Raw genomic sequence first — 46,789 nt, forward strand, 5'->3', positions numbered from 1 at the left:
CGCCAGGGCTGTTTGCAGAGATGTCTTGTCGGCGACGCTGCCGATGAGAGGACTCATCAGGCCACCGACGCTGACGGTCAGACCGAGTGTGATCCCGCTTGCGGTGCCGACGCGCGAGGGCAGGTAGTCCTGGCCGAGCGTGACCTGCAGCGAGAACGGGACGTACAGGCCGGCCGAGGTCAGCGCCACGAACAGGTACAGAGCCGGGCCCGGTACGAAAACCACGCCCGCGACTGAACCCGCCGTGAGCAGGTACGACCAGCGTGAAACGGTGACCCGGTCCCAGCGGTTGGCCAGCATGCCGCCCAGTACGGAACCCGCCGCGCCGCCGAGGTAGAGCACGAACAGCGCCGCGGTGCCCGCCGCCGTGCTGCCGTCCACGCGCTCCTTGGCGAACAGCGAGATGAAGGTGCTCAAGCCGATGAAGACGATCGACCGACAGACCACAGCCAGCGACAGTTTCACGAACGATGCCGTGTCGTCCGCGGCCGCGGCCGTCTCCGCCGTACCGGCCCCGGCGGACCGGCGCTTCTCCAGCGCACGTAGCGCGGGCAGGCACAGCACGGCACCGACGAGTGCCGGCAACACGAGCAGCGGCGTCAGGCGCAGACCCCCGGTGGCGACAACGGCAGCGACCATGAGCGGGGCCGCCGCGAAGCCGAGGTTGCCGCCCAGCGAGAACCAGCCCATCGCACTGTGGCTGCCCCGACTGGCGAGCCGGGCGACCCGCGCGGACTCAGGGTGATAGGCAGCCACGCCTACCCCGGACACCGCCACGAACACGAGGGTCAGTGCGTAGGAGCCGCTCACCCCGCTCAGCGCGATGCCCAGGCCGCCCAGCAGCGTGCTGACCGGGAGCAGCCAGGGCATCGCCCAGCGGTCGGTGAGCACACCGAACACCGGTTGCGCCACCGACGACAGCAGGGAGGCGGCGAGCACGATGCCCGAGACAGCGGCATAGCTGTAGGCGCGCTCGGCGACGAAGAACGGCACCAGCGATGCCACGGCGCCCTGGTAGATGTCGACGCAGGCGTGGCCTACCGACAACAGTGTGATCGATGCATTCTTTCGCACCCCGTCATCGTCCGCGCCGGGGGCCGTGTCGCACTTCCGATAATCTGCCAGATGATGACGCAGATCCGCCATGAGCCGGTCGCCCCGACCCGCACCCGGTCGCTGGCACCCGGGGCCGCGATCGATGCCCACCGCCACGACGACCACCAGATCGTCTACGCCGGCCGCGGAGTGCTGGCCGTCACCACTGACGCAGGCTCCTGGGTTGCCCCGGGCACCCGTGCCATCTGGGTACCCGCCGGCACCGTGCACGCCCACCAGGCCCACGGTGAGCTGGAACTGCACCTGGTGGGGCTGCCGGCGACCGAGAACCCGCTCGCCCTGGAGACACCGACCGTGCTCGCCGTAGGCCCGCTGCTGCGCGAATTGATCGTCGCCTACGCAGGCGCCCAGGACGACAACAGCCCCGAACGGGCCCGGCTACGCGCGGTGTTGCTCGACCAACTGCGAGCCTCGCCCCAGCAGCCACTGCACCTGCCCACGCCCACAACGCCCCTGCTACGGACGCTGTGCGACATCCTGCGCACCGATCCGGCCGACAGCCGCACCCTCGCCGAACTGGGCCATGAGATCGGGACGAGCGACCGCACTCTGTCCCGGCTGTTCCGCAGCGAACTCGGCATGACCTTCCCGCAGTGGCGTACCCAGTTGCGGCTCCACCACGCGCTGGTCCTGCTGGCCGACAACACACCAGTGACCGCGGTCGCGCACCTGTGTGGCTGGTCGTCCGCCAGCGCGTTCATCGACGTCTTCCGGCGCACCTTCGGCCACACTCCGGGCACCCACTCGCGGGCCTGACGGACTGCTCTCCAATTTCCTGCCCCCTCAGGGCGTCAGGAACTCAGCCAACCCCGACAGGAGCCGTTCGACGTCATCCATGTTGTTGTAGGGGGCGAGGCCGACGCGGAGGCCGCCGGTGTCGCCGAGGCCGAGTCGGCGGGAGGCCTCGACGGCGTAGAACGACCCCGACGGCGCGTGGACGCCGCGCTCCGCGAGGAAGCGGTATGCCTCCGTCGACGAGCGGTCCTCGAACGTGAGCAACACGGTAGGAGTGCGGTCGGCCGCCTTCGAGTGGACCTGGACTCCCGGCAGTGAGGACAGACCCTTGTCCATGTGGGTGCGCAGGACCTGCTCGTGTGCTTCGAGTGCCGTGAAGGCCGAGGCAAGGCGCTGTCGTCGTGTTCCTGTGGCATCCGTGTCGAGACCGGCGAGGAAATCGACCGCCGCTCCGGTGCCCGGGAGGAACTCGTAGGGCAGCGTGCCCAGTTCGAAACGTTCCGGGACCACGTCGGTGGAGGGCAGAAGCTTGTCCGGCTGCAGTGCGTCCAGCAATTCCGGCCGGGCGGCGAGGACTCCGTGGTGAGGGCCGAGGAACTTGTACGGGGAGCACACGAAGAAGTCCGCGTCGAGTTGCTCCACGTCGACCAGCGTGTGGGCGGTGTAGTGGACACCGTCGACGTAGACGAGCGCTCCGGCGTCGTGCGCCAGGCGGGATATCTCGGCGATCGGGGGACGCGTTCCGATCAGATTGGAGGCGGCGGTGACAGCGACCAGCCGGGTACGCGGGGACAGAACGGCGCGGATGTCGTCGGCGGTCAGTTCTCCGGTGGCGGGGTCGAAGTCTGCCCAGCGCACAGTGGCACCGGCCTGGGCGGCGGCTTGGATCCAGGGGCGGATGTTGGCGTCGTGGTCGAGGTGGGTGACGACCACCTCGTCCCCGGGTGACCAGGTCTTGGCGAGGGTGCGGGAGAAGTCGTAGGCGAGTTGGGTGGCGCTGCGGCCGAAGACGATCCCTGTCGGGTGCGCTCCCAGAAGGTCGGCCAGGGCCTGACGGGTCTTGGCGACGATGGTCTCGGCGTTGCGCTCCCCCGGTGTCCCTTGACCCCGGTTGGACAGGGGCTGTGCCAACGCGTCGGCGATGGCCCGGATGACGGGTTGCGGGGTCTGGGTACCGCCGGGGCCGTCGAAGTGGGCGGTTCCGGCGCCCAGCGCCGGGAACTGGGAGCGGAGGGCGGCGATCTCGTACGTCAAGAGAGCTCCTGTGGGTGCCGTGCCGGGGCAGTTGGCTGTGCTGTGGGCCCTGCTCGTCGAGCCGACCGCCCCTGCATCGTGATCGCTCGACCCGCCTGCCACAAGGTCCACGCACCCGTCCGCTTGGCTCTGGCTGCCGGCTACACACACCACCCTCAGCCGCCAGGAACGGGTTTCACGGTGGCCCCGGGGGCCGCTTCCTCGGCAGGACAACAGCGCCGGACGCCACGACCTTGAGAAGGCGGCGGAAGGTGGAGCATTCCATGTGGCTCGGCGCGGGGCAGGCAGCGGCGTGTCGCAAGGAGTCACGCAGGACGCCCAGTTCGCGGATCCTCCTGTCCAGTTCCTCCGCCTTGGCCACAAGCAGCTGCCGGTCGATGCGCGGCTGTCCGTCCGGCGCGAACATGCGCGCGATCTCATCGAGCGAGAACCCGGCCGTGCGCCCCACCGCGATCAGCGCCAGGCGCTCCAGTACCCCGGGATCGTACTGACGGCGCAGGCCTCGCCTGCCGATCGAGGCGATCAGCCCCTTTTCCTCGTAGAAGCGCAGCGTCGAGGCGGGAACCCCGGCGCGGCGCGCCACCTCGGCGATGTCCAGGTCTGTCATCCTCTTGACCTCAAGTCGACTTGAAGTAACACGCTTTCACCTAGGCTCGATGAAGGCAAGCATCAGGAGACGAACATGGACGTCACGCGCAGGACCGATGATGAACAGGCGGCACGTTGGAGCGGGACCGCCGGCCACGCCTGGGTCGAGGCGCAGGCGGTGTTGGACGATGTACTGAGGCCCTTTGAAGGTCTACTCGTCGAAGCGGTGTCCTCCGTGCACGGGGGCCAGGTGCTCGATGTCGGCTGCGGCACCGGTAGCACGACGCTGGCCGTCGCACGGCGGCTCGGTTCGGCGGGCCGCTGCGTCGGCATCGACATTTCCGAACCGATGATCACCGCCGCCCGGGCGCGCGCCGAGCGGGAGGGCACACCGGCGTCCTTCATCCACGCCGACGCACAGGAGCACGCGTTCGAACCCGCCACCTTCGACGCCGTCATCTCGCGCTTCGGAGTCATGTTCTTCAACGACTCCGTCCGAGCGTTCGCGAATCTGCGGAGTGCCGCGAGGGACGGGGCCGGGCTCCGGTTCATCACGTGGCGCGGCCCTGCGGAGAATCCGTTCATGACGACGGCCGAACGCGCCGCGGCACCGATCCTGCCGAACCTCCCTGCCCGCCGGCCGGACGAGCCGGGCCAGTTCGCCTTCGCGGACCCGGACAGGATCGAGCGCATCCTGACGGAGAGCGGGTGGGCCGGGATCGACGTCCAACCGATCGACGTGGCCTGCACCCTGCCCGAAAGGGAACTGGTCCCTTACTTCACCCGGCTCGGTCCAGTCGGCCTCGTCCTGCCCGAGGTGGACGAGCAGACCCGCGCACAGGTCGTCGAAACAGTCCGCGCCGCCTTCGACACCTTTGTGCAGGGCACGGAAGTCCGCTTCACCGCGGCCTGCTGGATGGTCGACGCCCGAGCATCGTCCACGTCGACCGCGCCGAAGGACACAGCCAACACGTGAGCGGCGGATTGTCGCTTGGGAAGATTCCTCGAGTTCGTCCGGCGGATCCTTCCGTGCCCGGCGCGCCTGGCACGGCTGAGCCGACCCACGGGAGCCGGCCGCCGACGAGGCCCGCCACCTCGTGCTGATCCGACGAAGGCGGCGGCCGTACCGTCGCAGTGCATGACCGATTCAGTCGACGGGGTGGCCGCCGGCCTTGGGTGGAGGGCCGTACTGGTTGGCGCCTGGGGCGCCGTCCACCGTCATGCCCACGAGGTAGACGATCGGGCCGACGACCGGGATCAGGGCGATGAGCATCGTCCGGCCGGACTTGCCGGTGTCGTGCAACCGGCGGACGGAGACGCTCAGCATGGGCACGAGGAGCGGCAGCAGGAGGACGCTCAGCAGCGGGACGTTGATCGCGAAGCTGATCCCGACGAGCACGACGGCGGCGCTCACGTAAGGCAGCGAGAACCACCAGTACTCCGCGCGCCGGGCGCGACCGGAGAACGTGGCGTACTTGGCGGTGAGGCACGTGCGTGCCGCGTCGGCGAACGACATGCGGGTCACGGCTTTCCTTTCGTAGAAACGTCATTGGGGACACGGCGGATCGGGCGACGGGGCGCGGCCGTGCCGACGGTGTCGGTGTCGGCGGCGGCGCCTCTGCGGCGTGGGCCGTACGGCCGGAACCCATTCGGATAGGCCTATCCAATTCGCGATCCAGATAGGCCCTTCCGATTCACCATGGCCACAGTACCGCTGAAAGTGGATAGGGCAATCCGATTGCTGGAGCGGCGGATGTGATCCCCGTACCTAGGACGACGACACCTCTCCCCCGCACCGGCCGTGACGTCGAAGGCAGGCAGGTCGCCTCAAGGGCGGCGTCTGCAGGGCCCAACCCCGGCGTCGAACCGGCGATCCTTCGTGCGGACAGTCGCTCCCGTACCGCCTCTTGTGTGAACACTCCGCAAGGCGTGCCGGTTTTGTGCATTTTGTCTGCTTAGCATGCAGGCTCCGCGCCCCGGGGAACGGTGTCGCCACACAACCGCCCAGGGGCGCGGACCGCGCCTGCCGTCCAGGGCTCGCTGTCGGCATGCGCGGGGGCGACTGCCCGAGGGCGACTCGCTCGTCGTGCGGCTCGCCCGTCGATCCGCCTACCCCGTACGAGAGGACACCAGATGGCGCTGACGTGCCGTCACAGACCGCCGTCCGAGCATGCCTTCTCCTCGCACGACGCCGTTCTGCGCACCGCCGCCCCGCACATCGCCCGCCGCCGCTTCCTGACCGTCACCGCGGCGGCGGCCGCCCTCGCCTTCGCCACGAACCTGCCGGCCCGGGGCGCGGTCGCCGCTCCGGTGCGCGGCGCGGCGCGGATCCCCACCGACCCGTTCACCCTCGGTGTCGCCTCCGGGGATCCGCTGCCGGACTCGGTGGTGCTGTGGACCCGGCTCGCGCCGGAGCCGTTCGAGGCGGACGGCGGCCTGGGCGAGCAGCGTGTCCTCGTCGAGTGGGAGGTGGCCATGGACGAGTGGTTCGTCCTCGTCGTGCAACGGGGCACCACCGTCGCCTATCCCGAGTACGGCCACAGCGTGCACGTCGACGTCAAAGGCCTCGACCCGGGCACCTCGTACTTCTACCGGTTCCGGACCGGTCCGTGGATCAGCCCCATGGGACGTACCCGCACCGCACCCGCCGAGGACACCGCCCCCACGAGCCTGAAGCTCGCCGCCGTCGCCTGCCAGGCCTACCAGGACGGCTACTACACCGTGCACCGGCACCTTGCGCAGGAGGACGTCGACGTGGTGTTCCACCTCGGCGACTACCTGTACGAGTACGCCGTGGACTCCGCGGGAGGAGCCCGCCAGTACGCCGCCGGCACCCTGCCCGACGTGTTCAACCGCGAGACGCTGACGCTGGCGGACTACCGGATGCGCTACGCGCTCTACAAGAGCGACCCGGATCTGCGTGCCGTCCATGCCGCCCACCCGTTCGTCGTCGCCTGGGACGACCACGAGACCGAGAACAACTACGCGGACGACCACAGCGAGAACGCCGAACCGCCCGAGCAGTTCCTGCTACGGCGCGCCGCCGCCTACCGCGCGTACTGGGAGAACCAGCCGCTGCGCACCGCGCAGCGGCCCCAGGGCCCCGACGCGCGGCTGTACCGCCGGTTCCACTGGGGCACGCTCGCCCAGTTCGACATCCTCGACACCCGCCAGTACCGCTCCGACCAGGCCTACGGCGACACACCGCACGTCCCCGGGCCCGAGTCCGACGATCCGGCGCGCACCATGACCGGCAACGCGCAGGAACGCTGGCTGATCGACGGATGGCGGGCCTCCACCGCGGTGTGGAACGTGACGCCGCAGCAGGTGTGCTTCTCGCAGCGTAAGTTCGACGTGAACGCGCAGGCGAAGGTCTCCATGGATGCCTGGGACGGCTACCGCGCCTCCCGCAACCGGATCGTCGCGGGAGCGAAGGCGGCCGGCGTCGACAACTGGATGATCCTCACCGGTGACGTCCACGTCGGGTACGCCTTCGACATCAAGGACGACTTCGACGACCCGCGGTCCAAGACCCTGGGCACGGAGTTCACCTGCACCTCCGTCGCCAGCGGCAGGGACGGCGTCGAGAAGCCCGCCAACTGGGACACCTACATGCGGGCCAACCCCCACCTGAAGTTCTACAACGGCAAGCGCGGCTACCTCCGGGTCGAACTCGGACGGCAGACGGCCCGCGCCGACTTCAGGACCGTCTCGGCCGTCACCAAGCCCGGTGCTCCCATCACCACCGCCGCCTCCTTCGTCTCCGAGGCGGGCGCCCCGGGCCTGAAACCGGCCTGAGTCGCCCAGGCACCTCCTCGGCGGCGGCGCCCGTCGCGTACTGCACATGACACGCCCGTCGTCCCCCAAAGCGCGGAATGTCTTCATATTTGACATCGCGTCGGGCTTTTCCGGCTAGGCCGCCTATGGCATCGCCACAGTCTCACCCGTACTCAGAAGGAGGTACACCGCATGGTCGGCAGACATGCCGCGGGCAGGCGCCGCGTCGCCCTGACCGCACTCGGCACCCTCGTCCTCACCGGGATTCCCACGGCCGCGGCGGCCGAGCCGCCACCCGCGCCAGGGCCCTCGCCCTCCGCCGCCCAGACACTCGGCGCCGACAAACCGTCGGCTCAGGTTCTGCGCGCGATGGCACGCGACCTGAAGCTGACGCAGAAGCAGGCGGTCACCCGGTTGGTCAACGAGGCCGAGGCGGGCACCCGTGCGGGCCGCCTCAAGAACACTCTGGGCGGGCACTTCGCCGGAGCCTGGGTGCGCGGGGCGACCTCCGCCGAGCTCACCGTCGCCACCACCCACGCGGCGGACGTGCCCGCCATCCGGGCCCAGGGCGCGAAGGCCACGGTCGTCAAGACGCCGTTGAGCACCCTCCAGGCCGTCAAGAAGAAGCTGGACGCGGCCGCCGGCCGCGTCAAAACCCGTAACACACCGGTCTGGTACGTCGACGTGCCGACGAACCGGGTCGTCGTCCAAGCGACGAAGCAGTCAGCCGCCACCGCCTTCATCAAGGCCGCAGGCGTCCAGGGCCGGGGCGTGGCTGTCCGGGTGTCGGCGAACCGGCCCCGGCTGCTGGACGACATCGTCGGCGGTGACGCCTACTACATCAACGGCACCGCTCGCTGCTCCGTCGGCTTCGCCGTCACCAAGGGCCAGCAGCAGGGCTTCGCCAGCGCGGGCCACTGCGGCAAGCCCGGTTCGAGCACCGCGGGCTTCAACATGGCCGACCAGGGCACGTTCCAGGCGTCCACGTTCCCCGGCAAGGACATGTCGTGGGTGGGCGTCAACAACGACTGGACCGCCACGTCCGACGTCAAGGGGGAGGGCGGCCAGCGGGCGCAGCTCGCCGGTTCGGCCGAGGCGCTCGTCGGGGCGTCGATCTGCCGCTCGGGCTCGACCACCGGATGGCACTGCGGCACCATCGAGCAGCACGACACGAGTGTCAGCTACTCCGAGGGCACCGTCGACGGCGTGACCCAGACAACGGTGTGCGCCGAACCGGGCGACTCCGGTGGCCCGTACGTCTCCGGCGCCCAGGCGCAGGGCGTCACCTCCGGCGGCTCGGGTGACTGCACGAACGGCGGGACCACCTACTACCAGCCGGTCAACCCGATTCTCAGCGACTTCGGTCTCGTCCTGAAGACCGCGTCCGGCGGGACCAACCCGCCCGCTTCGCAGGGCAACGTCGCGGCGGGCGCATGGGCCACCGGTCGCGTCTACGCGGTCGGGGCCACGGTGACCCACGCGGGTGTGCGCTATCGGTGCCTGCAGACCCACCAGGCGCAGGGCGCGTGGTTGCCGAACGGCACCCCGGCCCTGTGGCAGCGGGTGTAAGTCGTACGGCTCTTCCGGTGCGGGGGCGCCGCTCCCGCACCGGCCGCTCCCGTTCTTCCCTACTCCTCCGCGAGAAGCGCGTACGCGGTGGCGACGAACGGGTCATGGGCGCGGAAGCGACGGGTGCACAGCGCGGCCAGGGCCGTGCCGGTGTCGGGCCGGAAGCCCAGGAACGCCTGCTGACCGAGGGTGGCCCCGCCGTGGAAGTACATCGGCCCGGCGCCGGTGGGGTGCCGGAACCAGGCCACGGTGTGCACGTGCCGGTGCCCCAGACCACGTCGGAGCACCGGCGTACGGACCGACCGCAGCGCACCGGCCAAGGGTGAGCCGGACGGGTCGAGGTGGGCTTCGAGGAAGGTGAGCAGGTCGTGCGGGGTGGCCCGGACCGCACCCGCCGCCTGGAAGCCGCCGGCGTCGAAGGCGGGGACGGGCGTGCTGCCGTCCTTGCCGTGTCCCACGGCGTCGGTGTGCGGGCCCCGGGCCCGCAGGGCTATGTCGCTCAGGGCGAGCGGACGCAGGACGTGATCGGTGAGCAGGTCCTCCCACGCCGTGCCGGTCGCCGCCGCGACGGCGTGACCGAGCACGGAGACCCCGAAGTTGGAGTACCGCCACCGGGTGCCGGGCCGGTGCCTCGGGCGATGCCGCAGGAAAGCGTCGATGACGCGCGCGGCCGGGTAGCGGGCATAGGGGTTGGTGCGCCAGGCGGGCAGTCCCCGGACGAAGAAGCCGGTCGGCAGCGTGGGCAGTCCGGACGTGTGGGTGATGAGGTGGGCGAGCGTCACCGGAGCCGCGTCGGTTCGCCGGGCCGGGTCCAGGCAGGCGGTGGCCGGCTCGCCCCCGGACAGCAGGCCGCGCCGGATCAGCTGGGTCAGCAGCAGTCCGGTGAGCGTCTTCGAGGCCGACCCGAGTTCGTAGCGCAGGTCCTGACGGGGGGTCGGCGGGGGCGGGGCGGTGCCTCCGCAGTGGATCGTGCGGCGGCCGTGCCGGGAGACGGCGAAGACGACGTCGGGTGCGTCGGCGGCGTCCACGGCCGCCTGCAGCCGCTGATGCAGTTCCTCGCCGTCCGTGCCGGTGGCCGCCGAGGGGCCGCCGGGCACACGGGCGTCGTCGGTGCCCAGCCGGTCGCCCGCCCGGAAGTCCTCCGCATCGTGCGGGTCGCCCGGCCAGCGCGCGCTCCGGCCGGTCATGAGGGGGCGTGCGCGAGCTGGGTCAGCGCGCGGGAGGTGGCCAGTACGGAGGCGAAGGCGGCGACCAGCGTCGGGTGGTAGACGGTGTCGAACACCTCGTCGGGCTCGCCCTCGGGCATGGTCCGCACGGCGGGCATGGCGCCGTCGGGCTGCTGCGCGGCGGCGAAGCCTTCCCAGGCCCGCTCGTCGAGGGTGGGGCGGGGCAAGCAGGCGTCGACGACGAGGAGTTCGCCGAGCAGGTCCCAGCGCTTCAGGTCCAGCCAGTCGTCGATCCACACGGGCAGCCACATGGTGAGGTAGTCGGCGATGTCCGGTGGCAGGCCGTCGGGGCGCTCTCCCCAGTCGGTGAGGTGGAACACCGTGTGGGTGAGGTCGTAGGCGATGTGCCCGGAGACCGTCCAGGGCTCGGGCGTGCGGGCCAGCCAGGTCGCGCCGACGAGGTCCGCCTCGGGCGGACGGGGCGTGAGGCCGAAGCGGCGCTGGAACGCGGACATCCCGAGGCGTCGGGTCGGGTCGAGCTCGAGGGCCGCCCAGCTGTTCAGCCGGTGGTAGAGAACGGTGGCACGCTCGACATCGGGCTCGCTGTACCCCAGCTCCTTGTAGGGGAGGTACACCTCGAACGGGATGGGCGAGAGCGGCTCGACGCGCTGGCCGCGTACCAGCATGCGGCCGCCGTCCAGGGTGTGCCGCCAGGTGTGGTCCACCAGCCGACGCGCCAGGTCGGCCTGTCGGGATCCGGCCACTCCCTCGCGGAACAGGACCCGGCAAATCAGGGCCAGTTCGCCGACCGGTTTGAAGCGCTCCAGGAAGCCCACGTCCGGATCGACGTCGGGTTCCAGGCGGAATCCGTCGCGATGGGCCCACAGCCACTCCAGGGCACGGACACCGACGGTGTGTATCAGACGGGTATCGGTCATCCGGGAACTCCCTGTTCGCCGTACCGGCTCTGCATATCGGCCGCGTGCGGCCCACGGCTGTCGCGGCCGTCCTCGTCGGTGCCGCCGGTGAGGCGCTTGACGGTCAGTGCCGCCGCGAAGGCGGCCATCAGGGTGGAGTGATAGCAGTGGAGGAAGTCCCGCTCGGGGTCGGCTGCGGCGTCCTCCTCGATGGGAGGGTCCTCCACCGGGAGCGCGCCCGAGCCGTGCTGCGCCCGCGCGATCCGGGTCCAGGCGTCCTGCAGCGTCGCCGGATCAGGTGGACAGGGAAGGCTCGCGGCCACGACCAGCAGTTCGCAGCTGAGGTCCCACATCCCTGCGTCCAGGCAGGTGTCGAGCCACGGCGGCAGCCAGTCGGCCAGGTAGGCGGCCAGGTCCGCGGGGACGCCCTGGGCGGTGCGGCCCCAGTCGGTGAGGTGGAAGACGACGTGGGTGAGCGCGTACCCGGAGGAGCGCTCGAACGTCCATGGTTCCGGCAGTCCGCCCAGCCAGGTGCGGCGCAGTGCCTGCGCGGTCTGCTCCGGCCGGTGGATGCCGCTGCGACGCTCGGCGCTCAGAATGCCGAGCCGGCGGGTCGGTTCCTGCTCGGTGAGCCGCCAGCCGCGGGTGCGGGCCACCGTGGCGGCGGCGGCCTCGTACCCGGCATGCCGCAGCCCGGCGGCGGCGAAGACGGAGTACACCTCCAGCGGATACGTCGCGAAGGGCTCCAGCCGTTGGAGTCGCAGGAACAGCTCGCCCCGGCCCGTCTGCTGCCAGGCGAACCCCAACAGGTCGGACACGCACGCGTGCAGCGGGTCCGACGGCGCGGTGTGCCGACGCATGCTCGCGCATGTCTGGGCCAGTTCCCCGAGCGGTTTCCACGTGCGGTCGACCTGGCCGTCGGCGGTGAGCGCGTCGTCCGCCAGCGCGAAGTCGCCGCGACGCGCGGACACCCAGGCGAGCGCGGCGGCCTCCACCTCCCGGATCTTGCGGACGTCCACAGCGGTCATACGAACGCTCCGGTCCACCGCATCGCCCGTGCCGCCTCCACCTGCAGGGCAACACGCGGGTCGCTGCCGCCCATCAGCTCCACGAAGTCCAGCCCGGTCTCCAGTCCGAGGGTGTCCGGCACCCCGTCCAGCAGGGTCAGCCAGCGTCCGGCTCCGGCGGCCTGCTGCCAGTCCCTGCGGCGCACCGCCCGTACGAAGCCCCGGGCGAGATCGACCGGGCGGCTCCGGGCCACGCGGGCCACCGCGCAGTCCTCTCCGGGCACCGCGAGAGGCGCCAGGACGGCGAGTTGGTGGGTCAGGAACGGCCAAGTCGCCTCGTCGAGCCAGCCGGCCTCGGGTTCCGCACCTTCGTCACCTGCGGGTGAGCCGGCCTGGGGCGCATCGAGCCGACGCAGCGTGCGGCTCATGGCCCAGTGGCTCCACACGACGATGGGGGCCGCGTCGGCGCGAGGCGGGAAGGCCTCCACCGTCTGCCGGAACACAGTGAGTGCCTCCGGAGCGGCCGGAGTGCGGGAGAGAATGTGCGGCAGCAGCAGGTCTGCTCCCAACACGCGTACGGCTGCGACGGCGAGGCCTCCCGCAAGGCCGTCCACCGCGCCGGTGCCGGCCACTCGCACGTGGTCTCCGCCCCGGAGGGCGGAGACCACGTCGGACGAGAGGTCCTGCACCGCGCCCTGCAAGAGGGCCGAAGTGCCTGACTGCTCCATTCAGTTACTCCCGTCGGCTCGCTCAACCCTTCTTGGGGCGGGGGGTCGGCGGTGACAGCAGCAGCTTGGTGTCTGCGGAGAGCAGCGCCAATGCGGCGCATTCGCGACTGTCACGGTAGACGCCGTCAGGCTCGGCGGGGTCGAGTGCCGCCTCGATGTCGACGCTCTGGATCCCGGTGAGTTCCTCGATCGCCTTGTCCGTGGAAGGCATACGACCATCTCCTCTGGGTTTGCCAAACAGCCTTCGTAACCCAGATCACCATATGGACACAGGAGGCGCAAATTTTCACATAACCCACAGTAAGTAACTCTTTCAACATCTCGGACATTCGCGGCACGGTGCGACGGTCGATCGGCGGACGCGGAACGGAGGGGCCGTGTCGAGCGTCGACCAGGACCGGAAGAGAGGGCCGAAGGTCGCCACAACTCCCGGCGCACTGAGAGAAATTGACGTGGCATCAGTTTGATAGGCACCGCTCATCGCGCGGTGCGCCGTTCGTCCTCTTCCCTCGTCGGACTGTGTCACCGCCGAGGTCAGGCGGCGGGCCGCCCCTTGCGCAGGAAGCGTCGCAGCCGTGCCTGAGGCCAGGTGTTGATCACGTCGTCGATGGTGAGCCAGCCGCGCTGTGCCGTCCCCACGCCGTAGCGCATGTTGGCCAGATGGACGGTGGAGTGCGCGTCGCTGTCCACGGCGAACTTCACCCCGTGCCGCCTGGCCCGCAGGATGTGCTCGTCGGACAGGTCGAGCCGGTCCGGATGGGCGTTGATCTCCAGGGCCGTGCCGGTGCGCGCGCAGGCGGCGAAGATCTCGTCGAGGTCGGCATCGAGACCCGGCCGCTTGCCGATGATGCGGGTGGTGGGATGGCCGATGATGTTCACGTACGGGTTCTCGCAGGCTCGGACGATGCGGCGGGTCAGCGCCTTGCGGCCCTGGTTGAAGTGCGAGTGCACCGAGGCCACGCACAGGTCGAAGCCGGCGAGGAACTCCTCCGGCCAGTCCACGCCCCCGTCGGGGTCGATGTTCAGTTCCGCCCCGTGCAGCAGCCGCAGGCCGCGCCGCCTGCCGTGCTTGCTGTAGGTGCCGTCGAGTTCCCGCACGCGCTCGCGCTGGGACAGCATCCGCTCGTCGGTCATCCGCTGCATGTACAAGTTCGGTCCGTGGTCGGTGATCGCGTAGTAGGCGTAGCCGCGCTCGGCGGCCGCGGCGACCATCTCCTCCAGAGGGGCGAGGCCGTCGGTCAGGTCGGTGTGGGTGTGCAGGTCGCCCCGGATGTCCTTCTCCCTCACCAGGTCGGGCAGTTCGTCGTGCAGCCCGGCCTCGATCTCCCCGCGGTCCTCCCGCAGCGTGGGCGGGATCCAGGGCAGGCCGAGGCGGGCGTACACGTCCTCCTCGGTCTCGGAGACGATCTTCTTGCCGCTCTCGACGTCGAACAGCCCGTACTCGGAGAGCTTGAGTCCCTGGTGCACGGCCAGTTCCCGGGTGCGGATGTTGTGCGCCTTCGAACCGGTGAAGTACTGGAGCGCGGCTCCCCAGGAGTCCGGCGGTACGACGCGCAGGTCGACGGACAGGCCCTTGGTGGTGCGGACGGACGTCTTCTTCTCGCCGTGCGCGATGACCTCCGAGACGTACGGCAGCTCGGTGAACGCCCGCATCACGGGCGCCGACCTCCCGGCCGCGGCGAGCACGTCGATGTCGCCGATCGTCTCGCGGAAGCGGCGCAGCGACCCGGCGTAGGTGCAGCGCCGGCAGCCGGTCACCCGGGACAGTTCGGCGACGATGTCGTCGGCGAGGTCCATGGCGACGTCGAGCAGGACCCATTCTCCGGAGGACTGGAGGAGTTCGACGCCGTGGAGGATGTTCTCCTCCGTCTTCGGGCCGAAGCCCTTCAGATCGCGCAGCCGCTCCGCGTGGATGGCGTCGACCAGTTCGTCGATCGAGGAGACGCTGAGCTCCTCGTACAGCGTCAGCGCCTTCTTCGGGCCGAGCGTGGGGATGGCTGTCAGCCGTCGGACGCCGGCCGGGATTTTCGACCGCGCCTCCTCGATCGCGGACACATGGCCGCTGCGGAAGTACTCCACGACCTTCTCGGCGATCGACTTGCCAACGTTGGGTATCTCCTGAAGGCCCTTGGCGTCGAGTGTGGAGACATCGGTGTGATGGCCGCCGATCGCGCGGGCGGCCTTCTCGTAGACGCGTGCCTTGAACGCGTCTCCTCCGGTGATCGCGATCAGGTCCGCGTATTCCTGGAACAGCGCGGCGACCTCGTCGTTGGATCGGGCCATGGCATGCCCTCTATCGATTGGGCTTCGCCGCGCCGACCGAAGCGAGCGGTCCGACCGTCACGGGTGCGCCGGTCATCATGTCGCGTACGCCCTGAGCCATGAGACGCTCCCTCGCTCGGTGCGCGACAGTGTCCGTCACCGCCGCTCGCCACCGAGTACCCGCGAGGCCGTCGCGGAAGCGGGGGCGTGGCCTCACACCGAGGGGCGTTCTGTCCTTGGGCCACGGCGTGGGTCGCGAGTAACAGCGGCGGTGCGCGAGCCTCCCCTCCCGGTCATGGCGACGCCGGGTGAAGCGATCGTGCACCGAGAAGACATACGGAGGCATTGGACCGGCGGTTCCTCTCGTTCACGGGATCTCCTGTTCGGCCCAGATGATCTTTCCGCCAGACGTGTACCGAGCGCCCCAGCGATGGGCGAGCTGGGCCACCAGAAAGAGGCCACGGCCGCCTTCGTCCATGCTCCGGGCATGTCTCAGCCGCGGGGCGGTACTGCTGGCGTCGGCGACCTCGCAGGTCAAGCGGGAGTCGCGGAGCAGCCGCAGCCGTATGGGCGCTGTGGCATAGCGAATCGCATTGGTGACCAGCTCGCTCACGATGAGCTCGGTGGTCATGGCCAGTTCCCCGAGGCCCCAGGCTTCCACCCGGCGAGTCGCCCGGGCTCGGAGTTCAGCGACGGCGGCCGGGTCCACGGGCACGTCCCACGAGACGACATGGTCGGCACTCAGGGCGTGTGTGCGCGCCAGGAGAAGGGCGATGTCGTCGGGTTGAGGCACGGGCACAAGCTGCTGCACCGCGGACGAGCACAGTCTTGCGAGGTCGGGGTCCGGCTGGGCCAGCACGTCGCCGAGTCGGGACATGCCCAGCTCCATGTCGCGGTCGGCTCCCTCGACGAGCCCGTCGGTGTAGAGACCGATCAGGCTGTTCTCTGCGAGCTCGATCTCGGTGGTCTCGAACGCCATCCCTCCCAGCCCGAGCGGAGGCCCGGCGGGGGGTTCCGGGAAGGAGACCTGCCCGTCGGGTGCGACGACGACAGGTGGCGGATGTCCGGCCCGGGCCATCGCGCAGCGCCTCGTGACGGGGTCGTAGACGGCGTACAGGCAGGTTGCTCCGAGGAAGGCGGTCGCGCTCTGGTTGGCCACCTCGTCATCGGACTTCTCCTCGCTCAGCCGGAGCACGAGGTCGTCGAGGTGAGCCAGCAGTTCGTCGGGAGGCAGCTCCATGTCGGCGAGGGTCTGAACGGCGGTACGCAGTCGGCCCATGGTCGCCGCCGCGGTGATGCCGTGGCCGACTACATCGCCGACGACGAGGCCCACGCGGGCGCCGGACAGGGGGATCACGTCGAACCAGTCGCCGCCGACCCCACCCGTCGGGTCCGCCGGCAGGTAGGAGGAGGCCACATCGAGCGCTGTTCCGCCCGTCAGAGCGTGGGGCAGCAGACTGCGCTGAAGCGTGACCGCTGCCGTGTGTTCCCGGGTATAGCGGCGGGCGTTGTCGACGCACAGCGCGGCTCGTGCCACCAGCTCCCGGGCCAGCAGGACATCGTCGGGCTGGAACGAGACGGGATTGAGCGACCGTACGAACGTGGTGAGGCCAAGGACGGTGTTCCGCGCCCGCATCGGCACGGCGATGAGGGAGTGCAGTCCGAACTCGCGGATGCTTGCCGCTCTCGCGGGCTGCTCGGTGACCCACAGGCCGTCGGACGGATCGAGGACCGGGATGAGAATCGGCTCGCCGTCGATGAGGAGATTCACGTCGTGCGCCGGGGGGAGGAAGTCCACCCTGTCCCCGATCCGCGCCACGGCCTCAGGGCAGCCCTCTCGTACCGAGCTCATTCCGGCGCGGCGCATCGTCGGCCTGGCGGGTGCCGGTCCCGCATCGGTCAGCCACGCTCCGTGGCCCTCGGTGCTGAGGACGGGCTCCAGGACATCGACGACGACGAAGTCCGCGAAGCGGGGAACGGCGAAATCGGCAAGCTCCTGAGCCGTTCCCATCACGTCCAGAGTCGTGCCGATGCGGGTCCCGGCTTCGTTGACCAGCGCCAGGAGCTGGCGGGCGTTCCACCGCTCGGTGACGTCCAGGACCATGTAACAGACCCCGGTGACGGAGTTGTCGGCGTCCATGAGAGGGAAGAACGAAGTGGAGTAGGCGTGTTGGCGGTGTGGATCGGCCCAGCTCCATCCCACGTACTCGTAGTCGGTCACCGGCTCACCGGTCACCAGCACCTTGCGCATCAGACCCTCGATGGTCTCCGCCTGCAGCCCGGGCAGCAGCTCGCTCAGACGACGCCGCAGCCGCTGCTCACGAGGCACACCGCCGAAGCGTTCCAGGGTGTCGTTCAGCCACACGTAGCGCAGCTCTGTATCCATCACCGCCATGCCGACCGGCGAGCGGGTCAGGAACCCGTCGAGGACGGACTGGCCCACCGTCCATTGCTGCTTCTGCTCCCGTGCCGAGATCAGAAAGCACTCGTCTACGCCGATGCGGAAGGACGCGGAGACTCGCAGGTCGACGTCGATACTGCGGCCGTCGCGGTGCCGTACGGGGATGAGGCCGCTCCACCCCATCCCGGCGCGGCAGCGCTCGGCGACGCCGGCCACACGTGCGGGATCCCCGGGCATCGCCAGCAGACGCGCGGCGGAGCCGCCGACAACCTCCGGCGCCGGATGGCCGAGGAGTTCTTCGGCGCCCCGCGTCCAGCCGATCACGACGCCGTCGGCGGACACCACCGCTGCCGCGTCACTGGACGCGTCGAAGAGATCGCGCGGTCCTGCGGAACCGGGCGCATCGGAACCATTTCGCGCAGAATCCATGGGCCCCATCCTTTACACGACTATGTTCCTGCTTGTCCGCCCGATGTGCACGGGCCCGGCGAGAGACGGCCGGACCCGCCTCCCGGACGTGCCGCTCGCCGATGGGCGTGGGGCAGAGGCAGCATGGAAGTGCCGGTAGTCAGAACCAGGTGTGCGGCAATGCCGACAGAGGTCGGCACGGCCGGCCGGCCCGCCGGTGGAGGAGGATCAGGGATGACCGCCGAATCCTTCCAGACCAACGGTGACGAGTACGATCCCGAGCCGACCAGGCCGATCGGCCTGCTGGATGTGCTGAGCGTGGCCGCGGTGGTCGTCGACGCCGAAGGGCGCATCGTGTTCTGGACCCCGCAGGCCGAGGAGCTCTTCGGCTACACCTCACAAGAGGCTCTCGGCAAGTACGCAGCGCGACTGTTCATCGACCCCGAGCACCTGCAGGCCGTCTCGAAGCTGTTCGCAGAAGTACTGGAGACGGGCCGGAGCTGGGCCGGCGCCTTCCCCATCCGGCACAAGGACGGCAGCAGCCGCCTGATGGAGTTCCGCAACATGCGGCTGCTGGACGACCTCGGAGACGTCTACGCTCTGGGCATCGCGGCCGACCACACCCTGCTCCAGCGCGTCGAGACCGATCTTGCCCTGTGCGAGCGGCTGATCAACCAGTCCCCGATCGGTCTGGCCCTCATGGACGCCGACCTGCGGTATCTCCTGGTCAACCCGTCACTGGAGCGCATCGACGGCATCCCCGCCGAGGACCACATCGGCCGTCACCTGAGGGAGACCCTGCCCTTCCCCGACGTCGACACCGTCGAGTCCGCACTGCGGCAGGTGCTCACCACCGGCACCCCACTGCTCGACCAGTACCACGTGGGCCGCCCCCCGACCGACCCCGACCACGAGCACGCCTGGTCTCTCTCCTTCTACCGGCTGGAGGACCCCGGCGGGCGGGTCCTGGGTGCGGCCGCCTCGGTCGTCGACGTCACCGAACGGCACCGCGCGGCCGCCGAGGCCGACCGGGCCCGGCGACGCCTGGCCCTCATCGCCGACGCCTCCACGCGCGTCGGCACCACCTTGGAGGTGGAGCAGACCGCCCGCGAACTGGCCGAGATCGCCACCCCCGAACTCGCCGATGTGGTCGCCGTCGACGTCTTGGACTCCGCACTGGCCTGCCGCCGGGCACGCAGACCGGACAACGGACCCGAGCTGTTCCGCGCCCTCGCCCTGAAGGCGGCCCACCCCACCGTGGCGTTGCGCGCCGCCGACCCTCCCGGTGACCTCGCCGCCTACGACGGTGACCGTCTGGTGACCCTGTGCGTCCACACGGGCCGGCCGGTCCTGGTGCGCCATGTCGGCGACCAGGATCTGCCGAGGATCGCCCGCGACGCCGAGGCCACCTCACTCCTGGCCCGCGCAGGCGTCCACTCCTACCTCGCCGTGCCGCTGATCGCCCATGGCGAGGTGCTCGGCGCCCTCGACCTCAAGCGCACCCGCAACCCCGTCCCGTTCGACGAGGACGACGTCGTACTGGCCGGCGAGCTGGCCGGCCGCGCCGCCGTGGCCATCGACAACGCCCGCTGGTTCCAGAGCGTGCGCAACACCGCCCTCACCCTCCAGCGCAGCCTGCTGCCCGACCACGCGCCGCACCACACCGGCCTGGAACTCGCCTCCCGCTACCAGCCCGCCCAGGCGACCAGCGAGGTCGGCGGCGACTGGTACGACGTCATCCCCCTGGCCGACGACAGAACCGCCCTGGTCGTCGGCGACGTCATGGGCAACGGCATCGACGCCGCCGCCACCATGGGCCGGCTGCGCACCGCCACCTGCGCCTACGCGGACCTCGACCTCGCCCCGGAAGCCGTGCTCCAGCACCTGGACAAGATCACCCGCGACCTGGAGCACTACATCGTCACCTGCCTCTACGCCGTGTACGACCCCCGCACGAGGAAGTGCCACATGGCCAACGCGGGACACATGCCGCCGGCCCTGGCCCGCCCCGGACACGCCCCCGCACTGATTGAGCTGCCCCCCGCGGCCCCGCTCGGCGTAGGCGGCATCCCCTTCGAGACCACCACGGTCGACTTCAGCCCCGGCGACCTGCTGGTCCTCTACACCGACGGCCTCGTCGAGACCCGGCTCCACCCCATCGACGACCGTCTGAACGTCCTGCTCAGCTTCCTCGACGAACCCCACCGTCCCCTCGAAGAAACCTGTGATCTCCTGCTGTACGGCCTGCGCCACCCCGACGACCACGACGACGTCGCCCTCCTCGTTGCCCGGGCTCTGTAGGTCGGGGAGCGGGGCCGTCCCGAGACAGGGGACGAGAGCGGTCCTCACGCCACGCGGTCGGTAGGGCGGACCGGCCCGGTCTGCCCGGCCAGTGGCGGGTGCCCGGCCGCGAAAACTTTCCGAAACCCGGCAACCCTCCCCTGTGCACGGGCGGCTGGCGCATCCTGTGGTCAGCGGTGCCGCCCACCCTCAAGTCCGGGAGCACGCTGATGGCGCTGTTCTCCGCCGTCGAGGCGAAGACCTCCGACCAGACCGGGGCGACGGCCCCACGAAGGAACAAGATGACGCGGAAGAAGGCCCTGGTAGTCCGAGGCGGATGGGAGGGACACCAGCCGGTCGAGGCCACGGAGCTGTTCCTGCCCTTCCTCCGAAGCAGCGGATACGACGTCCGGATCGAGGAGTCGACCGATGTCTACGCCGACGCCGCCGAGATGGCCGGCACCGACCTCGTGGTGCAGTGCGTCACGATGTCGGAGATCAGCACCGAGCAACTGTCAGGGCTGAGCTCGGCGGTCGTGGCCGGCACCGGTTTCACCGGCTGGCACGGCGGCATCGCCGATTCGTTCCGCGCCTCCTCCGACTATCTCCACCTGGTGGGAGGCCAGTTCGCGACCCACCCCGGCAAGGAACCCTGTGAACGTCGGGGAGGCGCGGAGGACAACTACCTACCCCACGTCGTCAACATCACCGAACTCGGCCGCGAGCACCCCATCACCGCGGGCATCGAGGACTTCGAGCTGCACACCGAGCAGTACTGGGTTCTCCACGACGACCTGATCGACGTTCTGGCCACCACCACCCATCCCGTCCGCCCGTGGCAGCCCTGGCACCGGCCGGTCAGCTCCCCGGCGGTCTGGACCCGCCGGTGGGGCGCCGGGCGCATCGTGGTGACGACACCCGGGCACAGCGTCGACGTGCTGGAGAACCCCAACGTCCGCACCCTCGTCGAAAGGGGCATGCTGTGGGCGACGCGCACCGCATCGGCGTCGTAGGTCTCGGAGTCATCTCCCGCGCCTACCTGGACACGCTTCACGGCCATCCCGCCGTGCGCGTGACCGCGGTCGCCGACCTCGACGCCTCCCGGTCGGCCGCGGTCGCCGCCGAGCTGCCCGGCGTCGAGGCACTGACCGTCGGGGAGTTGCTGAGCAGCCCGGACGTGGACACGGTACTGAACCTCACCGTCCCCGCGGCCCACGCCGAGATCGCCCTCGGCGCCATCGGCCGTGGGAAGAACGTCTACGGAGAGAAGCCGTTGGCCGCGACCCTCTCCGACGCCCACGCCGTGATGGAGGCCGCCGCTCGGGCGTCGGTCGGCGTGGGGTGCGCGCCGGACACCGTCCTGGGCACCGGAATCCAGACGGCACGGGCGGCCGTGGAGGCGGGCAGCATCGGACGCCCGTTGTTCACCTCGGCCGTCATGGTCACCCCGGGGCACGAACGCTGGCATCCCCACCCCGACTTCTACTACGCCGCCGGCGGTGGCCCTCTGTTGGACATGGGGCCGTACTACCTCTCGTCCCTGGTCCACCTGCTGGGGCCGGTGCGTGCCGTGATCGGGGCGTCCAGTCGGCTGCGTACCGAGCGCGTCATCGGCTCCGGCCCGCGCGAGGGCGAGCGTATACCGGTCGAGGTGGACACCCACGTCTCCGGTGTGCTCGAGCACGTGGGCGGCACCCTCACGACGATCACGACGAGCTTCGACGGCGTGGCCACCACGGCCGCGCCGATCGAGGTCCACGGCGAGGCGGGGACCCTCACGGTTCCGGACCCCAACTGCTTCGACGGCGATGTGCGGCTCTTCGGACTCGGCGACACGAGTTGGCGCACGCTCCCGCCGTCGGCGGGCTACGTCGGCGGCGCACGAGGCGTCGGTCTGCTCGACTTCATCTCCGCCGACGGGCAGCGGGCGCCTCGCGCGAACGGCGACCTCGCCCTGCACGTGCTGGAGACGATGAGCGCCCTCCTCCACTCGTCGGCCACGGGACGACGGATCGAGCTGACGACCTCGACAGCCCCGCCCGCCCCCGTTCCGCTCACGACCGCCGCGGAGTGGAGAGGAGACGCCACCCGCCGACCCGCTTCGCCGTAAGCCGGCGAGCACGATCGGCGACCGACGGCGGGCCGCCCCGTCTGATTCACTCCTGCCGGCTCCGGAACACTTCACGGTGCACTCACGTCGCAGGAGTCCGCGAGGAACCCATCGGTCTACCGGTGCCGCGTGGGTGCCATCACACGTGACAGCGGAGGTGAACAAGCGCTTAGATAGTGGCCCGACCATGCCTGCGCCGCGCTGGAGGCCCCGTTGCTGTTCACATCCGTCGACGATGTCTCGGCACGCCTCGCCGAGACCGGGTATCTGGCGTCGCCCGCGGTCGCCACGACGGTCTTCCTGGCCGACCGCCTCGGCAAGCCGCTCCTGGTGGAGGGCCCGGCCGGGGTCGGCAAGACCGAACTCGCCAAGGCCGTCGCCCAGGTCGCCGGGGCGCGGCTGGTCCGCTTGCAGTGCTACGAAGGTGTCGACGAGTCCCGGGCGCTGTATGAGTGGAACCACGCCAAGCAGTTGCTGCGCATCAGCGCCGGCCGCGACGAGAGCTGGGACGAGGCGCGCACGGACATCTTCAGTGAGGAGTTCCTGCTGGCGCGGCCGCTGCTGACCGCCATCCGCGGCGAGGAGCCGAAGGTGCTGCTGATCGACGAGACCGACAAGGCCGACGTCGAGGTGGAGGGCCTGCTGCTCGAAGTGCTCAGCGATTTCCAGGTCACCGTCCCCGAGTTGGGCACGATCACCGCGACCAGTCGCCCCTTCGTCGTCCTCACGTCCAACGCGACCCGCGAGCTGTCCGAGGCGCTGCGCCGCCGCTGCCTCTTCCTCCATATCGGCTTCCCTGACGAGGAGTTGGAGCGTCGCATCGTACGGCTGAAGGTGCCGGACCTCGACGACGCGCTGGCCCGGTCCGTGGTGCGGGTGGTCGGGGCACTGCGCGAGATGGACCTGCGGAAGGTCCCGTCGGTCGCCGAGACCATCGACTGGGCGCGCACGCTTCTCGCACTCGGGGCCGACACTCTCGACGAGACCGTCGTACGCGACAGCCTCGGCGTGATCCTCAAGCATCAGGACGACGTCCTCAAGGCGGCAGCCAAGCTCGACCTGGACGCCATGTGAACGCCCCGCCCGGAGTGGCCGAGCGGCTGACGGGTCTCGTCGGGGCGCTGCGCTCGCACGGCGTCCGCATCGGCACCGGGGAAACCGTCGACGCCGCACAGGCGTTGGAGGCGCTCGGCCTCGCGGACCGGGAACGGCTGCGCGAGGGGCTGGCCGCCACGCTGCTGCACAGCACGGGCCAGCGGCGGGTCTTCGATCCGGTCTTCGACGTGTACTTTCCGCGTCGTGCCGGTGCGCCGAGCAGCGAAGAGCCCCTTGATCGGGAGGATCTGCGGGACCGGCTCGCGGCCGCGCTCGCCGCCAATGACCAAGCATTGCTGGGCCAGTTGGCGGTCGAGGCGGTGGCCGGCTTCGGCGGGTACGGTTCCTCACCGAGGTCGGACGGCTGGTCGTCCCACCAGGCGCTCGACCGGCTGCGCCCGCAGACGCTGATGGCGCGCGTGCGGGACAGCGTCAGGGCGCAGGCCGGAGGAGCCGGGTTCACCGACCGGCTGCTGGAGGACGAGATCCGGCGGCGTATCGAGGCCTTCCGTGCGCAGGTGGCCACCGAGGCGCGACGCCGGGTCGCCGAGCGGCGCGGCCGCGACGAGATCGCGCGGCGGGCGGTGGCCACGACCGCCGACCGGGTCGAATTCCTCTTCGCCGGGCGGGACCAACTCGCCGAGCTGCGCAGGGTGGTTCAGCCACTCGCGCGCAAGCTGGCCACCCGGCTCGCCGCGCGCCGCCGCCGCGCCTCCCGCGGCACCATCGACCTGCGGCGCACCCTGCGCGGGTCGCTGTCGACCGGCGGGGTGCCGATGCGGCCCGTACTTCGCCGACGCCGCCCCATCCGGCCCGAACTGGTGCTGCTGTGCGACGTGTCGGGCTCCGTGTCGGGCTTCTCGGACTTCACGATGCTGCTGGTGCAGGCGCTGCACGACCAGTTCAGCAAGATGCGGGTCTTCGCCTTCGTCAACCGGATCGACGAAGTCACCGGGCTGCTCGCGCATGGTGCGACCGACCCGGAGGGGCTCGGCACCCGTATCCGGTCGGAGGCGAAGCTGACCGGCTGGCACGGCAGCAGCGACTACGGCATCGCCTTCGGCGAGTTCACCGAGCGGTACACCGACGCAGTCGGCCCGCGCACGACCGTTTTCGTTCTCGGCGACGCCCGTACGAACATGAGCGACCCGAACCTGCCGGCCGTGCGGCAGCTCTGCGAACGGGCCCGCCGGGTCTACTGGTTGAATCCGGAGCAGCGGTCCCAATGGGGCACGGGTGACTCCGCCGCACCTGCCTATGCCGAACTCGTCGTCATGCACGAGTGCCGCAACGCCCAACAGCTCAGCAAGCTGATCGCGCGCCTGCTGCCGGTCTGACCGAGCCGTGGGTCGTGGGGAGCATGGCTCAGCAGTTCGTTGTCCTGCTCGGTGCCGAGGACCTGTTCGTGGTCGGTGAAGAGGATCGCGGGGTACCCATCCGCGAACCCGCAGCCGTGAGCGATGTACGGGTAGTGCTGTGCGTGGTACTCGTCCGGGAACTGACGACTCAGGCGTTCCCCCAGCTCATCGAAGGCCGCCCGCACCACCCTCCATCCGACCAGCAAGGAGCGCCAGGCTGTGAAGGTCGAAATCCAGCCGGACGTACGCGACACCGCCGCCCAGTTGGGGGCCGGCGTTCCCTACGCGCTGAAGGTTCTGGCCGGCCGGCTGGCCGACGACCCTGACATGGGCCGGCCCTCGGGGCTGCCCGGCATCCTGACCGTGACAGTTGACGGCGACCTGTTCGAGGACTGCCCCGACCTGTCCGTCGGCTACATCCGCGAGCCGGACCGGATCGAGATCCGCTTCCTCAGAGCGACCCCTTCCACCGAGCCCTCCACGGACGCCCATGACCAGGAGCAGGAGCAGCGCCGAGGCCAGGACCAGCCTGCCGACCCTGCCGCCACCGCGGTCACCGTACGGGAGATCGCCGACGCCTGGCACCGCATCACCCACTGGCTCAAGCACAACGCCCCCGACTCCTACGCCGCGCTCCGCCCCGGCGCCGGCCCCGCCGCCATCGCCGCCCTGGAAGAGGAGCTCGGCATTCAGATACCCGTCGAGCTGCGCGTCCTGTGGCTGCTGACCGCGGGCGACGACGGGGTCAACGGCTGGGGATGCCTTCCGGGCAACAAGGCTCTGATGCCCCTGGACGCGGTGGCCGCCGTCAACCGGCTGAAGATGGACTCCCAGGTCCACGAGGACGCCCTCAACGCCCGCCGCCCCGAACACGACCGGATCACCGTGTGGAAGGCAACCCGGATTCCGGTTGTCGCCTTGGGCCCGGCTGACAGCACCTCGGGCCTGTACCTGGACGCCGCGACCGGCTACTTGGGCCGGTGGTCCCGCTACAACGAAGGCCCCGACGAAGTACTCGACACGCTGGTCACCTACCTGGAAGAGGCTGCCGACATGCTCGAAGCCCCGACCCTGGCCACGCGGGACAAGCCCGGCCTGGTCGGTGGGGCGCTGGTCTGGGGCAGCAGCCTCGACTCCGCGCTGGAACACAGGTGGCAGCCCCTCACCGGCTGACCACACACGACGTGAGCGTTCCGGTTGGCCCGAGAGAGCGCCAGGGCAGCGGGCAAGCCCCGCAGTTGGCCGGGCCTCAAGTGGTCGAGCGCCGCGCTCAGTTCGTGCTCGGGGGTCAGGGCGGAGTGGTGTTGTGGACGGCGTTGGCGTAGCGGGTGGCGAGCTGTGCGCATGCGTCGTTGAGTTCGGGTGGGCCGATGACTTCGATGTCGGTGTCGAAGCAGCCGACAGCGGCGGCCAGGCCGGTCCATGACCAGGAGCCGAGGGTGAGTCGGCAGTGGCTTGGTCCGAGTTCTTCGACGATTCCGTCTTGGGCGAAGGGGGCGACGGTGGTGGCGGGGAGGTTGAGGACGACTTCGCCTCGGCAGGGCCAGTCGGTGGAGGTGCCGTCGGAGCCGCGGAATCGGCTCATGATGAAGGCGGACACGTCGCCTCCAGGGAGTTCGCGTGGGGTGAAGCGGGGGCCAGTGGGTGTGCGCGGCTGTATGCGGTCGACGCGGAAGGTCCGCCAGTCGTCGCGGTCGAGGTCCCAGGCAAGGAGGTACCAGCGGCCGCGCCAGGTGACCAGGTGGTGGGGCTGTACTCGGCGGCGCTGCCCGCCATTCGCGGTGCCGTCCGTGGTGTAGTCGAAGCGGAGTTCCGCATGGGTGTGTATGGCGGTGCTCAGGTCCGTAAGGACCTGGACGCCGACCTGCGGGGCGTCCCCGCTCCTCGCAGGCTGGACGGCTGCGATGCGCATCGTGTCTATGCGATGGCGTAGTCGGGGCGGCATGACCTGACGGATCGTGGCGAGGGCGCGGGCTGCGTCCTCGGCGAGCGTGGTGCCGGTAGCGGCGGTTTGCAGGGCGAGGGCCAGGGCGACGGCCTGGTCGTCGTCGAACAGTAGTGGGGGCAGATCCGTGCCGGCATCCAGGCGATATCCGCCGGAGGGTCCTTTGAAGGCCAAGATCGGGTAGCCGAGTTCGCGCAGGCGATCCACGTCGCGGCGAACCGTGCGCGAGGTGATGTCGAGCCGCTCGGCGAGTTCCTCGCCGGACCAGTCACGACGCGTCTGGAGCAGTGAGAGCAGCGCGAGCAGTCGCGAGGACGTCTTGTGCATGTCCAGCATTCTGCCCGCAGTACAGGACCCAACCTGTCCGCTACCCCTGCAATGGTGGGATCAGAGCCACCGAGGGGCGTTGCCCCAGGTCACGGTGGCCGCGCCGCGCCCGCGTTTCATCGCACCGGCGCACATTCGACGAATGGAAAGCTAGGAGCAGGTATGTCCGTCACGACCACCACCCACCTGAACTTCCGGGGCGACGCGCGTCAGGCGCTGGACTTCTACCAGTCCGTCTTCGGCGGACGTACCGTCGCCGTCACCTACAAGGACGCCGGCAACGTACAGAACGAGAACGAGGCGGACTGGGTGATGTGGGGCGAGGTGGTCGGGGACAACGGCTTCCACGTCATGGCCTACGACGTGCCCTCCCTACTGCCCTGGAACCGGGGCGAGAACCCCTTCTTCGTCTCCGTGCGCGGCGACGACGCCGACGAGATCAGCACCCTGTGGCAGAAGCTGTCGGAGGGCTCAACGGTGGTGCGCCCCTTGGAGGCCGCACAGTGGGCACCGCTGTACGGCATGCTCACCGACCGCTTCAGCGTCACCTGGGTCCTGGACGTCACCGCTCCCTACATCGGCTGACCCGGCAGGCTCGGCACACGACAAGTCCGGTCCGCCGCGGGAACGCGGCGGACCGGAGAATGGCGGCGGAAGGAAACGGCGACCGGCCAACGAGTGCGCTGTGCACCCCAGCGGGGTCTAGCGGCGTACGTCTAGCGGCGTACCTTGAACCTCAGGTGCAGCACCCGGTCGCCCTGGATGACCACGTGGGGATCCTCCAGTAGATGCTGCCCATCGATGCTGCCGAAGTAGCGCTTGCCCGACCCGAACACCACCGGCACCACGTCCATCGCCACCTCGTCCACGAGGCCGGCCGCGAGGATCTGGCCGCCCACTTCGCCTGCGTTCACACCCACGGTTCGCTCCCCCGCGAACTCCTGGGCCTTGTCGATCGCAGCCGTCACGCCATCGACGAAGTGGTACGACGCCTCGGGGTGCCAGCCCTCGGGCTTGGGCCGGTGGGACACCACGACCACGTGGTCGCCCGCGGGCGGCCGACCCTCCCAGCCATTCACCAGGTCGAACAGGTGGCGGCCCATCACAATCGTGCCGATCGACTCCCACATCGGCCGGACGTACTCCGCCGATGCACTTGAGACCTTGAAGACGCTTCCAGCTCCGGAATGGTCGTACTGCTGGTCGCCGCCTTCGGTGATCGGGGTGTCCCCGCTGAAGTACCAGTCGTGCAGTGGCCCGACGTCGTCGTTCTCGTCGGCGATGAAGCCGTCCACCGACACCACGCTGTGCATGACTACTGTGCCCACGGGTTCTCCTCGGGTCTCCTTGCGCATTCACCACCGATCCTGTCGCCCGCGGGGGCGACTGGGCTTGTAAGAAATCAATCGCTGAGAAATCAATCAGCGGGCATCGGACCGCTGTCCGGCGGGAACCCCTGCTCGGCGGGGAATCGGCGCCGCAGGGCCAGGTATTCCGTCGGCGTGTGGCCGGTGAAGTCCTTGAACTCCCTGCTGAAATGGGGCCGGTCGAAGTAGCCGGCCGCTTGAGCGAGCTCCGACCAGTCGACCGGGCGCAGGGCGTCTACGGACAGGATCAGCCGCGCGAAGCGGTAGATCCGCGCCACCCGCTTCGGGGTGACCCCGACGTGGGACTTGAACTGGGCGGCCAGGTGATTGCCACTCACCCCGGCGGCATCGGCCAGCGCACCGACCGGGACCGCGCCGTGGGAAGTCTCCAGACGCCCACCTGTGTGCAGGACCAGGTCGAGACCGCGCGACGGTGCCTCGGCAAGTCGCGATCGCAGTTCCTCCTCCAACACCCGCAGTGTCTCGGTGGCCGATGCTATGTCGCCGACCTGGTTGCGAATCCGGTCCACAGACCGTTGCCAGACGGCGTCGACCGGCACCCATCGGTCCCGCAGCTCGGTCGCCGGCATGTCGACGAACGGCGACATCCCCCAAGGCTTGAAGTGCACCCCGACGAGCCGCACCCGTGTGGGGTACTCGACGAGGAAACGCCTGGTCCATACACCCATGAACCACCCGTCGGTGAACACAGCCGACGGCACCGAAGGGTCGGAATCCCACAGGCGGGCGGGTCCGCCCAGGTTGACGAACAGATGTGCCGACGGCATCGGCGGGACGTTCATCCGGCGGTGGCGCGGCACCCCGGTCAGGCAGTAGATGTCGTCGATGTACTGGTCGAGCGGCGGGGCGGGCACCCGGCCGACGTATTCCATGGACTCAGTGTGGCCGACGAGGGTTCAGTCCGCGAGGGAGGGGAGGTCGCACGACCCGACGCCGGCTCGCAGTATGGACGCCGGCTCGCAGTATGGACGCCGGCTCGGAGTATGCCGGTCCGTCCCTGGGCCGGCGCCGGTTCAGTCGGGACAGCTTCCGCGACACCGACAATGCGTTCCGCGTGGACGGCGGCGGCACCAGGGCCTCCTGGCGCTCGGATCGCGTCGCGATCCCGAGGTGACAGGAGGCCCTTCGTGAAGCCGACGACAGAGGGCGACAGCCGCTCAGCCGAAGGCGTCGAACTCCTCACCGGCACGCCGATCACCGGCACCGTCACCATCCCACCGGGAGGCGTCGCCGTCGTCCGCGAGCCACGCTGACCCGATTGTTCGAATGGAGCCGGTCATCGCCGACAGAGACGAGCGTCCTAACCGGTGGCTGCCTCGGCGAACTGGTTGGTGTCGAAGAGCTGATTGATGTGTCCGCCGAGTTCGGACCAGTGGTGTCCGGAGAGTTCGGCGGCGGCGCGGGCGTCACCGCCGGCGCAGACGTCGATGAGCTGGTCGTGGTGGTCGATGGTGTTGCGGCCGCCAAGCAGGGTGGAGAACTTGCGGTAGAGGATGCGGTGGATCTGCGGGTGGAGTTGCTCGACGATCCGGCTGAGCACGGGGTTGTCCGCGACCGCGATGGGGACGGCGTGGAAGCGGTCGTCGGCGGCGAGCGCGGAAGTCGTGTCGTTGGCGGCGACGGCCCGTTCGAAGTCGCGGTTGGCCTCCCGCATGCGCTGCAGGTCCTGCTCGGTCATGACCGGCACAGCCGTCTCGATGGCGAGCTGGTCGAGGGAGCGCAGGACGGCGAGGGTCTTTTCGACGTCGCGGCGGTTGAGGGTGGTGATGCGGGTGTAGACGCCGGGTTTGGCCTCGACCAGGCCGATGTCGGCAAGCCGGGCGAGCGCCTCGCGCACCGGGGTGCGACTGAGGCCGAGGCGCTCGGCGAGCTCACCGTCCCTGACCTTCTCACCGGGGACGAGTTCGCCGCGCACGATGGAGTCGCGCATGCGGTGGAAGACCTCGTCGCTGAGGAGACGGCGGGAGACAGGGCTGTCGAGTGACATATTGCGTACAGTACATCGCTGTTCTGCACCCTATCCGGCTGTCTTCTCGGCTGTGTTCTCGGTTGTGCTCTCGGTCGTGTTATCGGTTGTGCTCTCGGCCGTGTTCTCGGTTCTGGCCCGGCGGACCAGCGCCTGGGCCAGGATGAGCGCCGGATCGATGAGGGGGACGTCCACGGCGTCGGCGGGGAGGCCGAGGGGGATTTCGGTGCAGCCCGCGATGACCGCCTGCGCACCTTGTTCGGTGAGGCGCCGCGCGGCCCGGGCCAAGCGCGCGGTCGTCGGGTCGTCGCGGGTGCCGGCCTTCACCGCGCGGATGGCGGTCATGACCTCGTGGTCCTGGCTGGCGGCATCGGGGAGCACGAGGCGGATCCCGAAGCGGTCCAGCCACTCCTGGTACAGGCCGGCGCGGACAGTGCCGCTGGTGGCGAGCAGGCCGGCGGTGTGGATGCGAGGGCTCAGCGTGGTGAGGTGCCGGGCGACTTCGCCGATCATGTGGACGATGGGCAGGCCGATGTGGTCGGCGATGCGCGGGACGAAGGCGTGTGCGGTGTTGCACGGGATGGCGATGACGGTGGCGCCGGCCTCGCGCAGGACGCGGCTGCCGTCCAGCAGCCAGGGGGTGGGGTCGGGTCCGTCGCCCAGCAGGGCTTCGGTGCGGTCGGGGATGGTGGGGTCGGACCAGATGACCGTCCGGAGGTGGTCCTGGTCGCTGGAGCCGGGGGTTGTCGAGACGAGCTTGGCGTAGAAGTCGGCGGTGGCCGCCGGGCCCATGCCGCCCAGGATGCCGATGATCTCGGTAGTACGGGTGAGGGTGGGAGTGGGGGTCTTCACTGCGCCGTTTCCTTCTGCAGGACCGTGGTCGCGGGCGCAGCCCGGGTGTGGCGGGTGTTGCGGCTGCCGCGGTTGGCTTCGCGCCGGTTCTCGGAGCTGTCGACGACGACGGCGAGCGAATTGCCGATGACGTTCACGCCGGTGCGGGCCGTGTCGACGATGAAGTCCACACCGAGTAGCAGGGCGACGCCTTCGGCAGGCAGGACGACGGAGTTGCCGGCGGCGATGAGGGCGACGACGGAGGCGGAGGCGACACCGGCCTGGGTGTCTGCGCCGGTGGGGCGGGGATGTGCGGCGCCCATGAGCCTCCTGCCATATGCAATATATTGCGTTCTGCGTGTTGGCCAGTAACACTGAGGCCGGAAGCAGTGGCCTGTCAAGGGCCCGCAGGAACGAGGAGCATCAGATGGCGCCGACCGCACGCGTGGAGCACGACCTGGTGGGAGACAAACATCGACCCAGGAAGCCCCTCGTCCGGGCCGACTTTCCCGGCGTTGCGCCTCCGTACCGCGGCCGGGCTCGGTGGTCTCGGTCCTTAGGTCAGTTGCTCCTGTCCGGCTCCGCTGCGGCGGGGCCGGCCGGGCTGGCGCGGAGCATGGCCTTGTACAGGGCGGCGTGTTCGGGCGAGGCGGGCAGGGGGCCGCGGGCCGGGGCCTCGAAGGACTGGATCATCAGGGCGACGACGCGTCGCCAGGCGTCGGGGGCGGCGTCGCCGGTGGCGTTGATGACACCGGCGTTGGCCATGTGGATCAGCACCAGGTCCGAGGGGTCGAAGTCCTCGCGCAGCCGCCCCGTCGCCTTGGCGCGGTCGATGAGCTCCACCATGCCCTCGTATGCCTCGTTGCGGCGTTCTTCCATGGCCTTGGCGGTGGGGAAGGTCATCGTCAGCACGTCGGCGAAGCCGTAGTCGGCGGCCTGCATCGCGCAGGCGGTCTCGATGTAGCCGACAAAACCGTGCCAGGGGTCGGGGTCGTCGAGGGCGACAGCAACCGCATCGGCGTAAGAGTCCATGCGGTCGGCGAAGACGGCGGCGACGAGCTCTTCCTTGGTGGGGAAGCGGCGGAAGATGGTGGCGATCCCCACGCCTGCCTCGCGGGCCACGGAAGCCATGGAGGCGTTCAGGCCGTCACGTGCGAACACCCTGCGCGCGGCGGCGATGATCCGCTCCCGGTTGCGCTCGGCGTCACTGCGCAGAGGCTGGGAGGCGGGGTCGTCGGGGTGCTGGGCGCCAGGATTCATGCCGGCCAGTCTAGCAATCGGATAGACCTATCCGATTCTAGTGCTACGCTGACCCGGCAAACCGGATCACCCTATCCGGATCGCGAACTGGATAGGCCTATCCGAAGGCGGGGTGATCTCACCGACGGCTCGACGAGATCACCTCCATCGCCCGACACATCCCCACCCCCTCTCGATTGCGGAAGGATCGCTGTGACCAGCATCGCCATCGTCGGAGCCGGCCCCCAACTGGGCCTGGCCATCGCCCGCACCTTCGGCTCGCAAGGCCTGGACATCGCCCTGATCTCCCGTAACCGCGACAAGCTCGACGATCTCGTCGGCAAGCTCACCGCCGAGGGCGTCACCGCCGCCGCGTTCCCGGCGGACGTGCTCGACCACGACGCACTCACCCAGGCGCTCAAGGACGCCGCCACACAGTTCGGCGGCATCGACGTGCTGGAGTACTCCCCGGTGGGGACGCTCGGCTCCACCGTTCTGACCGCTCCGGCCGAGACCGAACCGTCCCACGTGCAGCGCGAGATCGAGTTCCAGCTGTACGGGGCCATCGCCGCCACCGAGGCGGTGCTGCCCGCGATGCGCGAGGCCGGCGCGGGCACCCTGCTCTACACCACCGGCGCCGGCTCCATCGATCCCGTGCCGCAGGTCGCCAACGTCAACGCCGCCGCCGCAGCCCTGCGCAACTGGGCCGTCAACCTGCACAAGGAACTGGCCGGCACCGGCATTCAGGCCGCCCACGTCGGCATCGACGTGACGATCGGCACCTCCACCTTCTACGGACAGCCCAAGGCCACGGCTGACCTGATCTCCCCCACCTACTGGGACCTGCACACCACCCACCGCGACCAGGCCGAGCGGATCTTCAGGGGCTGACGCCGCACCGGCACCCCCTGATCAGCCCTCCTCGTCCATCCCTGATCGCGCCGCGGCGCGATCCATCCGCGGGGAGCGCTTCACGCACGTTCCCGCCCCACTTCAAGGAGCAGACCATCATGACGTCGACCACCGATCCGTCGTGCAACGACCCGGCATTGTTCAACCCTGGCGCGGCACATCTCGTCGAGGAGTTCAGGAACGCCCTGGTCCGCATGCGCGACGGAGAGGAGCTGACCGTCGGGGACCTCAACACGGCCACCGATCTGCTGCAGTTGGTGCAGGGGACCGCCGGCGCCTCCCTGGCGGCGGCGGTCATGCCGCTGTTCAAGGAGGTCTTCCAGAGCGGCCGGAACGGGTCCACCCGCGACGAAGAGTCAACAGTCCCACCTACGCACGCGGCTCCCCACGCATCGGCAACTCCGGCACCCTGCCCGTACGACGGGCCGAACCCGGAACGCCGCTGGTGGTGAAGGCACAGCGGCCGTCGGCGCCGGTGAGCTGGTGGCCACGCGGCTTACACTTGGGCGTTCCGTCGTCGTACAGCCCGGAGCAGTTGCCGTCGTCGGCCGCCTGGTAGACGTCCGCCATGGCACCCGTGAACGGTCGGCCGTGGCCGGAGGCGAAACGAGCCCCCCACCACCCGGCCCTGGTCACCATCGCCTGCCTACAACTCTGGCTCCCCTGACTTTGCGGGACACGACCTGGATACAAAACTGCCGGACGGGTCACCAAGGTCACCCGTCCTGCACCCCCTGGCGACGCGCGCCCGTAGCCCAGTGGCGAAGCGCTGTGACAGCCTCCGCGCGGTCGGCAGGCGACAGGTCCGCGATCGTGACGTGGTGGTTGCCGCCCGGCACCCACAGCACGCGCGCGTCGCGGCGGCCGGGCCGGAAGGGCTCGGCGACGGACGGGTCCTGGGTGCCGTTGACGAAGAGCAGCCGGCTGGCGCGCCGCCGCACCCAGCGGTCTATGTCGGGCATGGCCTTGGCGTCGAAGTGCATCGGGATGTCGCGCGGCACGAAATTGCGGGGTTCGATGGCGTCCGGGTAGTGCAGGAGTCCGTCCAGATGGTCGGTGGGAACGTCCAAGTAGCCCATTTGCGTGCCGAGTTGGTACCAGTAGGGGATGTAGTTCCGGGCGGTGGAGTCGGCGTAGACGGGCAGGGCGGCCGTCTCTTCCAGCCACGCGTACAGCGCGTCGGTGGAGGCGTCCGGGCCGGGGACGGCGTTGGCGTCCGCAGCGGTGCGGTTCTGCCAGAACATGAACGGCACCCGCAGGACGGCGATCTCCAGTGCCTTGTCGGCGCTGCCGACGATGCGGAAGGTGTCACTGGTGGCGGCCGCCCAGGCCTCGTAGCGGGCGACCAGGTATGTGCGGCGCAGCAGCATCTGTCGCTGTGCCGTCTTCAGGGCGTCGCGGGCGGCCGCGGTGCCCACGTGCTCCAGGAACCGCACGTAGGCGGAGTCCTCGCGATCGTCGACGTTGTTCGGGGCAGAGTAGGCGACGGTGCCGTCCACGTCGTGGGGGTGGAAGCGGCGGTGGTACACGCTGGCCATGCCGCCCTTGCTGCCGCCGGTGGAGATCCACGCGCCGGGGTAGAGGCGGCGGAAGAGACGGACCACGCGGTGGTGGTCGTCGGCGGCCTGGCGGATCGTCAGGTGGGTGAGGTCGAGGGCCGCCGGACGCGAGGTGCCGAAGAAGCGGTGCTCCACGCCAAGCTGGTTACTGCCCAGCAGGACGGCCGGTTCGGTCCGCCTCGGCGTGAGCGACACTTCGTATCCGGTGCTGAACAGGACGGTGGGTCGGTCGGCGGCGGTATGGAGCAGGGTGAGGCGCTGCTCGAAGGTCCCGGCCCCGGGGTCGTTGTGGTCGACCGGTTGGCGCAGGCCGAGCACGAAGAAGCGGTATCCGGGCTCGGCGCCCGGCCGTTCCTCGATGACCCGCAGGCCCGGCAGCGCCCGCAGGGCGTCCACCACGTCATCGGCCCCTGCGCGGTTCCGGTCCGCGGCCCGCACAGGCACGGCAGCCAGGCCCGCCGCCGAGGCCGCCGAGGCGGCGGAGGTGAGCAGACGTCGTCTGGTGAGGGTGCGCATACAAGTCCTTTCCGGTGTCGACCGCCTCAGTACATCGGTCGGCGGCACCGGGGAGATCCCGCGCGCGAGGGAACCCTCTCCCCCAGCCGAGGGAGAGACCACATCACGAGGACTCCCCAGCCGCCCCTCCGCTTGCTGCCCTGTCGGCGGCGGGCGCGATGTTGAGGGCGGACGGCGTGCAGTTCGGCGGCGCGGGAGAGTCGGACCAGCCGAGCGCTCCACCCGTCGACAACCCGCCCGAGGGCGGGACCGACCAGTACGCGATCAATAGATGTGACGTAGTCCTTACGTCGGCGCCTGAGGGACTGACGTGGCGGCATGCGGCGGTGTGGACTCCTGAGCGACCGAACTATCGATCTTGCGATGGAGTGATCTTGAGACGGATTCGTTCCGTGGTCGCCGTGGGCACGGGCCTGGCCGCCGCCTTCCTCAGCGTTCCTGCCGCGTGGGCCGCCACGCCCGACGTCCCCGAGACGTTGCGGATCTCCAACAGCCCCTACGAGGGCTCCCAGTTGTGTGGGGCCCAGACCCCACCGACGTTCAGCACCGCCAACGGTTTCGCACCGCTGTTCGCCGCCTCGGTCAAGGGCGTGGACCCCCAGCCCGGCCTGGGCGGGGCGATGGAGCTCGCGCGCCCGGGCGAGCAGCCGTTCCGCACCTTCCAAGTCAGCACGGGGCCCGTCGGCCACGGGTGGGGAATTCAGATTCCCACCAGCACATTCAGCCCGGGTGACTACCAGTGGCGGATCCGCGCCGAGGGCCCCGCCGGCCCGTCCGGCTGGTCCGCCTGGTGCACGTTCACCGTGACCGGACCGGCGTCCACGCCCGCAGAGTTCTCCTACAGCCCCGACGGTGGCAAGCACTGCCTGGACGTGAGCGGCGCCAGCGGAGAAGACGCCGCGCGGGTGCAACTGTGGGACTGCAACGGCTCCTTGGGCCAGACCTGGAAGATCACGCCCGAGGGCACCCTGGTGAACCCGAACTCGGACAAGTGTCTGGACGTCGCCGACGGAAGTACCGCCAACGGCACCAAGGTACAGATCTACACGTGCAACGGCACCGGCGCCCAGCAGTGGCGCTACGACCAGCCCACACCGGCCGCCTTCACCAACCCCCAGGCCGGCAAGTGCCTGGACGTGCCCTACTCGAACTTCGCCAACGGAGTCCAGGTCCAGATCCACGAGTGCAACGGCACCAACGCCCAGGTCTGGAAGCAGCTCACCCCTGCCTGACCAGAATCGGCGCCGGCCTGAGCGTCATGACCGGTGAGCGTGCCGGAGACGATCGTGCGCCGGGGTTGTTGACTGCACGTGACCGCGCATGCTCGGCTTGCAATCAGTTGCATACCGAAGGGGGCCGACACGAGAAATCGCTCCGCGTGGCACTCGTGCCCAGGATTCCCGCGGCCCTGCCTCAAATCAACCAACGCGGACGGCAGCCACAAGTGCCGTCGTCACGACGTGCTGCCGCGCCCGAGGCCAGACCTTGCAGGCCAGATCCTGCGCGGTCATCGCATGGTCATCTCAGAAGGCGCCGGGGCGCTGCCGAACCGCGCGCTCCGTCCCGCCACCCACCCGGCGAACAACCCCGCGAGAGAAGAGAGAGGCAGATCAGCGTGGTTGAGCACGTAGTTGTTATCGGCGCCGGCGTCTACGGCGCGGCGGTGACCGACTCGCTGACGCGGCGGGGCGCCCGCGTCACCATCGTGGACGCCGGTGCGCCGGCGGGCGGCACCTCCGGTGCGACGTTCTCGTGGACCAACTCCTGCGGCAAGCAGCCTCGGCCCTACCACGATCTCAGTGTCGCCAGCATGCAGGCCCACCGGCAATTGGCGGCCGAAGTGCCTGACAGCGACTGGTACCACGAGGGCGGCAACCTGGAGTGGGCCTCCGACGACGCCGAGCACGAGGAGCTGCGCAAGAAGGTCGTCGGCGTTCTGGACTACGGATACGAGGCGCGGTGGCTCAGCCGGGCGGAGGCACTGCGCCTCGAACCGGACATGGACCCCGCCGGACTGTCGGCGGACGGGATCGCCTACTTCCCGCGCGAGGGCTGGATCGAACCGCCCCGCCTCATCGGCCACCTGCTCTCACGCGCGGTCTCCCGTGGTGCCGAGCTGGTATGGGACGACCCTGTCACCGGCCTGGAGTTGACCGCCGGTCTGGTGCGCGCCGTCCGGCTCGCCTCGGGGCGGCGGCTCTCCACCGACGCGGTGGTCAACTGTGCGGGGCCGCAGGCCGCCAGGATCGCCGAGCTCGCCGGTCTGGTCCTGCCGATGCGCAACACCCGCGGTGTGCTCGTCTACACCTCGCCGGTCGCGGTCTCGGTGGCGCGGGTCATCCACGCACCGCACATCCACCTACGCCCGGACGGCGGCGGACGGCTCCTTCTGCACACCCCTGAGACCGACGCCGCGGCGCAAGTGTCCAACGCCGGCGAAATCAGCGTAGAGCGATCCGCAGTGACAAGAGTGCTGGAGGCGGGCCGTGCGCTGTACCCAGGGATCCGCGCCGCAACCGTGGAAAGCGTTCGGATGGGTGAACGGCCCATCCCCGGCGACGGCCTACCGGTCCTGGGACGGGTCGTCGAGCTGCCCAACTTCCATTTCGCCGTCTCACACAGCGGCGCGACCCTGAGCGTGCACGCCGGCGACCTGGTCGCGGCCGAGGCGCTCGGCGAGGACCGGGGCGAAGCCCTGGCCGCGTTCCGGTTCGAGCGACTTTGACCCGACGGAGTGAGGGCGCGCGCCTCCGGACGCGCGCATCCGTAGGCTACGTCGACGACGACGGAACCCGCCCCGCACCTCTGGGGCCCGAGCGGTGCATGCTCCACTCCGCGAGCGGCAGCAGGGCGTCCACCAGTGCCCGGCCGTCCGGGGCCAGCTGATAGCGGATCTGCACGGGCGTAGTGGGGATGACGGTGCGCTCGATGAGGCCCGCGGCCTCGAGTTCCTTCAGGCGCTGGGAGAGCAGCCGGTCGGAGATGCCGTCGATCAAGGCCCGGTACTCGCCGAAGCGCCGGGCGCCACGGCCGGCGGCCTGCAGTATCGAACCCGTCCAGCGGCGTCCGATCAGTTCGAGGGTGCCCTCGAAGCTCGGGCAGCTGTCGTCATGAATGGAGTCCACTTACAAAAGATTAGCACCTTACCCGCCGCTTTGCCGATGGAGCGATCCGGCGCACCGTAGACGCATGACCGACTACGGACGCCCGCTCTCCTTCGGAGTGAGCCTCGACCCCTCCGCCGGGGCCTGGGAGCAGACCCGGCACCTCGCGCGGACAGCGGAGGCCTCGGGCCTGGACCATCTCGCCGTCCAGGACCACCCCTACCAGCCCGGCCACCTCGACACCTGGACCCTGATCACCCATCTGTCCGCGGTCACCGACCGCATCTCCTTCCTCACCGACGTCGCCGACCTGCAGCTGCGCCCGCCGGTGATGCTCGCCAAGGCCGCCGCGTCGCTGAGCGTGCTCACCGACGGACGGATCCAGCTCGGCGTCGGCGGGGGCGGTATCCCGGACGCCATCGCCTCGATGGGCGGCCCGGCGCGACGCGGCCAGGACATGGTCGCGTTCACCGAGGAGTCGCTGGGGCTCCTGCGCACGGCCCTGGCCGGAGGTGTCGTACAGCTGCACAGCCCGTACCACTCCGTCGACGGATACCGCGCCGGACCGGTGCCCCCGAAGCCCGTCGAGCTCTGGCTCGGCGCCCAGAAGCCGCGGATGCTCGCCGTCACCGGCCGGGTGGCCGACGGCTGGGTCTCTCCGCTGAACATCTACGTCCCGCCGCAGGAGGTGCCCTCGCGCCAGCGGATCATCGACGAGGCGGCCGCCGACGCGGGCCGCGACCCGCGGACGCTGCGGCGCGTCTACAACGTGATCGGCGTGATCGGCGACCACGGGGGCGGCCCCGGGCTCGTCGGCGATGTGCGGCGGTGGGCGGACACCCTCACCGAGTGGGCCGTGGAACTCGGCTTCGACACCTTCGTCTTCTGGCCCGCCACCGACCCCGAGCGGCAACTCGCGCTCTTCGCCGACGAGGTCGTGCCCGCGGTACGCGAGCGCGTCGACGCCCTGCGGAGCGGGCGATGAACGACACCCTCTCCACCCTCGACGCCCTAGGCACCCTGCCGGCCGAACTCGTCGGCAAGGTCGTCACGCCCGACGACCGGCGCTACCGGCTGCTGCGCTCCACCTACACCACCGTCGGCCGCCCCATCGCCGTGGTCCTGCCCGAGTCCGCGGACGGCGTCGCGGCGGCGCTGCGGTACTCGCGGGAGACGGGGCTTCGGGTGGCCGTCCGCTCCGGCGGGCACGGCCTGTCCGGCAGCGGCACCAACGACGGCGGGCTCGTCATCGACCTGAGCGCGCTGCACCGCATTGACGTCCTCGACCGCGCCTCCCGGCTGGTCCGCGTCGAGGCGGGAGCCCGCTGGGCCGAGGTCGCCCAGGCACTCGCCCCGCACGGGCTCGCCATCAGCTCGGGCGACCACGGCAACGTCGGCGTCGGCGGCATCGCCACCGGGGGCGGCATCGGATGGCTCGTACGCCGGTACGGGCTCACCGTCGACCACATCCGCGCCGTCGAGGTCGTACTGCCCGACGGGACGTACGTACGCGCCGACGCGGAGACCGAACCCGACCTGCTGTGGGTGATGCGCGGGGCCGGCGCGGGTGCCGGGATCGCGGTGGCCTTCGAGATCGAGGCCATGGAACTCCATGACGTCGGCCACGCACAGCTGGTCGCGGCGGTCGACCCGGCCGGTGAGACGCTGCGGCGCTGGGCCGACGTCATGGCGCGGGCGCCGCGCGAGTTGTCGACGGCGGTGATGCTGTCCGCGCGGGGCGACACCACCGCGGCGTTCATCACCGCGGTCGTGGCCTCGGACAGCCCGTCCGTCATCCGCGACGCCGTCGAACCGCTGCTCGGCATCGGTGACGTGATGGCGCAACAGGCCCACGTCGTCCCGTACACGGAACTGGTGCCACCGCTCCATCTGCACGCCAACTCCGGGCAGATGCCCGCCAGTACGACCAACGGACTGCTCACCGACATGACCTCGGACGCCGCCCGCGCCCTGGTCACGGCGTCGGCCGCCCCCGACCCGGTCCTGATCCAGCTGCGTTCACTCGGCGGAGCGACCCACGACCCGGCCCCCTCGGCCATGGCGTTCGCGCACCGCCACCAGAACACGCTCGTCGTCGCCTCGGCGTTCCCACCGGACGACCGCGCCACCCTGGCCGGCGCCTGGGCGCCGCTCGCCCCGCATACCGACGGCGCCTACGTGAACTTCGAGAGCGCCCCCGACAAGGCGACGTTCACACACGCCTACCCGGGACCGACCGGCACCCGCGTCACCGACCTGTGGAAGCGCTACGACCCCGAGGGCGTCCTGCGCCCCCGGCCGCCGGCCTGACCACCGGCCGCATCGCCCGCACCGACCACGAGCCCCGCGGCACCCGCCGCGGACGCCCGCCCCTTCATTTCACCTCTTACTGGAGATACTCCATGGCCACGTTGCTGCACATCGACTCGTCCGTGTTCCCGGGCGGCGCCTCCGCCTCCCGCGCCGTGACCGAGACCTTCCGCAAGACCTGGGAAGAGCAGCACCCGGAGGGCACGGTGATCTATCGCGACCTCTCCGTCGACCCCGTCCCGCACATCACCGCCGACGCGCACACCGCCGGCTTCGCCGATCCGGAGGCCCACACGCCCGAGGAGGCCGTCGCTTTCGCCGAACGCCTCAAGCTGATCGAGGAGTTGGAGCTGGCGGACGCGGTACTGATCGGCGCCCCGATGTACAACTACACGATCCCCTCGACCCTCAAGGCGTGGCTGGACAACGTGATCCTCTTCGGCCGCACCGCGGGCGAGACCCCCTCCGCCAAGGGCACCGCGGTCACGGTCGTGGCCAGCCGCGGCGGTTCCTACGCGCCCGGCACCCCGAAGGAGCCCTTCGAGTACGTGCAGAACTACCTGACGGCGACCCTCGCCGACATGCTCGCCCTCGACCTCGACTTCATCGTCCCGGAGCTCACCATGGCCCCGCACATCCCGGCCATGGCCCAACTGGTCCCGCTCTTCGAGACCTCCCGCGACCGTGCCCTCGAGGACGCGGCCACCAAGGCCAAGGCCCTCGCCGAACGCCTCGCCGCGTAGACACGAGTGCACCGCCCAGGCGATATCGGCAGGTTCTCCGGTCAGGCTCATGGTCGGACACAGGCAACGAGGTGGGTCACAGGACCTCCGTGGCGGTGGGCCGCGGAGGTCCTCGCCGCCATCCGGCGACCAGCACCGGCTTCCAGGCCAGCGGTGTCGCGGCCGCGACACCGCCGGCCTGCGACCTTCGGCAGGTGGCCCCGCCGGGGCACCGGCCAACGCGAACGGATCGGCGAACTGCACCTGAGCAGAGGCGGCGAGGCCATCAAGATCCTGCTCACGTACGGTGGCGAGGGTCGATGCTGCTTGTGACCGCCCACTCTCAGAGCGAAGGAACACCATGGCGCGTATCACCGACCGGACGGTTCTGATCGTCGGTGCCTCGTCGGGCATCGGTGCCGAGGTGGCACGCCAACTCGCCGACGGTGCCAACCGGTTCGTCATCACGGCACGGCGCGCCGCCGCACTCGCCACCGTGGCCGAGGAGATACGGGCCGCGGGCAGCGCCTGCCTGGACATTCCCGCGGACGCCCTGAACGCGCAGGCAGCCGCCGATGTGGTGGCGGCCGCCGTGACGGAGTACGGCTCCGTCGACGTCGCCCTCCTCAACGCCGGTCAGGGACCGGACATGTCCATGGACCGCGTGAGCGTGGCGGACGTCGCACGGATCATGGCGCTGAACTACGACGTCGTCGTCAACTACCTCATCCCTCTGATCAAGCAGATGCGCAGTCAGCCCGACGGAGGCCTGATCGCCCACACCAACTCCCTGGCGGGACTGATGGGCATCCCCCGTCAGGGACCGTACTCGGCGGCGAAGGCGGCGGCGCGCACGCTCATCGACACCGCGCGCGTCGAACTGGCGCCCCAGGGCATCCGGTTCACCTCCGTCCACCCAGGTTTCGTCGCCACCGAGCGCATCAGCGGGGACGGCCTGCCCAAGCCCTTCCAGATCAGCCAGGAGCGGGCGGCCCGGCACGTCGTACGCGCCCTGGAGAGAGAACCGGCGCAGGCGTACTTCCCATGGCCCACAGCGGCGTTGGTCCGCACGCTACGTGCCCTGCCCACACCGTTTTCCACTCTGGTGCTGCGGAAACTGGCCTCCGGCTAGGCCTCGTCAGACACTCCCCCGCCTTGGATGCCGAACGCCCAGCGAAGAAGGCAATCACCAACGCGACGACGACAATGGGACCGAGCAGCACGGACAGCCAATCAACTTGCACTGGTGTCATCGTGAGCTGCCTGGTGGGCAGGCGGTCGACTCCCTCGTAGGCTGAATCGCGCACGTGATGGACAGGAGGCTGAGGTGGCCGAGACGATGGTGGCTGAGGTGATGGCCGAGCTGGCCGCGCTCGAGGACCCGAAGACGCGCGAGGTGAACGAGAAACACGGTGACGATCACGGTGTGAACCTCAGCAAGCTGCGCGCGCTCGCGAAGCGGCTGAAGACGCAGCAGGAACTCGCGGGCCGGCTCTGGGAGACGGATGACACCGCGGCGAGACTGCTGGCGCTCCTGATCTGCCGCCCGAAGGCGTTCGAGCGGGACCAGTTGGACGCCATGTTGCGCGAGGCGCGCTCGCCCAAGGTGCACGACTGGCTCGTGAACTACGTGGTGAAGAAGAACCCGCACTCCGAAGAGCTGCGCCTGGCCTGGTCCGCCGATCCGGATCCGGTGGTAGCGAGTGCCGGCTGGGCGCTGACCACCGAACGCGTGGCGAAGAAGCCCGAGGGCCTCGACCTCGCAGGACTGCTCGACGTCATCGAAGCGGAGATGAAAGGCGCCCCGGATCGACTGCAGTGGGCGATGAACCACTGCCTGGCTCAGATCGGGATCGAGCACGCCGAGCTCCGCGCCCGTGCAATCGACATCGGTGAGCGCCTGGAAGTGCTCAAGGACTACCCGACTTCCCCGGGCTGCACGTCTCCGTTCGCGCCCATCTGGATCACCGAGATGGTGCGCCGACAGCACGATACGTAGGTCCGCTGAGCTCTCTCCCCCATTGCGGGCGCGCACCTGAGCCGCCAACTCGGCGACCTGCGGATCTCCCCTGCACGGAGATCGTCGTCACGCACCCGCCGCAGGAAACGCGTGGAGGACAACGTCCGGTCCGAGTGGTGGACCGTCAATGAGACGCAGTTGTACGAACTCCCCTTCGCCGACGGCCGGTTCTTGTCTCAGTCCGCGTCGCGGCGGGCCTGACCGCGGCGGCGAAGCAGGAGGAGGCCTCCGGCGACGGCCGTGATGCCGGTCGCGGCCGTCCAGAGCGGGAGGTCGGAGGAGCCCGTGGCGGCCAGGTCGTCGCCCGCCGAGCCCTGGACGCTGGGAGACGGGGAGGGCTGGGGGGACGAGTCCGAGGCCCCGGCAGAGCCAGTCGAGCCGGACGCGGCGGACGCCGACGCCGTGGGCGATGCCGCGGTCTCGTCGGCGGTGGCCTTGTCCCGGGTGAACGCCAGTGTGCCGAAGCCGAGTTGGTCGTAACCGCCGCTGTTGGGGCCGTAGTCCCCGCCGCCGCCCTCGGGGGCCGTCTTGGCGGCGATCTGCGTGACGTACGAGGCGGACAGGTCCCGCCGCTTGGTGTAGTGGTTGGCGATCATCGCCCAGATCGGCCGGGTCATCGCCGGATTCACTGCCGCGGCGTCGGTCGCTGTCTCCGTCCCTGACCAGCCGTTGATCGCGCCCTTCTCACGGGTGTTCTCGGTGTACGCCACGTCGCCGCCCATGGTCCACTTGGCGACGTACTGCGCACCCTTGAGGAAGCGGCTGTCGTCGTAGCCGTACAGGTCGATGCCCTGGTTCCAGGCCATCTCGCAGAAGGTGCCCATCAGACCGATGCCGAGCAGCGCGTGCCCCTGGTCGCGGCCGGCCTCCAGCCACTCGGCGAGCCCGTCGTCGTGCACGACCGGGATGGCGTTCTTGATCGCCCCCAGTCCCTCACCGTGCTTGAAGTACTCGACGGCGCGGTCGACTATGGCCTTGTCGTCGCAGAAGATGCCGGTGGCCAGGACGCACGCCATGTTGCACAGGTCCCAGTTGGTCCAGTAGTTGGAGACGACCGCACCGTTGTGGTTGGCGAGGAAGTCCTCGCTGAGCGGGTAGAAGACGTCGAGCAGCATCTTCTGGAACCGCTCCAGCTCGAAGTCGCCGTGGTCACGGACGAGTTCGGCGGCGTTGGCGATCTGGTAGCCGTACAGGCCGGCGGCCAGGAACCGGTCGGCGCTGCCCGCAAGACTCGTCAGCTTGGCCGACCAGGCGTTGAGGATCGCGACGGTGGTGTCGGCGTGCGCGGTGTCGCCGCCGGCGTGGTAGCGCAGGGCGTTCTGGTAGGCGGCGTGGATGTCGTTGTAGAGGATCGTGTAGTTCTGGGGGCCGCCCGCTCCTCGGGACACTGTCTCCTGCGGGTTGGCCGTCCAGCCGCTCTGTGCGTGCCGGTTGGCGGTCAGCTTGGCGAAGCCGGCCGTGTAGGGGGCGGCGCCCGCCTTCACCTTGGCGGCCATGCGGTCGAGGTCGGCCCGGGTGTGCAGCAGCCCGGGGTGCGCGAAGGCCGCACCCGCCGCCGACGCCGGGGCGGTCGCCACGGCCGTACCGATCCCTGCGGCGCCCGCCGCCGCGCCCGCGAACTTCATCATGGTCCGGCGGCTGATCTCAGGTGTCACTGCGTCGTTCCTCGGATCTCATGTCGGGGACGGTGCCTACGCATGGGAGACGGGACGGCGTGCGGCCGATAACAGAAAAATGAGCGGTGGGTCGGGGACGTCAGTCAGGGACGTCAGGCCCAGCGGAAAGACGTGAGCATAGGCTGAAACGACGGTGCCGTCGCAGGGAGCTTGGCGGAGGCGAGGTACGTGTCGGCGGGCGCGGCTACGAAAGTACCGTTTTCGAGAACGCCGCACCTGCCTCGCCACCGATCACCAGCCGCTTGGGCCGCAATCGTGGGATTTCAGGTCCCTGCTCTCAGTGCTCTTGTCTCAGATCTATTACGGTGGCGGCGCGTCAGTTCCCTGATTCTTCACCTGTCGGCATGCGGGGATATCGCCGGTAGTTCCACAACGATACGGATCCCTCCGGCAGGGCGCGGGGTGAGGGTGAGTTTTCCGTCGTGTGCGCGGGTGATGGTTTTGACGATTGCCAGGCCGAGGCCGACACCCGCGTGGTCGGTGTGTATGCGCTCGGTGCCGCGCTGGAATGGTTCGGTGAGTGTCGAGGCCAACTGGGGGGAGATTTTCTCGCCGGTGTTCTCGACAGTGAGCACCACACTGTTGGGACGGACGCTGGTATTCACCCACACCATGCCCTGTTCGGGCAGATTGTGGACGATCGCGTTCTGCACGAGGTTCATGGTCAGCTGCAGCAGGAGCGCCTGCGATCCGATCGTGGGGGTGTTGTCGCCGGAGGTCTCGATGGTGACGCCACGCTTTTCCGCTAGAGGCAGGAGTGTTTCGGTGGCTTCTTCCGCAATGAGGGACAGGTCGACGTGATCTGGGGTGAAGGACCGCTGCTCAGCACGGCTGAGCAGGAGCAGCGCCTCGGTGAGATCGATCGCCCGCGTGTTGACGGCGTCGAGACGGTCGATGACCTCGCCGACGTCATGGTTCGGATCGGTGCGGGCCACGTCGAGAAGGGTCTTCGAGATCGCCAGCGGGGTGCGCAACTCGTGGGAGGCGTTGGCTGCGAATCTCTGCTGCTCGGCGACGTGTGCTTCGAGCCGTACGAGCATCGCGTCGAAGGCGTCGGCGAGTTCGCGGAACTCGTCTTTGCGGCCCGGCAGCCGGATCCGGTGGGAGAGCGATCCGTGCGTGGCCATCCGGGTGGCGTCGGTGATCCGCGTCAAGGGGGCGAGCATGCGGCCGGCGAGGATCCACCCTCCCACGAGGCCGAACACCAGCAGGAACGCCAGTACTGCGGCTGCCCTCGGAGCGAAAACGTCCAGGAGGACGGACCGGACGGGAAAAACACCGTTCTCGAGCTTGTCGTCGGCGTCGATGAGCATTGCACGGTCGGGGACATAACGGAGGAGGAACACCCACACCGCCGCGAGCAGCAAGGCGCCGGCCAGCATGAGGAACCCGGCGTAGCTGAGGGTGAGTTTGAGGCGAACGCTCAAACCAGGGGTTCTATCCACGGTCTGCTCCCTCGTGTCCGGCCTTTGGCTGCGTGTGGATGCGGTAGCCGACACCTGA

43 protein-coding genes are annotated in these 46,789 nt (G+C 69.8%); 21 read left to right on the forward strand and 22 right to left on the reverse strand.

Going from position 1 to position 46,789, the window contains the following annotated elements:
- The coding region (locus GAS53_RS11795) for an MFS transporter (RefSeq protein WP_151477499.1) at window positions 1–1,074 on the reverse strand (1,074 nt) is incomplete at its 3' end.
- 54 nt (window positions 1,075–1,128) lie between these two features.
- Between GAS53_RS11795 and GAS53_RS11800 the strand changes: the two genes are divergently transcribed.
- Window positions 1,129–1,872: an AraC family transcriptional regulator gene (locus GAS53_RS11800; protein ID WP_151477500.1), complete on the forward strand. Its 744-nt coding sequence runs from the start codon at window positions 1,129–1,131 to the stop codon at window positions 1,870–1,872.
- A gap of 27 nt (window positions 1,873–1,899) precedes the next feature.
- On the opposite strand, the gene GAS53_RS11805 is transcribed toward GAS53_RS11800, so the two are convergent.
- Window positions 1,900–3,105, reverse strand: a complete 1,206-nt coding sequence (locus tag GAS53_RS11805; RefSeq protein WP_151477451.1) for a cysteine desulfurase-like protein — start codon at window positions 3,103–3,105, stop codon at window positions 1,900–1,902.
- Window positions 3,106–3,280: 175 nt separating this feature from the next.
- Entirely contained in the window at window positions 3,281–3,712 is a 432-nt protein-coding gene (locus GAS53_RS11810; RefSeq protein ID WP_151477452.1) for a helix-turn-helix domain-containing protein, read from the reverse strand.
- A 75-nt stretch (window positions 3,713–3,787) separates the two neighbouring features.
- Between GAS53_RS11810 and GAS53_RS11815 the strand changes: the two genes are divergently transcribed.
- Window positions 3,788–4,669 (forward strand): class I SAM-dependent methyltransferase, encoded by an 882-nt coding sequence (locus GAS53_RS11815; RefSeq protein ID WP_151477453.1) that lies wholly within the window; start codon window positions 3,788–3,790, stop codon window positions 4,667–4,669.
- Between the two features lie 171 nt (window positions 4,670–4,840).
- Here GAS53_RS11815 and GAS53_RS11820 read toward each other — a convergent pair whose 3' ends face one another.
- Entirely contained in the window at window positions 4,841–5,209 is a 369-nt protein-coding gene (locus GAS53_RS11820; protein ID WP_151477501.1) for a DUF805 domain-containing protein, read from the reverse strand.
- A gap of 617 nt (window positions 5,210–5,826) precedes the next feature.
- Between GAS53_RS11820 and GAS53_RS11825 the strand changes: the two genes are divergently transcribed.
- Both GAS53_RS11825 and GAS53_RS11830 read left to right on the forward strand, forming a co-directional pair.
- Window positions 5,827–7,491: an alkaline phosphatase D family protein gene (locus GAS53_RS11825; protein WP_151477454.1), complete on the forward strand. Its 1,665-nt coding sequence runs from the start codon at window positions 5,827–5,829 to the stop codon at window positions 7,489–7,491.
- A 171-nt stretch (window positions 7,492–7,662) separates the two neighbouring features.
- Window positions 7,663–9,039, forward strand: coding sequence for an alpha-lytic protease prodomain-containing protein (locus tag GAS53_RS11830; protein WP_151477455.1), 1,377 nt, complete (start codon window positions 7,663–7,665; stop codon window positions 9,037–9,039).
- 59 nt (window positions 9,040–9,098) lie between these two features.
- On the opposite strand, the gene GAS53_RS11835 is transcribed toward GAS53_RS11830, so the two are convergent.
- The 7 genes from GAS53_RS11835 to GAS53_RS11865 all read right to left on the reverse strand — a co-directional run bounded on the left by GAS53_RS11835 (window position 9,099) and on the right by GAS53_RS11865 (window position 17,949).
- Window positions 9,099–10,226, reverse strand: coding sequence for a serine hydrolase domain-containing protein (locus tag GAS53_RS11835; RefSeq protein ID WP_151477456.1), 1,128 nt, complete (start codon window positions 10,224–10,226; stop codon window positions 9,099–9,101).
- Window positions 10,223–11,143 carry a DUF6895 family protein gene (locus GAS53_RS11840; protein WP_151477457.1) on the reverse strand — a complete coding sequence of 307 codons (921 nt, stop codon included), beginning with the start codon at window positions 11,141–11,143 and terminating at the stop codon, window positions 10,223–10,225. Before GAS53_RS11840 ends, GAS53_RS11835 begins: the two co-directional genes overlap by 4 nt.
- Window positions 11,140–12,150 (reverse strand): DUF6895 family protein, encoded by a 1,011-nt coding sequence (locus tag GAS53_RS11845; RefSeq protein ID WP_151477458.1) that lies wholly within the window; start codon window positions 12,148–12,150, stop codon window positions 11,140–11,142. Before GAS53_RS11845 ends, GAS53_RS11840 begins: the two co-directional genes overlap by 4 nt.
- Window positions 12,147–12,857, reverse strand: coding sequence for a hypothetical protein (locus GAS53_RS11850; RefSeq protein WP_151477459.1), 711 nt, complete (start codon window positions 12,855–12,857; stop codon window positions 12,147–12,149). Before GAS53_RS11850 ends, GAS53_RS11845 begins: the two co-directional genes overlap by 4 nt.
- A 22-nt stretch (window positions 12,858–12,879) precedes the next feature.
- Entirely contained in the window at window positions 12,880–13,068 is a 189-nt protein-coding gene (locus GAS53_RS11855) for a hypothetical protein (RefSeq protein ID WP_151477460.1), read from the reverse strand.
- 323 nt (window positions 13,069–13,391) lie between these two features.
- On the reverse strand, window positions 13,392–15,140 hold the full coding sequence (gene polX, locus GAS53_RS11860; RefSeq protein WP_151477461.1) for a DNA polymerase/3'-5' exonuclease PolX: 1,749 nt from the start codon (window positions 15,138–15,140) through the stop codon (window positions 13,392–13,394).
- Between the two features lie 346 nt (window positions 15,141–15,486).
- The gene (locus tag GAS53_RS11865) at window positions 15,487–17,949 is read right to left on the reverse strand and encodes a SpoIIE family protein phosphatase (protein WP_151477462.1); all 2,463 of its coding nucleotides are present in this window, start codon (window positions 17,947–17,949) and stop codon (window positions 15,487–15,489) included.
- A 213-nt stretch (window positions 17,950–18,162) separates the two neighbouring features.
- On the opposite strand from GAS53_RS11865, the gene GAS53_RS11870 reads away from it, so the two are divergent.
- From GAS53_RS11870 to GAS53_RS11895, 6 genes are all read left to right on the forward strand, one after another.
- Window positions 18,163–20,229 (forward strand): SpoIIE family protein phosphatase, encoded by a 2,067-nt coding sequence (locus tag GAS53_RS11870; RefSeq protein WP_151477463.1) that lies wholly within the window; start codon window positions 18,163–18,165, stop codon window positions 20,227–20,229.
- Window positions 20,230–20,510: 281 nt separating this feature from the next.
- Complete coding sequence (locus GAS53_RS11875) at window positions 20,511–21,221, forward strand: ThuA domain-containing protein (RefSeq protein WP_151477502.1); 711 nt, start codon at window positions 20,511–20,513, stop codon at window positions 21,219–21,221.
- Window positions 21,191–22,318, forward strand: a complete 1,128-nt coding sequence (locus tag GAS53_RS11880; protein WP_151477464.1) for a Gfo/Idh/MocA family protein — start codon at window positions 21,191–21,193, stop codon at window positions 22,316–22,318. Before GAS53_RS11875 ends, GAS53_RS11880 begins: the two co-directional genes overlap by 31 nt.
- A 216-nt stretch (window positions 22,319–22,534) precedes the next feature.
- Window positions 22,535–23,392, forward strand: coding sequence for an AAA family ATPase (locus GAS53_RS11885; protein ID WP_151477503.1), 858 nt, complete (start codon window positions 22,535–22,537; stop codon window positions 23,390–23,392).
- On the forward strand, window positions 23,389–24,750 hold the full coding sequence (locus tag GAS53_RS11890) for a vWA domain-containing protein (RefSeq protein WP_151477465.1): 1,362 nt from the start codon (window positions 23,389–23,391) through the stop codon (window positions 24,748–24,750). Before GAS53_RS11885 ends, GAS53_RS11890 begins: the two co-directional genes overlap by 4 nt.
- Before the next feature lie 240 nt (window positions 24,751–24,990).
- Complete coding sequence (locus GAS53_RS11895) at window positions 24,991–25,944, forward strand: SMI1/KNR4 family protein (protein WP_151477466.1); 954 nt, start codon at window positions 24,991–24,993, stop codon at window positions 25,942–25,944.
- 115 nt (window positions 25,945–26,059) lie between these two features.
- On the opposite strand, the gene GAS53_RS11900 is transcribed toward GAS53_RS11895, so the two are convergent.
- A complete protein-coding gene (locus GAS53_RS11900; protein ID WP_151477467.1) occupies window positions 26,060–27,043 on the reverse strand; it encodes a helix-turn-helix transcriptional regulator in 984 nt (327 codons plus the stop codon).
- Between the two features lie 162 nt (window positions 27,044–27,205).
- Between GAS53_RS11900 and GAS53_RS11905 the strand changes: the two genes are divergently transcribed.
- Window positions 27,206–27,628 (forward strand): VOC family protein, encoded by a 423-nt coding sequence (locus GAS53_RS11905; protein ID WP_151477468.1) that lies wholly within the window; start codon window positions 27,206–27,208, stop codon window positions 27,626–27,628.
- Between the two features lie 131 nt (window positions 27,629–27,759).
- Here the strand turns inward: GAS53_RS11905 and GAS53_RS11910 are convergent, their stop codons facing one another.
- Together GAS53_RS11910 and GAS53_RS11915 are read right to left on the reverse strand one after the other, a co-directional pair.
- On the reverse strand, window positions 27,760–28,371 hold the full coding sequence (locus GAS53_RS11910; RefSeq protein WP_151477469.1) for a dihydrofolate reductase family protein: 612 nt from the start codon (window positions 28,369–28,371) through the stop codon (window positions 27,760–27,762).
- 89 nt (window positions 28,372–28,460) lie between these two features.
- Window positions 28,461–29,303 carry a helix-turn-helix domain-containing protein gene (locus tag GAS53_RS11915; protein ID WP_151477470.1) on the reverse strand — a complete coding sequence of 281 codons (843 nt, stop codon included), beginning with the start codon at window positions 29,301–29,303 and terminating at the stop codon, window positions 28,461–28,463.
- 255 nt (window positions 29,304–29,558) lie between these two features.
- On the opposite strand from GAS53_RS11915, the gene GAS53_RS55090 reads away from it, so the two are divergent.
- A complete protein-coding gene (locus GAS53_RS55090) occupies window positions 29,559–29,684 on the forward strand; it encodes a Beta-galactosidase C-terminal domain (RefSeq protein WP_225858870.1) in 126 nt (41 codons plus the stop codon).
- A 47-nt stretch (window positions 29,685–29,731) separates the two neighbouring features.
- Here the strand turns inward: GAS53_RS55090 and GAS53_RS11920 are convergent, their stop codons facing one another.
- The 4 genes from GAS53_RS11920 to GAS53_RS11935 all read right to left on the reverse strand — a co-directional run bounded on the left by GAS53_RS11920 (window position 29,732) and on the right by GAS53_RS11935 (window position 32,488).
- Window positions 29,732–30,418 (reverse strand): GntR family transcriptional regulator, encoded by a 687-nt coding sequence (locus GAS53_RS11920; protein WP_151477471.1) that lies wholly within the window; start codon window positions 30,416–30,418, stop codon window positions 29,732–29,734.
- Between the two features lie 30 nt (window positions 30,419–30,448).
- Window positions 30,449–31,249 (reverse strand): cysteate racemase, encoded by an 801-nt coding sequence (locus GAS53_RS11925; RefSeq protein WP_225858871.1) that lies wholly within the window; start codon window positions 31,247–31,249, stop codon window positions 30,449–30,451.
- A complete protein-coding gene (locus GAS53_RS11930; RefSeq protein ID WP_225858872.1) occupies window positions 31,246–31,551 on the reverse strand; it encodes a cation:dicarboxylate symporter family transporter in 306 nt (101 codons plus the stop codon). Before GAS53_RS11930 ends, GAS53_RS11925 begins: the two co-directional genes overlap by 4 nt.
- A 238-nt stretch (window positions 31,552–31,789) precedes the next feature.
- Window positions 31,790–32,488 (reverse strand): TetR/AcrR family transcriptional regulator, encoded by a 699-nt coding sequence (locus GAS53_RS11935; protein WP_151477472.1) that lies wholly within the window; start codon window positions 32,486–32,488, stop codon window positions 31,790–31,792.
- A gap of 192 nt (window positions 32,489–32,680) precedes the next feature.
- Between GAS53_RS11935 and GAS53_RS11940 the strand changes: the two genes are divergently transcribed.
- Both GAS53_RS11940 and GAS53_RS11945 read left to right on the forward strand, forming a co-directional pair.
- Window positions 32,681–33,358, forward strand: coding sequence for an SDR family NAD(P)-dependent oxidoreductase (locus tag GAS53_RS11940; RefSeq protein WP_151477473.1), 678 nt, complete (start codon window positions 32,681–32,683; stop codon window positions 33,356–33,358).
- A 119-nt stretch (window positions 33,359–33,477) separates the two neighbouring features.
- Window positions 33,478–33,831 (forward strand): hypothetical protein, encoded by a 354-nt coding sequence (locus GAS53_RS11945; RefSeq protein ID WP_151477474.1) that lies wholly within the window; start codon window positions 33,478–33,480, stop codon window positions 33,829–33,831.
- 264 nt (window positions 33,832–34,095) lie between these two features.
- Here GAS53_RS11945 and GAS53_RS11950 read toward each other — a convergent pair whose 3' ends face one another.
- On the reverse strand, window positions 34,096–35,454 hold the full coding sequence (locus tag GAS53_RS11950) for a S28 family serine protease (RefSeq protein WP_151477475.1): 1,359 nt from the start codon (window positions 35,452–35,454) through the stop codon (window positions 34,096–34,098).
- Window positions 35,455–35,828: 374 nt separating this feature from the next.
- Between GAS53_RS11950 and GAS53_RS11955 the strand changes: the two genes are divergently transcribed.
- Together GAS53_RS11955 and GAS53_RS11960 are read left to right on the forward strand one after the other, a co-directional pair.
- Window positions 35,829–36,686, forward strand: a complete 858-nt coding sequence (locus GAS53_RS11955; RefSeq protein ID WP_192583076.1) for an RICIN domain-containing protein — start codon at window positions 35,829–35,831, stop codon at window positions 36,684–36,686.
- 383 nt (window positions 36,687–37,069) lie between these two features.
- Window positions 37,070–38,179: an NAD(P)/FAD-dependent oxidoreductase gene (locus GAS53_RS11960; protein WP_151477477.1), complete on the forward strand. Its 1,110-nt coding sequence runs from the start codon at window positions 37,070–37,072 to the stop codon at window positions 38,177–38,179.
- A gap of 46 nt (window positions 38,180–38,225) precedes the next feature.
- Here GAS53_RS11960 and GAS53_RS11965 read toward each other — a convergent pair whose 3' ends face one another.
- Window positions 38,226–38,579, reverse strand: coding sequence for a winged helix-turn-helix transcriptional regulator (locus tag GAS53_RS11965; RefSeq protein WP_151477478.1), 354 nt, complete (start codon window positions 38,577–38,579; stop codon window positions 38,226–38,228).
- Between the two features lie 64 nt (window positions 38,580–38,643).
- Here GAS53_RS11965 and GAS53_RS11970 point away from each other — a divergent pair, with 64 nt between their 5' ends.
- The 5 genes from GAS53_RS11970 to GAS53_RS11990 all read left to right on the forward strand — a co-directional run bounded on the left by GAS53_RS11970 (window position 38,644) and on the right by GAS53_RS11990 (window position 43,589).
- Window positions 38,644–39,543: an LLM class flavin-dependent oxidoreductase gene (locus GAS53_RS11970; protein WP_192583077.1), complete on the forward strand. Its 900-nt coding sequence runs from the start codon at window positions 38,644–38,646 to the stop codon at window positions 39,541–39,543.
- Window positions 39,540–40,868, forward strand: a complete 1,329-nt coding sequence (locus GAS53_RS11975) for an FAD-binding oxidoreductase (RefSeq protein ID WP_151477480.1) — start codon at window positions 39,540–39,542, stop codon at window positions 40,866–40,868. The genes GAS53_RS11970 and GAS53_RS11975 overlap by 4 nt, the downstream gene beginning before the upstream one ends.
- A 92-nt stretch (window positions 40,869–40,960) precedes the next feature.
- Window positions 40,961–41,611: an FMN-dependent NADH-azoreductase gene (locus GAS53_RS11980; RefSeq protein ID WP_151477481.1), complete on the forward strand. Its 651-nt coding sequence runs from the start codon at window positions 40,961–40,963 to the stop codon at window positions 41,609–41,611.
- Window positions 41,612–41,951: 340 nt separating this feature from the next.
- The gene (locus GAS53_RS11985; protein WP_151477482.1) at window positions 41,952–42,722 is read left to right on the forward strand and encodes an SDR family NAD(P)-dependent oxidoreductase; all 771 of its coding nucleotides are present in this window, start codon (window positions 41,952–41,954) and stop codon (window positions 42,720–42,722) included.
- Window positions 42,723–42,929: 207 nt separating this feature from the next.
- Entirely contained in the window at window positions 42,930–43,589 is a 660-nt protein-coding gene (locus GAS53_RS11990) for a DNA alkylation repair protein (RefSeq protein WP_151477504.1), read from the forward strand.
- A gap of 197 nt (window positions 43,590–43,786) precedes the next feature.
- Here GAS53_RS11990 and GAS53_RS11995 read toward each other — a convergent pair whose 3' ends face one another.
- Complete coding sequence (locus GAS53_RS11995; protein WP_151477505.1) at window positions 43,787–45,238, reverse strand: alginate lyase family protein; 1,452 nt, start codon at window positions 45,236–45,238, stop codon at window positions 43,787–43,789.
- A gap of 380 nt (window positions 45,239–45,618) precedes the next feature.
- Window positions 45,619–46,731 carry a sensor histidine kinase gene (locus GAS53_RS12000; RefSeq protein WP_151477483.1) on the reverse strand — a complete coding sequence of 371 codons (1,113 nt, stop codon included), beginning with the start codon at window positions 46,729–46,731 and terminating at the stop codon, window positions 45,619–45,621.
- Between the last annotated feature and the right edge of the window lie 58 nt (window positions 46,732–46,789).

Origin of the sequence: Streptomyces albicerus, from assembly GCF_008905045.1 — a bacterium.
Classification (GTDB): domain Bacteria; phylum Actinomycetota; class Actinomycetes; order Streptomycetales; family Streptomycetaceae; genus Streptomyces; species Streptomyces albicerus.

What these genes read in the sequence shown, in the direction of transcription:
- GAS53_RS11945 (WP_151477474.1), top strand. Translation starts at nt 33,478, where the DNA reads ATGACGTCGACCACCGATCCGTCGTGCAACGACCCGGCATTGTTCAAC.
- GAS53_RS11950 (WP_151477475.1), bottom strand. Translation starts at nt 35,454, where the DNA reads ATGCGCACCCTCACCAGACGACGTCTGCTCACCTCCGCCGCCTCGGCG.
- GAS53_RS11870 (WP_151477463.1), top strand. Translation starts at nt 18,163, where the DNA reads ATGACCGCCGAATCCTTCCAGACCAACGGTGACGAGTACGATCCCGAG.
- GAS53_RS11875 (WP_151477502.1), top strand. Translation starts at nt 20,511, where the DNA reads ATGACGCGGAAGAAGGCCCTGGTAGTCCGAGGCGGATGGGAGGGACAC.
- GAS53_RS11825 (WP_151477454.1), top strand. Translation starts at nt 5,827, where the DNA reads ATGGCGCTGACGTGCCGTCACAGACCGCCGTCCGAGCATGCCTTCTCC.
- GAS53_RS11845 (WP_151477458.1), bottom strand. Translation starts at nt 12,150, where the DNA reads ATGACCGCTGTGGACGTCCGCAAGATCCGGGAGGTGGAGGCCGCCGCG.
- GAS53_RS11930 (WP_225858872.1), bottom strand. Translation starts at nt 31,551, where the DNA reads ATGGGCGCCGCACATCCCCGCCCCACCGGCGCAGACACCCAGGCCGGT.
- GAS53_RS11985 (WP_151477482.1), top strand. Translation starts at nt 41,952, where the DNA reads ATGGCGCGTATCACCGACCGGACGGTTCTGATCGTCGGTGCCTCGTCG.
- GAS53_RS11800 (WP_151477500.1), top strand. Translation starts at nt 1,129, where the DNA reads ATGACGCAGATCCGCCATGAGCCGGTCGCCCCGACCCGCACCCGGTCG.
- GAS53_RS11850 (WP_151477459.1), bottom strand. Translation starts at nt 12,857, where the DNA reads ATGGAGCAGTCAGGCACTTCGGCCCTCTTGCAGGGCGCGGTGCAGGAC.
- GAS53_RS11995 (WP_151477505.1), bottom strand. Translation starts at nt 45,238, where the DNA reads ATGATGAAGTTCGCGGGCGCGGCGGCGGGCGCCGCAGGGATCGGTACG.
- GAS53_RS11915 (WP_151477470.1), bottom strand. Translation starts at nt 29,303, where the DNA reads ATGGAATACGTCGGCCGGGTGCCCGCCCCGCCGCTCGACCAGTACATC.
- GAS53_RS11905 (WP_151477468.1), top strand. Translation starts at nt 27,206, where the DNA reads ATGTCCGTCACGACCACCACCCACCTGAACTTCCGGGGCGACGCGCGT.
- GAS53_RS11935 (WP_151477472.1), bottom strand. Translation starts at nt 32,488, where the DNA reads ATGAATCCTGGCGCCCAGCACCCCGACGACCCCGCCTCCCAGCCTCTG.
- GAS53_RS11835 (WP_151477456.1), bottom strand. Translation starts at nt 10,226, where the DNA reads ATGACCGGCCGGAGCGCGCGCTGGCCGGGCGACCCGCACGATGCGGAG.
- GAS53_RS11830 (WP_151477455.1), top strand. Translation starts at nt 7,663, where the DNA reads ATGGTCGGCAGACATGCCGCGGGCAGGCGCCGCGTCGCCCTGACCGCA.
- GAS53_RS11900 (WP_151477467.1), bottom strand. Translation starts at nt 27,043, where the DNA reads ATGCACAAGACGTCCTCGCGACTGCTCGCGCTGCTCTCACTGCTCCAG.
- GAS53_RS11975 (WP_151477480.1), top strand. Translation starts at nt 39,540, where the DNA reads ATGAACGACACCCTCTCCACCCTCGACGCCCTAGGCACCCTGCCGGCC.
- GAS53_RS11815 (WP_151477453.1), top strand. Translation starts at nt 3,788, where the DNA reads ATGGACGTCACGCGCAGGACCGATGATGAACAGGCGGCACGTTGGAGC.
- GAS53_RS11980 (WP_151477481.1), top strand. Translation starts at nt 40,961, where the DNA reads ATGGCCACGTTGCTGCACATCGACTCGTCCGTGTTCCCGGGCGGCGCC.
- GAS53_RS11840 (WP_151477457.1), bottom strand. Translation starts at nt 11,143, where the DNA reads ATGACCGATACCCGTCTGATACACACCGTCGGTGTCCGTGCCCTGGAG.
- GAS53_RS11865 (WP_151477462.1), bottom strand. Translation starts at nt 17,949, where the DNA reads ATGGATTCTGCGCGAAATGGTTCCGATGCGCCCGGTTCCGCAGGACCG.
- GAS53_RS11990 (WP_151477504.1), top strand. Translation starts at nt 42,930, where the DNA reads ATGGTGGCTGAGGTGATGGCCGAGCTGGCCGCGCTCGAGGACCCGAAG.
- polX (WP_151477461.1), bottom strand. Translation starts at nt 15,140, where the DNA reads ATGGCCCGATCCAACGACGAGGTCGCCGCGCTGTTCCAGGAATACGCG.
- GAS53_RS11810 (WP_151477452.1), bottom strand. Translation starts at nt 3,712, where the DNA reads ATGACAGACCTGGACATCGCCGAGGTGGCGCGCCGCGCCGGGGTTCCC.
- GAS53_RS11920 (WP_151477471.1), bottom strand. Translation starts at nt 30,418, where the DNA reads ATGTCACTCGACAGCCCTGTCTCCCGCCGTCTCCTCAGCGACGAGGTC.
- GAS53_RS11855 (WP_151477460.1), bottom strand. Translation starts at nt 13,068, where the DNA reads ATGCCTTCCACGGACAAGGCGATCGAGGAACTCACCGGGATCCAGAGC.
- GAS53_RS11820 (WP_151477501.1), bottom strand. Translation starts at nt 5,209, where the DNA reads ATGTCGTTCGCCGACGCGGCACGCACGTGCCTCACCGCCAAGTACGCC.
- GAS53_RS11970 (WP_192583077.1), top strand. Translation starts at nt 38,644, where the DNA reads ATGACCGACTACGGACGCCCGCTCTCCTTCGGAGTGAGCCTCGACCCC.